At 72.1% G+C, this 56,400-nt stretch carries 50 protein-coding genes (2 of these 50 cut by a window edge); 17 read left to right on the top strand and 33 right to left on the bottom strand.

Annotation, left to right across the window (positions count from 1 at the left end; genetic code table 11):
* The 6 genes from ftsH to ACIP4Y_RS30095 all read right to left on the bottom strand — a co-directional run.
* Positions 1-1,328, bottom strand: partial view of an ATP-dependent zinc metalloprotease FtsH gene (ftsH, locus tag ACIP4Y_RS30120; protein ID WP_358636351.1) — the 5' portion only. 607 nt of this gene lie to the left of the window's left edge; only the first 1,328 of its 1,935 coding nucleotides appear in the window; it begins with the start codon at positions 1,326-1,328; the stop codon falls past the left edge of the window.
* A gap of 90 nt (positions 1,329-1,418) precedes the next feature.
* Positions 1,419-2,975 carry a signal recognition particle protein gene (gene ffh, locus ACIP4Y_RS30115; RefSeq protein WP_358636349.1) on the bottom strand — a complete coding sequence of 519 codons (1,557 nt, stop codon included), beginning with the start codon at positions 2,973-2,975 and terminating at the stop codon, positions 1,419-1,421.
* 214 nt (positions 2,976-3,189) lie between these two features.
* Positions 3,190-5,640, bottom strand: a complete 2,451-nt coding sequence (locus tag ACIP4Y_RS30110; protein ID WP_401398838.1) for a [protein-PII] uridylyltransferase — start codon at positions 5,638-5,640, stop codon at positions 3,190-3,192.
* Between the two features lie 55 nt (positions 5,641-5,695).
* Positions 5,696-6,034: a P-II family nitrogen regulator gene (locus ACIP4Y_RS30105; protein ID WP_039656487.1), complete on the bottom strand. Its 339-nt coding sequence runs from the start codon at positions 6,032-6,034 to the stop codon at positions 5,696-5,698.
* Complete coding sequence (locus ACIP4Y_RS30100) at positions 6,031-7,371, bottom strand: ammonium transporter (protein ID WP_358636344.1); 1,341 nt, start codon at positions 7,369-7,371, stop codon at positions 6,031-6,033. Before ACIP4Y_RS30100 ends, ACIP4Y_RS30105 begins: the two co-directional genes overlap by 4 nt.
* A gap of 341 nt (positions 7,372-7,712) precedes the next feature.
* A complete protein-coding gene (locus ACIP4Y_RS30095) occupies positions 7,713-9,191 on the bottom strand; it encodes a hypothetical protein (RefSeq protein WP_401398837.1) in 1,479 nt (492 codons plus the stop codon).
* Between the two features lie 458 nt (positions 9,192-9,649).
* On the opposite strand from ACIP4Y_RS30095, the gene ACIP4Y_RS30090 reads away from it, so the two are divergent.
* Positions 9,650-10,306, top strand: coding sequence for a bifunctional DNA primase/polymerase (locus ACIP4Y_RS30090; protein WP_401398836.1), 657 nt, complete (start codon positions 9,650-9,652; stop codon positions 10,304-10,306).
* Between the two features lie 90 nt (positions 10,307-10,396).
* Here ACIP4Y_RS30090 and ftsY read toward each other — a convergent pair whose 3' ends face one another.
* Positions 10,397-11,599, bottom strand: coding sequence for a signal recognition particle-docking protein FtsY (gene ftsY, locus ACIP4Y_RS30085; protein ID WP_401398835.1), 1,203 nt, complete (start codon positions 11,597-11,599; stop codon positions 10,397-10,399).
* A gap of 170 nt (positions 11,600-11,769) precedes the next feature.
* Between ftsY and ACIP4Y_RS30080 the strand changes: the two genes are divergently transcribed.
* The gene (locus ACIP4Y_RS30080; protein ID WP_401398834.1) at positions 11,770-13,221 is read left to right on the top strand and encodes a cytosine permease; all 1,452 of its coding nucleotides are present in this window, start codon (positions 11,770-11,772) and stop codon (positions 13,219-13,221) included.
* 6 nt (positions 13,222-13,227) lie between these two features.
* Here the strand turns inward: ACIP4Y_RS30080 and ACIP4Y_RS30075 are convergent, their stop codons facing one another.
* Positions 13,228-13,380, bottom strand: a complete 153-nt coding sequence (locus tag ACIP4Y_RS30075; protein WP_401398833.1) for a hypothetical protein — start codon at positions 13,378-13,380, stop codon at positions 13,228-13,230.
* Positions 13,381-13,470: 90 nt separating this feature from the next.
* Here ACIP4Y_RS30075 and ACIP4Y_RS30070 point away from each other — a divergent pair, with 90 nt between their 5' ends.
* Positions 13,471-14,442, top strand: coding sequence for an LLM class flavin-dependent oxidoreductase (locus tag ACIP4Y_RS30070; RefSeq protein WP_401398832.1), 972 nt, complete (start codon positions 13,471-13,473; stop codon positions 14,440-14,442).
* Positions 14,443-14,613: 171 nt separating this feature from the next.
* Here ACIP4Y_RS30070 and ACIP4Y_RS30065 read toward each other — a convergent pair whose 3' ends face one another.
* The 4 genes from ACIP4Y_RS30065 to ACIP4Y_RS30050 all read right to left on the bottom strand — a co-directional run bounded on the left by ACIP4Y_RS30065 (position 14,614) and on the right by ACIP4Y_RS30050 (position 20,901).
* A complete protein-coding gene (locus tag ACIP4Y_RS30065; RefSeq protein ID WP_358636329.1) occupies positions 14,614-16,029 on the bottom strand; it encodes a sugar porter family MFS transporter in 1,416 nt (471 codons plus the stop codon).
* A gap of 179 nt (positions 16,030-16,208) precedes the next feature.
* Positions 16,209-19,790: a chromosome segregation protein SMC gene (gene smc, locus ACIP4Y_RS30060; RefSeq protein WP_401398831.1), complete on the bottom strand. Its 3,582-nt coding sequence runs from the start codon at positions 19,788-19,790 to the stop codon at positions 16,209-16,211.
* A gap of 246 nt (positions 19,791-20,036) precedes the next feature.
* The gene (locus ACIP4Y_RS30055; protein WP_031167290.1) at positions 20,037-20,240 is read right to left on the bottom strand and encodes a hypothetical protein; all 204 of its coding nucleotides are present in this window, start codon (positions 20,238-20,240) and stop codon (positions 20,037-20,039) included.
* 379 nt (positions 20,241-20,619) lie between these two features.
* On the bottom strand, positions 20,620-20,901 hold the full coding sequence (locus ACIP4Y_RS30050) for an acylphosphatase (RefSeq protein WP_358636326.1): 282 nt from the start codon (positions 20,899-20,901) through the stop codon (positions 20,620-20,622).
* 196 nt (positions 20,902-21,097) lie between these two features.
* Here ACIP4Y_RS30050 and ACIP4Y_RS30045 point away from each other — a divergent pair, with 196 nt between their 5' ends.
* Positions 21,098-22,306, top strand: a complete 1,209-nt coding sequence (locus ACIP4Y_RS30045) for a CAP domain-containing protein (RefSeq protein ID WP_401398922.1) — start codon at positions 21,098-21,100, stop codon at positions 22,304-22,306.
* 20 nt (positions 22,307-22,326) lie between these two features.
* Here the strand turns inward: ACIP4Y_RS30045 and ACIP4Y_RS30040 are convergent, their stop codons facing one another.
* Complete coding sequence (locus ACIP4Y_RS30040) at positions 22,327-23,295, bottom strand: tyrosine-type recombinase/integrase (protein WP_401398830.1); 969 nt, start codon at positions 23,293-23,295, stop codon at positions 22,327-22,329.
* Positions 23,296-23,418: 123 nt separating this feature from the next.
* On the opposite strand from ACIP4Y_RS30040, the gene ACIP4Y_RS30035 reads away from it, so the two are divergent.
* Positions 23,419-23,958, top strand: a complete 540-nt coding sequence (locus ACIP4Y_RS30035; RefSeq protein ID WP_401398829.1) for a DUF4262 domain-containing protein — start codon at positions 23,419-23,421, stop codon at positions 23,956-23,958.
* A 315-nt stretch (positions 23,959-24,273) separates the two neighbouring features.
* Here the strand turns inward: ACIP4Y_RS30035 and ACIP4Y_RS30030 are convergent, their stop codons facing one another.
* Positions 24,274-24,858, bottom strand: a complete 585-nt coding sequence (locus ACIP4Y_RS30030) for a flavodoxin family protein (protein WP_401398828.1) — start codon at positions 24,856-24,858, stop codon at positions 24,274-24,276.
* A gap of 135 nt (positions 24,859-24,993) precedes the next feature.
* On the opposite strand from ACIP4Y_RS30030, the gene ACIP4Y_RS30025 reads away from it, so the two are divergent.
* Positions 24,994-25,389 carry a helix-turn-helix domain-containing protein gene (locus tag ACIP4Y_RS30025; protein ID WP_358636322.1) on the top strand — a complete coding sequence of 132 codons (396 nt, stop codon included), beginning with the start codon at positions 24,994-24,996 and terminating at the stop codon, positions 25,387-25,389.
* On the opposite strand, the gene mutM is transcribed toward ACIP4Y_RS30025, so the two are convergent.
* The 8 genes from mutM to recG all read right to left on the bottom strand — a co-directional run bounded on the left by mutM (position 25,362) and on the right by recG (position 32,680).
* Positions 25,362-26,222, bottom strand: a complete 861-nt coding sequence (gene mutM / locus ACIP4Y_RS30020) for a bifunctional DNA-formamidopyrimidine glycosylase/DNA-(apurinic or apyrimidinic site) lyase (RefSeq protein ID WP_401398827.1) — start codon at positions 26,220-26,222, stop codon at positions 25,362-25,364. The two genes, ACIP4Y_RS30025 and mutM, sit on opposite strands and share 28 nt — an antisense overlap.
* Positions 26,223-26,313: 91 nt before the next feature.
* A complete protein-coding gene (gene rnc / locus ACIP4Y_RS30015; protein WP_358636439.1) occupies positions 26,314-27,132 on the bottom strand; it encodes a ribonuclease III in 819 nt (272 codons plus the stop codon).
* A 19-nt stretch (positions 27,133-27,151) separates the two neighbouring features.
* The gene (gene rpmF / locus ACIP4Y_RS30010; RefSeq protein ID WP_003951102.1) at positions 27,152-27,325 is read right to left on the bottom strand and encodes a 50S ribosomal protein L32; all 174 of its coding nucleotides are present in this window, start codon (positions 27,323-27,325) and stop codon (positions 27,152-27,154) included.
* A 2-nt stretch (positions 27,326-27,327) separates the two neighbouring features.
* Complete coding sequence (locus tag ACIP4Y_RS30005) at positions 27,328-27,972, bottom strand: YceD family protein (RefSeq protein WP_401398826.1); 645 nt, start codon at positions 27,970-27,972, stop codon at positions 27,328-27,330.
* Between the two features lie 131 nt (positions 27,973-28,103).
* A complete protein-coding gene (locus ACIP4Y_RS30000) occupies positions 28,104-29,222 on the bottom strand; it encodes a cell division initiation protein (RefSeq protein ID WP_401398825.1) in 1,119 nt (372 codons plus the stop codon).
* A gap of 57 nt (positions 29,223-29,279) precedes the next feature.
* The gene (gene coaD, locus ACIP4Y_RS29995) at positions 29,280-29,759 is read right to left on the bottom strand and encodes a pantetheine-phosphate adenylyltransferase (RefSeq protein WP_401398921.1); all 480 of its coding nucleotides are present in this window, start codon (positions 29,757-29,759) and stop codon (positions 29,280-29,282) included.
* Positions 29,760-29,785: 26 nt separating this feature from the next.
* Positions 29,786-30,373 carry a 16S rRNA (guanine(966)-N(2))-methyltransferase RsmD gene (gene rsmD, locus ACIP4Y_RS29990; RefSeq protein WP_401398824.1) on the bottom strand — a complete coding sequence of 196 codons (588 nt, stop codon included), beginning with the start codon at positions 30,371-30,373 and terminating at the stop codon, positions 29,786-29,788.
* Between the two features lie 99 nt (positions 30,374-30,472).
* The gene (gene recG / locus ACIP4Y_RS29985; protein ID WP_401398823.1) at positions 30,473-32,680 is read right to left on the bottom strand and encodes an ATP-dependent DNA helicase RecG; all 2,208 of its coding nucleotides are present in this window, start codon (positions 32,678-32,680) and stop codon (positions 30,473-30,475) included.
* A 199-nt stretch (positions 32,681-32,879) separates the two neighbouring features.
* On the opposite strand from recG, the gene ACIP4Y_RS29980 reads away from it, so the two are divergent.
* Positions 32,880-34,718 (top strand): HSP90 family protein, encoded by a 1,839-nt coding sequence (locus tag ACIP4Y_RS29980; RefSeq protein WP_401398822.1) that lies wholly within the window; start codon positions 32,880-32,882, stop codon positions 34,716-34,718.
* A complete protein-coding gene (locus ACIP4Y_RS29975; protein ID WP_401398821.1) occupies positions 34,715-37,660 on the top strand; it encodes a tetratricopeptide repeat protein in 2,946 nt (981 codons plus the stop codon). Before ACIP4Y_RS29980 ends, ACIP4Y_RS29975 begins: the two co-directional genes overlap by 4 nt.
* 12 nt (positions 37,661-37,672) lie before the next feature.
* On the opposite strand, the gene ACIP4Y_RS29970 is transcribed toward ACIP4Y_RS29975, so the two are convergent.
* A complete protein-coding gene (locus ACIP4Y_RS29970) occupies positions 37,673-39,376 on the bottom strand; it encodes a DAK2 domain-containing protein (RefSeq protein ID WP_401398820.1) in 1,704 nt (567 codons plus the stop codon).
* Between the two features lie 258 nt (positions 39,377-39,634).
* Here ACIP4Y_RS29970 and rpmB point away from each other — a divergent pair, with 258 nt between their 5' ends.
* The 3 genes from rpmB (at position 39,635) to ACIP4Y_RS29955 (ending at position 44,185) form a co-directional block, all read left to right on the top strand.
* Positions 39,635-39,820, top strand: coding sequence for a 50S ribosomal protein L28 (rpmB, locus tag ACIP4Y_RS29965; RefSeq protein ID WP_003993230.1), 186 nt, complete (start codon positions 39,635-39,637; stop codon positions 39,818-39,820).
* Between the two features lie 115 nt (positions 39,821-39,935).
* Positions 39,936-42,947, top strand: coding sequence for an ATP-binding protein (locus ACIP4Y_RS29960; RefSeq protein ID WP_401398819.1), 3,012 nt, complete (start codon positions 39,936-39,938; stop codon positions 42,945-42,947).
* Between the two features lie 35 nt (positions 42,948-42,982).
* A complete protein-coding gene (locus ACIP4Y_RS29955) occupies positions 42,983-44,185 on the top strand; it encodes an FAD-dependent monooxygenase (RefSeq protein ID WP_401398818.1) in 1,203 nt (400 codons plus the stop codon).
* 4 nt (positions 44,186-44,189) lie between these two features.
* On the opposite strand, the gene thiD is transcribed toward ACIP4Y_RS29955, so the two are convergent.
* Together thiD and ACIP4Y_RS29945 are read right to left on the bottom strand one after the other, a co-directional pair.
* Positions 44,190-44,984 (bottom strand): bifunctional hydroxymethylpyrimidine kinase/phosphomethylpyrimidine kinase, encoded by a 795-nt coding sequence (thiD, locus tag ACIP4Y_RS29950; protein ID WP_401398817.1) that lies wholly within the window; start codon positions 44,982-44,984, stop codon positions 44,190-44,192.
* Positions 44,981-45,946, bottom strand: coding sequence for a thiamine-phosphate kinase (locus tag ACIP4Y_RS29945; protein WP_358636294.1), 966 nt, complete (start codon positions 45,944-45,946; stop codon positions 44,981-44,983). The genes thiD and ACIP4Y_RS29945 overlap by 4 nt, the downstream gene beginning before the upstream one ends.
* Positions 45,947-46,150: 204 nt before the next feature.
* On the opposite strand from ACIP4Y_RS29945, the gene ACIP4Y_RS29940 reads away from it, so the two are divergent.
* Positions 46,151-46,384 (top strand): Lrp/AsnC ligand binding domain-containing protein, encoded by a 234-nt coding sequence (locus ACIP4Y_RS29940; RefSeq protein ID WP_358636292.1) that lies wholly within the window; start codon positions 46,151-46,153, stop codon positions 46,382-46,384.
* Positions 46,385-46,404: 20 nt separating this feature from the next.
* A complete protein-coding gene (locus ACIP4Y_RS29935) occupies positions 46,405-46,926 on the top strand; it encodes a DUF3515 domain-containing protein (RefSeq protein WP_401398816.1) in 522 nt (173 codons plus the stop codon).
* A gap of 12 nt (positions 46,927-46,938) precedes the next feature.
* Here ACIP4Y_RS29935 and ACIP4Y_RS29930 read toward each other — a convergent pair whose 3' ends face one another.
* The 3 genes from ACIP4Y_RS29930 to ACIP4Y_RS29920 all read right to left on the bottom strand — a co-directional run bounded on the left by ACIP4Y_RS29930 (position 46,939) and on the right by ACIP4Y_RS29920 (position 49,993).
* Positions 46,939-48,096 carry a D-alanine--D-alanine ligase family protein gene (locus ACIP4Y_RS29930; RefSeq protein WP_358636288.1) on the bottom strand — a complete coding sequence of 386 codons (1,158 nt, stop codon included), beginning with the start codon at positions 48,094-48,096 and terminating at the stop codon, positions 46,939-46,941.
* A 125-nt stretch (positions 48,097-48,221) separates the two neighbouring features.
* On the bottom strand, positions 48,222-49,232 hold the full coding sequence (locus ACIP4Y_RS29925) for an NAD(P)H-dependent glycerol-3-phosphate dehydrogenase (protein ID WP_401398815.1): 1,011 nt from the start codon (positions 49,230-49,232) through the stop codon (positions 48,222-48,224).
* The gene (locus ACIP4Y_RS29920) at positions 49,229-49,993 is read right to left on the bottom strand and encodes a lysophospholipid acyltransferase family protein (protein WP_358636283.1); all 765 of its coding nucleotides are present in this window, start codon (positions 49,991-49,993) and stop codon (positions 49,229-49,231) included. The genes ACIP4Y_RS29925 and ACIP4Y_RS29920 overlap by 4 nt, the downstream gene beginning before the upstream one ends.
* A 152-nt stretch (positions 49,994-50,145) precedes the next feature.
* Between ACIP4Y_RS29920 and cofC the strand changes: the two genes are divergently transcribed.
* Entirely contained in the window at positions 50,146-50,853 is a 708-nt protein-coding gene (cofC, locus tag ACIP4Y_RS29915) for a 2-phospho-L-lactate guanylyltransferase (RefSeq protein ID WP_401398814.1), read from the top strand.
* 5 nt (positions 50,854-50,858) lie between these two features.
* A complete protein-coding gene (locus ACIP4Y_RS29910) occupies positions 50,859-51,062 on the top strand; it encodes a hypothetical protein (protein ID WP_358636279.1) in 204 nt (67 codons plus the stop codon).
* Positions 51,063-51,133: 71 nt separating this feature from the next.
* On the opposite strand, the gene ACIP4Y_RS29905 is transcribed toward ACIP4Y_RS29910, so the two are convergent.
* The 4 genes from ACIP4Y_RS29905 to leuC all read right to left on the bottom strand — a co-directional run bounded on the left by ACIP4Y_RS29905 (position 51,134) and on the right by leuC (position 54,455).
* Complete coding sequence (locus ACIP4Y_RS29905; protein WP_401398813.1) at positions 51,134-51,799, bottom strand: HU family DNA-binding protein; 666 nt, start codon at positions 51,797-51,799, stop codon at positions 51,134-51,136.
* Between the two features lie 136 nt (positions 51,800-51,935).
* A complete protein-coding gene (locus tag ACIP4Y_RS29900) occupies positions 51,936-52,166 on the bottom strand; it encodes a hypothetical protein (RefSeq protein WP_059252798.1) in 231 nt (76 codons plus the stop codon).
* Positions 52,167-52,431: 265 nt separating this feature from the next.
* Positions 52,432-53,025, bottom strand: a complete 594-nt coding sequence (leuD, locus tag ACIP4Y_RS29895; protein WP_401398812.1) for a 3-isopropylmalate dehydratase small subunit — start codon at positions 53,023-53,025, stop codon at positions 52,432-52,434.
* A 5-nt stretch (positions 53,026-53,030) separates the two neighbouring features.
* Positions 53,031-54,455 (bottom strand): 3-isopropylmalate dehydratase large subunit, encoded by a 1,425-nt coding sequence (gene leuC / locus ACIP4Y_RS29890; RefSeq protein ID WP_358636272.1) that lies wholly within the window; start codon positions 54,453-54,455, stop codon positions 53,031-53,033.
* Between the two features lie 208 nt (positions 54,456-54,663).
* Here leuC and ndgR point away from each other — a divergent pair, with 208 nt between their 5' ends.
* Entirely contained in the window at positions 54,664-55,380 is a 717-nt protein-coding gene (gene ndgR, locus ACIP4Y_RS29885) for an IclR family transcriptional regulator NdgR (protein ID WP_023546516.1), read from the top strand.
* A 278-nt stretch (positions 55,381-55,658) separates the two neighbouring features.
* On the opposite strand, the gene ACIP4Y_RS29880 is transcribed toward ndgR, so the two are convergent.
* Complete coding sequence (locus ACIP4Y_RS29880) at positions 55,659-56,156, bottom strand: DUF4188 domain-containing protein (RefSeq protein WP_401398811.1); 498 nt, start codon at positions 56,154-56,156, stop codon at positions 55,659-55,661.
* Positions 56,157-56,236: 80 nt separating this feature from the next.
* On the opposite strand from ACIP4Y_RS29880, the gene ACIP4Y_RS29875 reads away from it, so the two are divergent.
* Positions 56,237-56,400, top strand: partial view of a MerR family transcriptional regulator gene (locus tag ACIP4Y_RS29875; protein WP_358636268.1) — the 5' portion only. The gene runs 481 nt beyond the window's last position; the window shows 164 of its 645 coding nt (coding positions 1-164); the start codon lies at positions 56,237-56,239; the stop codon falls past the right edge of the window.

Genomic DNA, 56,400 nt, shown 5'->3' with positions numbered 1-56,400 from the left:
AGCTGCACCTTCTCCAGCGCCTCGGACAGGTGGGCGCCGGTCACCTGCTCCTGCTTGCGTTTGACCGCCAGCAGAGCGGCCTCGTTGGCGAGATTGGCCAGATCCGCTCCGGTCATGCCCGGGGTCACCCGGGCCACCTGGGTGAGGTTCACGTCGGGCGCGAGCGGAATCTGCCGGGTGTGGATCCGCAGGATCGCCTCACGGCCGCCGCGGTCCGGCGGGGACACGGTGACCACCCGGTCGAAGCGGCCGGGACGGGTCAGCGCCGGGTCCAGGATGTCCGCGCGGTTGGTCGCCGCGATGACGATCACGCCCTCCGAGCCCGAGAAGCCGTCCATCTCCGTGAGGATCTGGTTCAGCGTCTGCTCGCGCTCGTCGTGCCCGCTCATCGAGGAACTGCCGCCCCGCGCGCGTCCGATGGTGTCGATCTCGTCGATGAAGATGATCGACGGCGCCACCTTGCGTGCCTCGGCGAACAACTCGCGGACGCGGGACGCACCGACGCCCACGATCATCTCGATGAACTCGGACGCCGAGGCCGAGAAGAAGGGCACCCCGGCCTCCCCCGCGACCGCCCGGGCGAGCAGGGTCTTGCCGGTGCCGGGCGGTCCGGAGAGCAGCACCCCGCGGGGCAGCTTCGCGCCCATCCTGCGGTAGACGTCCGGGTGCGCCAGGAAGTCGACGACGTCGTCCAGTTCGCCCTTGACCTCGTCGATGCCGGCCACGTCGGCGAAGGTCGTGCGCCCCGTGCCCGGCCGCAGCCCGACCGGCTTGGGCGGCGCCCGGCGGCCGAACAGCCCGCCCGCGCCGGGCAGAGCCCCGCCGAGCCGCCGGGAGACGAGGACCCACACCACGACCAGGACGACGATCGGGATCAGGGAGATCAGCGCGTTGGCCACGAAGCTGCGTTCCTGCACCACCGGCCGCGCGGTCACCGTGACACCGTGGCTGCTCAGGTTCTGCCACAGCCGGTCGTCGGCGAAGGCCGGCCGCTGCGTCTTGAACTTGGTGTAGTCGCCGCCGCCCTCGGGATCGGCGCGGGCGCTCCTCAGCTCGCCCTGGATCGCGTCGCCCTTGGAGTAGATCTTGGCGACGTTGCCCGCGCCGACCTGCCGGCTGAACTCCGTGTACGAGATCGTCGGCTCGTTGCCCTGGCCGAAGTAGTGCAGCCCGAGGTAGGCCAGCACGAAGACGATCACCGCGGTGGCGAGCAGGCCCCACCATTTGCCGCCCCGGAGCCGGCCGGGCCGCCGAGGAGGCTCATCCGGTGTGCCCTCGGCGCGCCACGGCTGATCAGGGGCCTTGCGGGGCGGCGCCGCATCGCTCATATCTGGACGGTACGACACCCGGCGGACCTCGGCACGCGCAAGGGGCGCCCCCTGCGCAAGGAGGCGCCCCTCATGTCGTACGCGCGGGACTCAGCCCATGAACTTCTTGAACTCGTCCGGCAGCTCGAAGTCCTGGCCGCCCTGCTGGCCCGGCAGACCGAAGGCGTTGCCGCCCTCCGCCGCGGCGGCGGCCCGGCGGGCGGCCTCCTCCAGCTCCTGCTGCTTGCGCTTCATCGGGTTGCCGGAGCGCTGCTTGCCCTTGGCCTTCTTCTGCTGCTTCTTCTGCCGGCCGGGGCCGCCGCCCATGCCCGGGATCCCCGGCATGCCCGGCATGCCGCCGCCCTGAGCCATACGGGACATCATCTTGCGGGCCTCGAAGAACCGCTCGACAAGCCCCTTCACTGCGCTGACGTCGACACCGGAACCCTTGGCGATGCGGGCGCGACGGGAGCCGTTGATGATCGTCGGGTCCTGGCGCTCGGCCGGGGTCATCGACTTGATGATCGCGCCGACGCGGTCGACGTCCCGCTCGTCCAGGTTGGCGATCTGGTCCTTGATCTGGCCCATGCCCGGGAGCATGCCGAGCAGCTTGCTGATGCTGCCCATCTTCCTGACCTGCTCCATCTGGGACAGGAAGTCGTCCAGGGTGAAGTCCTGGCCCTTCTTCGACGCCAGCTTCGAGGCCATCTTCTGGGCCTCTTCCTGGCTGAACGTCTTCTCCGCCTGCTCGATCAGGGTGAGCAGGTCACCCATGTCGAGGATGCGGGAGGCCATCCGGTCCGGGTGGAACGCGTCGAAGTCGTCCAGCTTCTCGCCGTTCGACGCGAACATGATCGGCTTGCCGGTGATCTGCCGGATGGACAGGGCCGCACCACCGCGGGCGTCACCGTCGAGCTTGGAGAGGACCACGCCGTCGAAGCCGACGCCGTCGCGGAAGGCCTCGGCGGTGTTGACGGCGTCCTGACCGATCATCGCGTCGACGACGAACAGGATCTCGTCCGGGGAGACGGCGTCGCGGATGTCGGCGGCCTGCTGCATCATCTCGGCGTCGATACCGAGGCGGCCGGCGGTGTCCACGATCACGATGTCGTGGACCTTGGACTTCGCGAAGTCGATGGAGTCCTTGGCGACCTTCACCGGGTCGCCGACGCCGTTGCCCGGCTCCGGCGCGTACACCGCGACGCCGGCGCGCTCGGCGACGACGCTCAGCTGGTTGACGGCGTTCGGGCGCTGGAGGTCGGCGGCGACCAGCAGCGGGGAGTGGCCCTGCTCCTTCAGCCACCGGCCGAGCTTGCCCGCGAGGGTGGTCTTACCGGCACCCTGGAGACCGGCCAGCATGATCACGGTGGGCGGCTGCTTGGCGAAGCGCAGACGCCGGGTCTCGCCGCCGAGGATGGTGACCAGTTCCTCGTTGACGATCTTGAGGACCTGCTGGGCGGGGTTCAGCGCCTTGGAGACCTCGGCACCGAGCGCACGCTCCTTGAGGTTCTTGATGAACGCGCGGACAACGGGGAGAGCGACGTCGGCTTCGAGAAGAGCGATGCGGATTTCCCGGGCCGTGGCGTCGATGTCCGCTTCACTCAGCCGGCCCTTCCCGCGGAGGTTTTTGAAAGTCGCGCTGAGGCGGTCGGAGAGAGTATCGAACACGGCGGCTTCGGTCCTCGGTGTCGGGGGCGGTCTGAGCGTCTTCCAGGGTATCTGGCCCGACAAGGGGACGGCCCCCGCCCGCCCGTATCGGCGGGTGGGGCGTCTCCCCCGCGGCTGCGGGGATCACACGTCCGTGCCGGCCCCGGAGAGACGCCCCGGACCGCCTCCGCTCTGCGGAGACCACGCCCGGTCAACGGCGACGACCCGCCCGAGGTCACGTCCGCAGCGTCTCCTCCAGCACCCCCGCCAGTGATCCGGCGTCCTCCGCCGGCAGCGGCGCGCCCGTGCCCGTCGTGACGTAGAACGCGTCCACGGCGTTCGCGCCCAGCGTCGACACGTGCATGCTGCGGACCCGCACGCCCGCCTTCTCCAGGGCCATGCCGATGCGGTGGAGGAGGCCCGGGGCGTCCTGGGTGCGGACCTCGATGACCGTGGCGTGGTGGGAGGCGGCCGGGGCGACCGTGACGCGGGGCGGCGGGGCGGTCCAGCCGCGGCGGCGCGGGTAGGCCGCGTCGCGTTCGGCCAGGCGGCCGGCGATGTCGAGGCTGCCGTCCAGGGCGCGGACCAGGTCGCTGCGGAGCCGGGCCGCCTGGGGCAGGGAGCCGTACTCGGCGGCGACCCGCCAGTTGAGCAGGAGGACCGCGCCCTCGTCGTCCACGTCGTCCGGCAGCGTGACGGCGCGCAGTTCCGCCGTGCGCACGGTCAGGCGGTGCACCGCGAGGACGCCGGCGACGGCGGGGAGGACGCCGGGCTGGTCGGGTACGGCGATGAGGAGTTCGACACCCAGGGGTTCCGGGTCGCCGGACGGCTCCTCGGTGACCGGTTCGGTCTGGGCGCGCAGGGCGAGGACCGGGCCGCCGGTGCGGAAGGCCTCGATGGCGAGGCGTTCCTGCTCGGCGGTGGGCGCGGCCGGCTCGGGCTCGTCGGGGGCGCCCCCGGCGAGCACGGCGGAGACGCGTCGTACGAGGTCGGCGACGAGGGAGCCGCGCCAGGACGACCAGGCGGCCGGGCCGGTGGCGAGGGCGTCGGCCTCGGTGAGGGCGTGCAGCAGTTCGAGGGTGCTCTGGCTGCCGACCGCCTCCGCGACGAAGCGGACGGTGGCAGGGTCGTCCAGGTCACGGCGGGTGGCCGTCTCGATGAGCAGCAGGTGGTGGCGGACCAGCAGGGAGAGCACGGCCACGTCCGCCCGGTCGAAGCCGATGCGCGCGGCGACGTCCTTGGCGATGATCTCGCCGGCCACCGAGTGGTCGCCGGGCCAGCCCTTGCCGATGTCGTGCAGCAGGGCGGCGACCAGGAGCAGGTCGGGGCGGCTGACCCGGCGGGTGAGTTCGGAGGCGCGGACGGCGGTCTCGATGAGGTGCCGGTCGACCGTCCAGACGTGGACGGCGTTGCGCTGGGGGCGGCAGCGGACCCGTTCCCAGTCGGGGAGCAGGCGGGTGATCAGGCCCTCGGCCTCCAGGGCCTCCCAGACCTCGACCGTGGGGCGGCCGGAGCCGAGCAGGGTGACGAGCTGTTCGCGGGCCTCGGCGGGCCAGGGCGTGGGCAGGGGGCGCGCGGTGGCGGCCATGCGCCGTACGGCGTGCAGGGAGAGCGGGAGGCCGGCCTGGGCGGCGGCGGCCGCGGCGCGCAGCGGGAGTACGGGGTCGCGTTCGGGGCGTGCGGCGCGGGCGAGCACCACCTCGCCGTCCTGTTCGACCACGCCCTCGGCGAGCGGAGAGCGCTCGGTGACCGGCTTGCCGCCGCCCAGCATGGCGCGCAGGCGCGGCCGGACGGCGCGCGAGCGCAGGACGCGCCCCACTTCGCGCCAGGTGACGTCACTGGCGTACGCGATCACGCGTGCCGCTTCGTAGACCTGCCGGAGCAGGGTGTCGGCGTCGAGCAGGTCCAGCTCGGCGGCGACCTGGTCCTGTTCCTGCAGGGCGAGCCGGTCGGTGGCGCGGCCGGTGGCGAGGTGCAGGGCGTCCCGTACGTCGAGCAGGCGGCGGCGGGCGTCGGCCAGGCCCTCGCGCGGGGCGTCGGCGAGCCAGGAGGCGGCGACGGCGCGCAGGGCGGTGGCGTCGCGGAGGCCGCCGCGGGCCTCCTTGAGGTCGGGTTCCAGCAGGTACTGCAGCTCGCCCTGGCGTGCGGCGCGTTCGGCGCACAGTTCCTGGAGTTCGGGGAGGCGTTTGGGGGCCTGGTTGCGCCAGTCGGCGAGGGCGGCGGTGCGCAGGGCGGCGGTGAGCCCGGCGTCGCCGGCGAGGTGGCGGGCGTCCAGCAGGCCGAGGTGGACCTTGAGGTCCTCGCCGGCCGTCTTGCGGGCCTCGGCCGGGGTGCGCACGGAGTGGTCGAGGGAGAGGCCGAGGTCCCAGACGGGGTACCAGATCCGGTCGGCGAGGGCGGCGACGGCGGCGGGGTCGGAGCCGTCGTGCAGCAGGACGAGGTCGAGGTCGCTGCGCGGGGAGAGTTCCCCGCGGCCGTAGCCGCCGACGGCGACGAGCGAGACGCCGGGCAGCCCGCCTGCCGCCGCGCCGAACAGTCCGGCGAGCCAGTCGTCGGTCAGTTCGGACAGGGCGGTACGGCGCGGCGGCCCGGACCGCGCCCCCTCGGTGAGGAGGCGCAGCCGGGCCGCCGCGTAGCCGCCGGGTCCCGAGTCTTCCGTCTCTTTGCGCACATCCGTACCCGTCACCCGGCGACTCCTGTTCTGTTTCCCCGGACTTTCCCCTGACTCGAATTCTGCTGCGTCAGAGCGCGTCCGGCCCCCGCTCGCCCGTGCGGACCCGTACGGCGGTCTCGACGGGCAGGGACCAGACCTTGCCGTCCCCGATCTTGCCGGTGCGGGCCGCCTTGACGACGACCTCGATCAGCTGCTCGGCGTCGTCGTCCTCGGCCAGCACCTCGATGCGGATCTTGGGGACGAGGTCGACGGTGTACTCGGCACCACGGTAGACCTCGGTGTGGCCGCGCTGCCGGCCGTAGCCGCTGGCCTCGGTGACCGTGAGGCCGTGGACGCCGAAGGCCTGGAGGGCTTCCTTGATCTCGTCGAGCCGGTGGGGCTTCACGACGGCGGTGATGAGCTTCATGCGTCCACCTTCTTGTTCTGCGCGGTGGCGGCCAGGGCCGGGGCGGCGAGGGACCCGGTGACGCCGCCGCCGGCGCCGCTGAAGTCGTATGCGGTCTCGGCGTGCTCGGCCTGGTCGATGCCGGAGACCTCCTCGTCCTCGGTGACCCGCATGCCGAGGGTCTTGTCGAGGAGGAAGGCGAGGACGGCGGAGACGATCAGGGAGTAGGCGAGGACCGCGAAGACACCGGCGCACTGCTTCCACAGCTGGGTGAAGGTGTGGTCGCCGTAGAAGACGCCCGCGGCGGTGGACTGGCCCTTGCCGGTGGCGAAGAAGCCGATCAGCAGGGAGCCGATGATGCCGCCGACCATGTGGACACCGACGACGTCGAGGGAGTCGTCGTAGCCCCACTTGAACTTCAGGCCGACGGCCGCGGCGCAGGCGACACCGGCGATGGCGCCGACGGCGATCGCGCCGAGCGGGGAGACCGCGCCGCCGGACGGGGTGATGGCGACCAGGCCGGCGACGGCGCCGGAGGCGGCGCCGAGCGTGGTGAACGCGCCGTGCCGGATCTTCTCGTAGGCGAGCCAGGCCAGCATGGCGGCGGCGGTGGCGACCTGGGTGTTGACGAACATCAGCGCGCCGATGCCGTCGTCGTTGCCGAGCCAGGAGCCGGCGTTGAAGCCGAACCAGCCGAACCAGAGCAGACCGGCGCCGAGCATGACCAGCGGGAGGCTGTGCGGGCGCATGGGGTCCCGCTTGAAGCCGACGCGCTTGCCGATGACGAGGATGACACCGAGCGCCGCCGCACCGGCGTTGATGTGGACCGCCGTACCGCCGGCGAAGTCGATCACGCCGAGCTTGTAGGCCCAGCCGTCGGCGCCCCAGACCCAGTGGGCGACCGGGACGTAGACGATCGTGACCCACAGGGCGACGAAGAGCGCCCAGGCGGAGAACTTGACCCGGTCGGCGAGGGCGCCGCTTATCAGGGCCGGTGTGATGATCGCGAACATCAGCTGGAAGACCATGAAGACGAAGACCGGGATGGTGTAGCCGTCCCAGAGTTCGGTGAGGCCGATGTTGCTGAGGCCGATCCAGTCGGCGTTCCAGCCGAGGAGGCTGCTGCCGGTGCCGAAGGCGAAGGAGAAGCCGTAGAGCACCCACAGGATGGTGACGATCCCGAGGCTGATGAAGCTCATCATCAGCATGTTCAAGGTGCTCTTGACGCGGACCATGCCTCCGTAGAAGAAGGCCAGTCCCGGGGTCATGAGCATCACCAGGGCGGAACAGATGAGCATGAAGCCTGTGTTGGCGGACGACAGTTTCGTGTCCGCCGCAAGCATGATGGCTGGTGCCATCGGCGTCTCCTCGTCGGTTGGTACGGCCCCGTGCGGGCGGTGCCTGAGCGGTCCGGTCGGTTGAGGGGTGGGCCGGTTATGCGCCATGAGATTGGCGCAGCGCGGTTTCGGTGGAAGCCCCTCGTTGTTTCGCCGGGGTGACGAAGGCGCCCTGCGTGTTACGCCTCGATGAAGTGCGAGATGCCGGGCCGCGCGATCGTTATCGTGGCGCAACCTTCCGGGGAAGGCGGCTCACGCGGACACGAACCGGCCGCGGCGGGCCTTCCGATGACCTGGCATGGGGGAGCCGAGTCGGGCAGTTCGGGAGGACCGGCCGCGGCCGGGGACCGGGGGTCGCGGTGTCAGACGGCTTCGGCGGTCTCCGGCAGGTCGACGGCGAGCTGCTCGGAGAGGTCGACCACGGCGGCGAGGTCGCCGTAGTCCCGTACGGCCGTGTCGACCGTCTTTCGGATACGAGTGTTCACACGCTCGGAGCGGACCTTCTTGGCGATCTCCATGGCGCGCGCGGCATACGTCGTGCTCTGCTCGGGCTCGCGCTGGAGCAGGTGCACGGTGGCCATGCCGATGAGGTTGAGGGCGTACGACCGCTGGTGCTCGGCGTCCTCGGCGAACTTCTCCACCGCCTTGCGCATCAGCGGCTCGGCCAGGGAGGCGTAGGTGGGGCTGCGGCCGGCGACGTAGGCGAGGTCGCGGTAGGAGTGGGAGTTCTCGCCGTACAGCTCGGCCTCGGAGAAGAAGCGGATCCAGTCGGGGTCCGGCTCGTCCCACTCGCCGGCCTCGGCGAAGGTGTCCTCGGCCATGCGGACGGCGCGCTTGGTCTTGCCGGGCTGGCCCATGTTGGCGTAGGCGCGGGCCTCCATCGCATACAGCATGGCCTGGGTGCGCGGGCTCGCGCAGTCACGGCTGCCGTACTGGGCGAGGTGGATCAGCTCCAGGGCGTCCTCGGGCCGGCCCAGGTGGATCATCTGGCGGCTCATGCTGGAGAGGATGTAGGAGCCGAGCGGCTTGTCGCCGGCTTCCTTGGCGGCGTGCAGGGCGAGCACGAAGTACTTCTGCGCGGTGGGCTGGAGGCCGACGTCGTAACTCATCCAGCCGGCCAGTTCGGCCAGCTCGGCGGCGACCTGGAACAGCTTGCGGGTGGTGGACTCGGGCTGGGGTTCCTGGAGCAGGTCGGTGACCTCGTGCAGCTGGCCGACGACCGCCTTGCGGCGCAGGCCGCCGCCGCACTGGGCGTCCCACTGGCGGAACATGCGCGTGGTGGACTCCAGCAGGTCCAGCTCGGGTCGGGAGAGCCGGCCCGGCCGGCGGGAGTCGAAGGCGGGCTGGGGCTCGGGCGGGACCGGGGAGGCCTGGGTGGGCACGAGCCAGCGCTGCATGGGCTCGATGAGGGAGGGGCCGGCGGACAGGGCGAGCGAGGTGCCGAGGAAACCGCGCCGGGCGAGCATCAGGTCGCTGCGCGAGAACTCCCCGAGCAGGGCGACCGTCTGCGGCGCCGTCCAGGGCAGGTCGACCCCGGAGGCGGCGGGCGACTGGCGGGCGGCGCGCAGGCCGAGGTCCTCGATGGAGACCACGCAGCCGAAGCGCTCGGAGAACAGCTCGGAGAGGATGCGCGGGATCGGTTCGCGCGGGTTCTCCCCGTCCAGCCAGCGGCGCACCCGCGAGGTGTCGGTGGAGATGTGGTTGGCACCCAACTGGCGGGCCCTGCGGTTCACTTGCCGGGCCAGCTCGCCCTTGGACCAGCCGCTGCGCACGAACCACGAGCCGAGCAGCTCGTTGGGGCGCTTGTCAGCGTTCGTCCCGCTACCGCCGTTGCCGCCCACTGGAACGCCCCCAAACCCTGAGACCACTTGTCGCCCGATGCGCCAAGCCCTATCAGAATGCCGGTAAATACGGCTCCCCGTCCGTCGGTTCTCACCCTTCGAACGAGTTGACGACTTGCCTCCGGCATACCCGCAGGGGCATGTGCCCCCAGGGCTCGCACACTCACAGTAATCCTACGATCACCCGTCCAGCCACGGGGATCCCTGAAACGCCACCATTCGCCACCCCTTCGAATGAACTCACGGTTGCCTGCGCGCGATTCACTTGACACAGCACGGCCGGAAGTGGGCGGAGTGACGCACTCGGGGGCGCATATCCCCCGGCGTGCCACCGGTTGCGCTTCCAGGCGCCGCCTTGTCCCCGCGCCACCGCGGGAAGGCGGAGCCGTAGCGTTACGTTCCGCTTCCGTCTCGCTCCGTGTCGTAACCACCGGCGCGCTGGACCCGTTGGAGGGGGCATGGGCTTCACGATCGGCGGCATCCGCGAGATCCGTTCCGGCACGCGGCGGCGCGGCCGTTCCGCGGACTGCACCGCCGTCGCCGAGTTCACCGGACTGTGGGGCTGGGACGTGGTGCCGGGGGCGCGGGCCGCCGGGGGTGCCTGTTCCTGCGGGCGGTCCGACTGCGCGGCACCCGGCGCGCACCCGCTGGAGTTCGCGCCGCCGGTGCCGGCCGGGGCCACGCTGGACGAGGTGACCAAGGCCTGGTCCGAGGTCCCGGGCGCCTCGGTGATGCTGCCGGTGGGGCAGGCCTTCGACGTCATCGAGGTCTCGGAGCCGGCCGGCCGCCGCGCCCTGGTCCGGCTGGAGCGCATGGGCCTCCCCCTCGGCCCGGTGACCGCCACCCCGGACGGCCGCGCCCACTTCTTCGTCGCGCCCGGCGCCGCCGCCGACCTGCCCCGGCTGCTCTACCGCATGGGCTGGGACGACCCGGCCGCGCTGGACCTGCGCGGCCTCGGCCCCGGCGCGTACATCACCGCGCCGCCCTCCGACCGGGGCGGCCTGGGCCCGGTGCGCTGGCTGCGCCCGCCCGCGCTGGACTCGGCGACGAGGCCTCCGGCGGCCCGGCTGCTGCTGGGCACGCTGGCGTACGTGGCACACCGGTCGCGGGCCTAACCGGGGCCGGACACGACGAAGCTCCCGTCCCCGACTGCACCTCGGGGGCGGGAGCTTTCCATCGGTTCACCCAGGAACGTTGCCAGGTGGTCAGTCACCGATCAGGGCGTCCACGAACGCCTCCGGCTCGAACGGCGCGAGGTCGTCCGCGCCCTCGCCGAGCCCGATCAGCTTGACCGGCACGCCCAGCTCGCGCTGGACCGCGACGACGATGCCGCCCTTGGCCGTACCGTCCAGCTTGGTCAGCACGATGCCGGTGATGTCCACGACCTCGGCGAACACACGGGCCTGCACCAGGCCGTTCTGGCCGGTGGTGGCGTCCAGGACGAGCAGCACCTCGTCCAGCGGGGCGTGCTTCTCCACGACCCGCTTGACCTTGCCGAGCTCGTCCATGAGCCCGGTCTTGGTATGAAGCCGGCCCGCGGTGTCGATGAGCACCACGTCGACGCCCATCTCCTTGCCTTCCTTGACCGCGTCGAAGGCGACGGAGGCGGGGTCGCCGGCCTCCGGTCCGCGCACGGTGTAGGCACCGACGCGCTCGCCCCAGGTCTGGAGCTGGTCGGCGGCGGCGGCCCGGAAGGTGTCGGCGGCACCGAGGACGACCGTACGGCCGTCGGCGACGAGCACGCGGGCGAGCTTGCCGGTGGTGGTGGTCTTGCCGGTGCCGTTGACGCCGACGACCATGACGATGCCGGGCTTGCGGTCCTCCGGCTCCGTCCTCACCGTGCGGTCGACTTCGGTGCCGACCAGCTTGAGCAGCTCTTCGCGCAGCAGGCCGCGCAGCTCCTCGGGGGTGCGGGTGCCGAGCACCTTGACGCGTTCGCGCAGGCGCTCGACCAGTTCCTGGGTGGGCTGCACGCCGACGTCGGCGGTGAGCAGCGTGTCCTCGATCTCCTCCCAGGTGTCCTCGTCCAGGTGCTCGCGGGAGAGCAGCGTGAGGAGGCCCTTGCCGAGGGCGTTCTGCGAGCGGGACAGGCGGGTGCGCAGCCGGACGAGCCGGCCCGCGGTGGGCTCCGGGACCTCGATCCCGGGAACCTCGACAACAGGGGGCTCCTCTACGACGACCGGTGCGGGGCCGCCGGGAAGATCCACCTCCTCGATCGTCCGGCGCGGTTCGTCGCGCGGCGTCTCGGCCTCGTCGCCGACGTGCGGCTCGGCCGGGGGCGCGGTGATGTCGGGCGTCTTCGGGGGCGGCGGGGGCAGCGGCTTCCGGCGCCGGCTGCCCACGATCAGCCCGCCGAGCGCGCCGAGCACGACCACGGCGATGACTACAGCAAGGATGACGGTTTCCATAACCCGACCAGTATCGGCCATGGGGTTCGCCAGAGTCCCGTTTGTGCCTTCCTCCGAGAGACAAAGGCCACGTAATACGAGGACTCGGAGCAAACTACGATGGTGGCGACTCTATCCACGCGCGTAGAGTCCCCACGTCACCCTGTCCCCCCACGTCTGGCACCTCTTTCATGAGCAAGACCGTCGAGACCGAAGGCGCTCTCGAGACCCGCGGCATCGAACAGGTCCCCGACCACGAGCGCACCGCGAGGACCCGGGAGCTGTTCCCCACCTGGGTCGGCGCGAACATCAGCGTGCTGCTGCTGACCATGGGCGCGAGCCTGGTCGTGGCGTACCACCTGAACATCTGGCAGGCGCTGGTCGTCGCGGTGGCGGCGCCGATCGTGTCGTACGGCCTGGTCGGTCTGATCGGCATCGCGGGCAAGCGGGGCGGCGCGCCCGGCATGGCCCTGTCGCGGGCGGTCTTCGGACAGCGCGGCAATCTGCTGCCCGGATCGCTGATCTGGGTCGCGCGCTGGGGCTGGGAGACGATCAACGCGGTGACCGGCGCCTACGCGATGCTCACCATCCTGGACATCCTGTTCGGCCTGAAGGCCAACAGCGTGCTGGACATGGTGGTGCTGCTGGTCTTCGTCGTCGCGACCTTCGCGATCTCCGGGCTCGGCATCAACGCCGTGCAGAAGTGCAACAAGTACGCCACCTACCTCTTCGGCGTCTTCTCGGTGCTGGTGCTGGGATACCTGGTGGCGAACACCGACTGGCCGAAGGTGCTGGACCACAGCGCGGGATCCACGGCCGCGGTGATCACCGGCATCGGCATGATCGCGGCGGGCGGCGTCAGCTGGATCCCGTCCGCCCCCGACTTCACCCGCTACCTGCCGCGCACGGCCTCCTCCAAGGCGATCGTGGGTACGGCGGTGGGCGGCGCCGGTGTCGTCGTGCTGCCCATGGTCCTCATGGGCGCGGTGATGGCGGTGGCGACGCCGGACCTGGCCTCCGCGAGCGACCCGGTGTCCTTCCTGGGCGAGATCCTGCCGACCTGGATCGCCGTGCCGTACCTGTTCATCGCGCTGATCGGCATGCTGCTGATCAACTCGATGTCGATGTACTCGGCGGGCTTCACCGCGCAGACGCTCGGCTTCAAGGTGCCGCGGCACTGGGCGGTCTCGGTCAACGCCGTGATCTCGCTGATCTTCGGTGGGGTGCTGATGCTGGTGGCGACGAGCTTCATGGGCTCGTTCATCGCCTTCCTGTCGCTGCTGGCGGTCGCGTTCTCCGCCTGGGTCGGCGTGTTCGGCGCGGACATGCTGCGCCGCACCGAGTACGACGGCCGGGCCATGGCCGACACCACCCGCACCAGCGCCTACTGGTACCGGGGCGGTTTCTCCCCAGCGGCCGTGGCCGCCTGGGCGACCGGCCTGGTGTCGGGCCTGCTGTTCACCACCTCGGACTGGTTCACCGGCCCGCTGGCGACCAACAACGTCATCGGCGAGTACGGCCTCGGCTGGGTCGCGACCATCGTGGTCTCGGGCGTGCTCTACCTGGTCCTGCCGAAGCCGGCGGTGGCCCGCCCGGCCGGGACGACCGAGCCGGCCGGGGAGCGCGAGACCGCCGGCGTGTGAGGCGCCTCAGCCGGGCGCGCCGCTCCCGCACCCTGCGGGCCCGCCGCTCCCTGCTGACAGGCCGCTCTTGTGCAGGGCGGCGCTCGCCCGGAAGCGCAGCCGGCCATACCGGTCCCGCTCGCGCTCGGCCCGCGGATCCGTGGGCACGGGTTCGGTCATCCCGCGAGCCTGCCTCCCCGCCCATGGCGATCTGACGTACCGTCAGCTAAGGTCCCCCTCCATCGCAGCGCACCGGAGGGGGACCTTCCCATGCCCGTCACGGTCGTACGTTTCAACCTCGTCGCTCCCGGCGCCGGTCCCGCCGCCCTCTCCGCCCGCTACCGGGCCGCCCTGGAGATGGCCGCGTACGCCGACGAGCACGGGATCACCACCGTGCAGACCGAGGAGCACCACGGCGCGGAGAACAATTGGCTGCCGTCGCCGTTCACCTTCGCGGGCGCGGTGTTCGGGGCGACCCGCCGGATCGCGGTGACCGTGTCGGCGGTGATCGGCCCGCTGCACGACCCGCTGCGGCTGGCCGAGGACATCGCCGTGCTGGATCTGCTGAGCGGCGGGCGGCTGGTGACCGTGGCGGGCATCGGTTACCGGCCCGCGGAGTACGGCCTGTTCGGTGTGGACTGGCAGCGCCGGGGCCGGCTCCAGGACGAGCTGCTGGAGACGCTGCTGGCGGCGTGGACCGGCGAGGAGTTCGCCTACCGGGGCCGCAGGGTACGGCTCACCCCGCGCCCGTACACCGATCCGCATCCGCTGCTGCTGGTCGGCGGCTCCTCGAGGGCCGCCGCCCGCCGGGCCGCCCGGCTGGGCCTGCCGTTCTTCCCGAGCGCGCACCTGCCGGAGCTGGAGGCGTACTACAAGGAGCAGCTCGCCGAGTACGGCACCGAGGGCTGGACGATGATGCCGGCCGCCGAGACCCCGCTGCTCCACCTCGCCGAGGATCCGGACCGGGCGTGGGCCGAGTACGGCGGGCACTTCCTGCACGAGGCCCGGACCTACGCCTCCTGGCAGTCGGCCGGAATCCGCTCGGCGGTGCGGTCCGGCGCCACGACCGTGGCGGAGCTGCGCGCCGAGGGCGTGTACCGGATCGTCACCCCGGAGCAGTGCGTGGCCCAGGGCCTGGACAGCCTGGTACTGCATCCGCTGGCGGGAGGGATGCCGGTGGAAGAGGGCTGGCGCAGCCTGAGGCTCTTCGCGGAACAGGTCCTTCCGGCCCTCTCGGGCTGAGCCGCGCGTGCGGCGGGCCGGCGCCCGTCTCCCCCGCCGCGGGCGCCGGCCGTACGACACCGCCGCCCCCGGTCCGGGCAGTGGCCGGGCCGGGGGCGGCGGACGGTACGAGGAGAGGGGCAGCGGGGACTTGGCCCTTCTCCCCGAGTGCGGGGGGCCTCGCTACGAGGCTCAGCCCATCTCCTCCAGCGACTTGCCCTTCGTCTCCTTGACGAACTTCAGGACGAACGGGACGGAGAGCGCGGCGAAGACGGTGTAGATCACGTAGGTGCCGGAGAGGTTCCAGTCGGCCAGCGACGGGAAGCTCGCGGTGATGGCCCAGTTGGCGATCCACTGCGCGGCGGCGGCCACGCCCAGGGCGGCGGCCCGGAGCCGGTTCGGGAACATCTCGCCGAGCATGACCCAGACGACCACACCCCAGGACAGGGCGAAGAAGAGGACGAACAGGTGGGCGGCGACCAGGGCGGTCCAGCCCTGGGTGCTCGGGAGCTTGCCGTCGACCAGGTGGTAGCTGAACGCCCAGGCCTCCAGCGCGAGGCCGACGGCCATGCCGACCGAGCCGATGAGCGCGAGCGGCTTGCGGCCGACGCGGTCCACGAAGATCATCGCGATCACGGTGCCGACGATGTTGATGATCGACGTCGTGAAGGAGTAGAAGAACGAGTCCGTCGGGTCGACACCGACCGACTGCCACAGCGTCGAGGAGTAGTAGAACGCGACGTTGATGCCGACGAACTGCTGGAAGACCGACAGGCCGATACCGACCCAGACGATCGGCTTGAAGAAGAAGCCACCGCCGAGCAGGTCGCGGAAGCTCGACTTGTGCTCGCTCTTCATGGCGAGCTCGATCTCGCTGACGCGGGCGTCCAGGTCGATGTCACCCTCGACCTCGGCGAGGATCTCGCGGGCGCGGTCCCGCTTGCCGACGGAGAGCAGGAAGCGCGGGGACTCGGGGATCGCGAAGGAGAGCAGGCCGTAGAGGACGGCCGGGACGACCATCACGCCGAGCATGACCTGCCAGGCCTCGATGCCCATCAGCTTGCCGCGCTGGTCGCCGCCGGCGGCGTTGAGCAGGCCCCAGTTGACCAGCTGGGAGATGGCGATGCCGACGACGATCGCGGCCTGCTGGAAGGAGCCGAGCCGGCCGCGGTAGGCGGGCGGGGCGACCTCGGCTATGTACGCCGGGCCGATCACGGAGGCCATGCCGATGGCGAAGCCGCCGACGATGCGCCAGAACGCGAGGTCCCACAGCGCGAAGGGCAGCGCGGAGCCGACGGCGCTGATCGTGAAGAGGACGGCGGCGATCTGCATGCACCGGATGCGGCCGATGCGGTCGGCGATGCGGCCCGCGGTGGCGGCGCCGATGGCACAGCCGATCAGGGCGATCGCGATGACCTGGGCCAGGGCGGCGGATCCGATGTCGTAACGGTCCCGGATGGCCTCGACGGCGCCGTTGATCACGGAGCTGTCGTAGCCGAAAAGGAAACCACCCATGGCGGCAGCCGCCGCGATGAAGATGACGTGCCCGAGATGTTCGGGGTGAGCCGTCCTGGCTCCTGACTGAGGTGCCTGCGCTGTGCTGGTCACGTGTTTCTCCTCGGGCCACGGCAACGCTGCCGTGTGGGGTGAGCCCTCTCAGGTGGCGACACCTGAAGGTAAAAGCAACGTTGCAGAGACTATGCCTTCAAGTTTCGAAGTCAATAGGTCAACGGCTGTGAGTTTTGAGATACGCCCGAGGGGATTGTGTTCACTTCTTGAACAGACAGTTACCGAAGTCGCTGGGAGATGACCTTCGACACACCATCGCCCTGCATGGAGACGCCGTACAGCGCGTCGGCGACCTCCATCGTGCGCTTCTGGTGCGTGATCACGATCAGCTGCGAGGCCTCCTGCAGCTCCTGCATGATCCGGATCAGCCGCTGCAGGTTGGTGTCGTCCAGCGCCGCCTCGACCTCGTCCATGACGTAGAAGGGGCTCGGCCGGGCCTTGAAGATCGACACCAGCAGCGCGACGGCCGTCAGGGAGCGCTCGCCGCCCGAGAGCAGGGAGAGCCGCTTGACCTTCTTGCCCGGCGGCCGCGCCTCGACGTCCACGCCCGTGGTGAGCATGTTGTCGGGGTCGGTCAGCACCAGGCGGCCCTCACCGCCCGGGAACAGCCGGCTGAAGACGCCCTCGAACTCGCGGGCGGTGTCCCGGTAGGCCTCGGTGAACACCTGCTCGACGCGCTCGTCGACCTCCTTGACCACCTGGAGCAGGTCCGCGCGGGTCTTCTTCAGGTCCTCCAGCTGCTCGCTCAGGAACTTGTGCCGCTCCTCCAGCGCCGCGAACTCCTCCAGCGCCAGCGGGTTGACCTTGCCCAGCTGCTGGTACGCCCGCTCGGCCGCCTTGAGCCGTTTCTCCTGCTCGGCGCGGACGAAGGGGCGCGGCTGGTTCCGCGGGTGCTCGGGGTCCTCGGGCAGCTGCTCGCCGTCGGCGGGGGGCGAGGGCGGCACGAGCTGGTGCGGACCGTACTCCGCCACCAGTCCCTCCGGTTCGACACCCAGCTCCTCCAGCGCCCTGGTCTCCAACTGCTCTATGCGCAGCCGCTTCTCGGCGCCGAGTACCTCGCCCCGGTGAACCGAATCCGTCAACTTGTCCAGTTCGGCCTTCAGTTCGCGGCCCGCCGTCCGGGCTGCGGCCAGCTCCTGCTCGCCCCGGGCCTTGGCGGCCTCGGCGGCGGAACGCTCCTGCCCGGCCCGGGCGAGGGAGACCTCGACGTGCGCGAGCAGCTGCCGGGCGCCGGAGGCGACGGCCTCCGCGACCGCCGCCTCGTGCCGCAGCCGGGCCCGCCGCTGCTCGGCACGCGCGCGTGCCTCGCGCTCCGCGCGGGCCGCCCGGTCGAGCGCGTCGGCGCGGCCGGCGAGCCCCTTGACCCGCTCCTCATGCGTACGGACCTGGAGGCGGGCCTCCATCTCGGTCTGCCGGGCGTTGGCGCCGTCGGCGGCGAGCCGGTCCCGCACCGAGGTGTCCGGCTCCTGCTCCACCGGCATCTCCTCGGCGACGGCCAGCCGCTCGGCCAGCTCCTCGGCCTCCTGAACGGCCTCTTCCAGCGCCTCCTGCGCGCGGGCCGCCGCCGCGGCCGACCGCTCGGCCTCCCCGGCGGCCCCCCGTGCCTGCCCGGCCAGCCGGCCGAGCTGCTGGGCCACGGCCGACTTCTCCCGGTCGGCGCCCCGCCGGCGCTCCGCGAGTTCTTCCACGAGCGCCGCTGCCTGCTTGCGGTGCCCGGCCGCGGCCTGCTGCTCCTCGGCCAGCTCGTGGCAGCGCACCTCCAGCTCGGCCAGCTCGGCGGCGGCCTCGTCCACGGAGGCCTGAACCTCCAGCAGGCTGGGCGCGCCGGCGGAGCCGCCGTGCGCGAAGTGGGCGCCGAGGAGGTCGCCCTCGGCGGTCACGGCGGTCAGCTCCGGATGGGCGTAGACCAGGGCCTCGGCGTCGTCCAGGGTGTCCACCACGACGATGCCGCGCAGCAGCCGGCGTACGGCGGGCATGAGGTCGGCGGGACCGCGGACGAGGTCGGCGGCGTAGCGGAGGGTGCCGGGTGGCCGGTGGTCCGCGGGTCCGTCGTGGCTGGTCGGGCAGGGGGCCTGCGCCGGGGCGCCGGACAGGAGAAGGGCTGCCCTGCCTCCGTCCTGTTTGCGCAGGAGGCTGATCGCCTCGGCCGCTGCCGCGGGGGTCGTCGCGGCGATGGCGTCCGCTGCTGTACCGAGGGCCGCGGCCAGGGGGATCTCGTAGCCCGGCGTGATGCTCAGCAGCTCCGCCGCCGGGCCCATGATCCCGGTGAGCCGGTCGCGGGCGCCCAGCAGTATGCCGGTGCCGTCCTTGCGCCTGAGCCCCAGCGCCAGTGTCTCGTGGCGGGCCTGGGTCGCGGCGCGCCGGCGTTCGGCCGCGGTGGCTGCCTCGCGGGCGGCGCTCAGGGCGGCCTCGGCCTCGGCGAGCTGCCGTTTCGCGGCCTCGTGCTGCTCGGCCAGGTCGGCGTCGCCGGCGTCGAGCCCGTCGACCTCGGCCTGCAGGGCCTCGTACTCCTCCTGGGCGCGGACCGCGCGTTCCCGGGCCTCGTCGCGGGCCGTGGCCAGCCGGTCGATCTCGGCCTGGGCGGAGGCGGCGCGCGAGCGGGCCGCGTTGACCTGCCCGGAGAGGCGGGCCAGCCCTTCGCGGCGGTCCGCGATGGCGCGGGCGACGTCCTTGAGCCGGCGCTCCTCGACCGCCAGCTCGCGCTCCAGTTCGGCGCGGTGGGCGACTGTGTCGTCCAGTGCGCGCTGGGCCGCCTCCAGGGCGGCCTCCAGCTCGGCCTCCTGCTCGCGGATGCGGGCGGCCTCGCGCTCCAGGTCCTCCGGGTCCCGGCCGCGCCGCTCCTCGGGCGGGGCGGAGGTGGCGCTCTTGACCCGGGCGTCGGCCAGCGAGACGGTGCCGCGCACCCGCTCGGCCAGCTGGGACAGCTCGTACCAGGTCTGCTGGGCGCGCTGGAGGCGCGGGGTGAGCCGGCGGACCTCGTCCTCCAGCAGGGCCTCGCGGTGCAGGGCCTTCTTCAGCTCCTGCTCGGCGGTCTCCTTGCGCTCCTTCAGGGCGGCTTCGTCGGCGATCTCGGCCCGGAGGGCTTCCCGCAGGCGGACGAGGTCGTCGGCGAGGAGGCGCAGGCGGGCGTCGCGGAGGTCGGCCTGGATGACGGCGGCCCGGCGGGCCACCGCCGCCTGGCGGCCCAGGGGCTTGAGCTGGCGGCGCAGCTCGTCGGTGAGGTCCTGCACGCGCGCGAGGTTGGCCTGCATCGCGTCCAGCTTCCGCAGCGCCTTCTCCTTGCGCTTGCGGTGCTTGAGGACGCCGGCCGCCTCCTCGATGAAGGCGCGGCGGCCCATGGGGTCGGCGTGCAGGACGGAGTCGAGCTGGCCCTGGCCGACGATGACGTGCATCTCGCGGCCGATGCCGGAGTCGGAGAGGAGTTCCTGGATGTCGAGCAGGCGGCAGGTGTCGCCGTTGATCTGGTACTCGCTGCCGCCGTTGCGGAACATGATCCGCGTGATGGTGACCTCGGCGTACTCGATGGGCAGCGCCCCGTCGGAGTTGTCGATGGTCAGGGACACCTCGGCGCGGCCCAGCGGCGGGCGGCCGGTGGTGCCGGCGAAGATGACGTCCTCCATCTTGCCGCCGCGCAGCGACTTGGCGCCCTGTTCGCCCATGACCCAGCTGAGCGCGTCCACGACGTTGGACTTGCCCGAGCCGTTCGGTCCGACGACGCATGTGATCCCTGGTTCGAACCGGAGCGTGGTCGCCGAGGCGAACGACTTGAAGCCGCGGAGGGTCAGGGCCTTGAGGTGCACGCCGCTGGACTCTACCCGGCGCCGCTATCTCACTCCATGAACCCTCGCAACCCCGCGGTTTCGTCACTGAACATGCAGGGCACACCAGACGTTAAAGAAGGTGAAAGGATGCTGGGGGGAAAGAAAGAAGGGACGCCGAAGCGTCCCTTGCAAACTCTGACGACTGGGTTCCAGTCGTCCGATCAACTGAGCGGTTGATACGGGCAGCCCGATCGCTGTGACTGCTGTTGTGGAGCTTTGCAGCGATCAGGTGAGCGCAGGCTCCGCCTGGTGTGCGTCGATGCTCTCCATGATCCTGTCCTGAGAGGCGGCAGCCGACAGCGCTTCGTTCTCCGCCTGGATCCGTACGAGCTCGGACTCCAGGTCCTGGACGCGCTGCTGCAGCCGTCGCATCTCGGCGAGGAGTCGAGGGTCGGAGCCGCCGACGTAACCGAGAAGCGCCTTTGCCATGATGGATGGTCCTCCACACTGAGTGACCGACCGATGCGGTTGGGTCGTGAGGGATTCGCACCCGCGGTGCTTGGCACATCCGGGTGTTGCTCTGCTGTTGTTCCATGCCAAACAGCTAAGGTGCGCGGGGCTTTCAGCGTCTCACCAAAAAGTTTGACGGTCAACACGATCACGCCCTGTATTGGCGGGCAAACCGGGGGGCGCGGCCGGAAGAACGGCGGCGCTGTGACTCCTCCGGGCCCTCAGGGCGTGGCGACCAGCAGTACCAGCGGAGCCTGCCATGCCCCGCCTCTGTTGGCAACCACCAGGGCGTTTCCGTTTGCGCACATGCCCCCGGCAGCTTGCCGCGCGCCCGGCCGCGGGCCCGGAGGGCACCGGCTCACCGGACGGCGAAGCCGTCGTAACCGCCGCGGGGTGTGTCCCAGATCTCGGTGACGCCGTCCACGCGCCCGGGCGTGTCGCTGCCCTGGAGCCACTCCAGCAGGCCCTCGCAGCCCTCCCGTGAGCCCTCGGCGACCACCTGGACCCGGCCGTCGGCCAAATTGAGAGCAAAGCCACTCAGACCGCCGATCTCCAGCGCCCGCGCACGCGTGAACCAGCGAAAACCCACGCCCTGTACGTGTCCACGGACCCAGGCGACCAGTCGTACATCCTCGCTCATGGGTGCAACCTAACCGGCCGGTGTCGTTCGGGACACATCGCCCCGCAGCCCCATGGGGTACCGTCCGGACCCAATGAATCGCATATGAAACTCACTCGATCGAGTGAGTCGGGTTGGCCAGAGGGAGTCACTCAGCAGCGAGTCGCTCGCCGTGCGGCACCGGGTCGACCGCGAGCACGAGGAAGAGGGCAAGGACATGGGACGCCACCGACGCTCCGCCGCCGGCCGCGCCGCCACGGGCCGCGCCACGGGGGTCACCCACACGCAGCGCCCCGGCTCCGGGAGCGAGGACCCCTGGCACTCGTCCGCGGGGGGTCGGCAGATACCCATGGGCATCGCGCCCTACCTCAACCCGGAGGCCTACGCCGAGGCCACCGCGAAGGCGCAGGCCTATCTGTTCGCGACGGAGGACGACCCCACGTCCCCCTCCGGCTCCGGCTCCGGATCCGGCGGGCCGTCCCGCGGTCGTCGCCGGCGGGGCAGGTCCGGTCGGCCGGTGCGCGCGGGCCTGCTCGGTGTGTCGGCGGCCGTGGCCCTCGGTACGGCCGCGGTGGCCGCCGGCGTGGTGCCGGGCCTGGACCACTACCAGCTCGGCGGCGGCACGCAGACCACCGGCGGGGAGCGGGTGCAGGCCCCGCGCACCCCCGGCAACACGGCCGGCGAGCAGGGCGGCACCTCGGGCAGCGCCGACACCCCGGCCACCAGGCCCGCCGGCGGCAACTCCGGACGCGGGACCTCCCCGAGCCCGTCCGCCTCCGCCTCGGTCTCTCCCTCGGCCTCACCCTCCGCCTCGAAGTCGGCGTCGCCGTCGCCGTCGGCATCGAAGTCGGCGTCGCCGTCGAAGACGGTATCGACGTCGCCGTCCCCCACAGCGACCCCGTCGAAGACGGCGGCCGAGAAGCCGGCGCCGAAGACGACCCCGGCCAAGCGCGCCACGCCGTCCGCGCCCGCCAAGCCCAGGAGCACTCCGTCGCGTACGGCCACCAAGGCGCCGGCGCCGGCCTCGACGCCGGTGACGGTGTCGCGGGAGGCCGCCGTCGAGGCCGAGGTGCTGAAGCTGGTCAACGAGGAGCGGGCGAAGGCCGGCTGCAGCCCGCTGGCGGCGAACTCCTCGCTCACGAAGCTGGCCGAGTCGTTCAGCGACGACATGGCCGCGCGGGGCTTCTTCGACCACACCGACCCGGACGGCAGGACACCGTGGGACCGGGCCGCGGCGGCCGGCGTCACCGACCTCGGCGGGGAGAACATAGCCCGCGGCCAGGCCGACGCGGCGGCCGTGATGCAGGCCTGGATGAGCAGCCCCGGCCACCGCGCCAACATCCTGAACCCGGACTTCAAGACCCTCGGCGTCGGCGTCCACTTCGGCCCGGGCGGGCCTTGGTGGACGCAGGACTTCGGCTATTGAGATAACCCGAGGTCAGACGGCTAAGCACCCTCCTGGCCCGTGTCCGGGCCGTCAAGCGTGGCTTCCTTGTCCGCAAAGACGCGATCCACGGCGGCCCGGGTCCGGGTCCCGCTCGACGGCATCAGGTGCGTGTACGTCCGCAGGGTGAAGCCGGGGTCGTGGTGCCCCAGGTACTCGCTCAGCGCTTTGATGCTCTCCCCCGCGTCCAGCAGCACCGAGGCGTAGAAGTGCCGCAGTGCGTGCATGCCGTTGTCCCGCCCGGTCTCGACACCCGTGGCCCGAAGCGCCGGCCGCCAGACGCGGTCGTTGAAGCGGTTCCGGTCCAGTGGCAGGCCCATGGTGCCGGTGAAGATCAGCGATGCCGTGACAGGCGGACCGTCGAGGGTCTTCCACGGCAGCGTGATCCTCACGGCCGGGTGGCGCTTGAGGTGACCGGCCAGCGCGAAGGCAACGGACTCAGGCAGAGGGACCTCACGCTCCTTGCCACCCTTCGGCGGAGCGAACACCGGCCGGGACAGACGCAGTAGCTTGACCTGCCGTACGACGTGCACCACTCCCCCAAGGAAGTCCACGTCTTCCACGGCCAGACCGAAGGCCCCACCCTGACGCAGACCGCACGCAGCCGCGACGTTGACGAGGGCCTGATAGCGGTCCGGCAGCGCCGAGCGCACGGCCATGATGCGTTCGGCAGGCCACGGCTTGACCTTGCGAGGCTCCAGGCGGGGCGCCCGCACGGACCGAGCGCTGCATGGGTTGGCTCGGATGAGCCGGTCCTCCACCGCAGCAGTGAACACCGTGGAGACGTGCGCGAAGATGCCTCGCCGGTAGCCAGCGGAGAGTCCACGGTCTTCCAGGGCCCGCAGCCAGAGCCGCAGGTGCGACGGGGTGAACGACCCCAACGGCCGCGTGCCGAGATACGGGATCGCGTGCAGCCGTAGACGGCTTTCCACCGACTCACGGGTCAGCGGATCCGTGATCTGCGTGGCCATCCACCCGCACGCTGGGGAGGGTGGTGGTTGAGGAGGTTGATCGGCTGCGGAACCGGCTTTGATCTGAGCGCTGGAAACGCCCCACGTGATGGGCTTGATCGTTCGCGGCGTTAGCATCCCCGGATGGGTAACTCCGGGTGTCCGTGCATCCTGTGCACGCAGTCGTCGAACGAAGCATCGTGGAATCACCGAGACCAGACTGTGGCCGCTAGCACAAGGGACTACGGCTGGCATGTGATGGGAGTCCACGCCGGCAGCGAAGCCCCAGCTGGGTGGGCCTACTCCATAGGCATGTGGCACACGCTGCGCAGCCCGGAAGTGTGCATCTTTGGGCTGGACGTCGACGTCATGATGCCCCTGGTCAATGATGCGGGCGATGCCGTGCGCAGCGGGCCTCCGCTCGTGCCTGACCAGCGCCGGAACGACATCTACGACAATTACCCCGCTGTCATCCGGCCCGTTCACGAGAGCTGGTGCCACGACTTCTTCGGCGCGGGGCTGGACTTCTACCAGGTTTCACCACTGCCCATGGCACAGCTCTTCTGGCCCGACCGGGAAGGTCGCTTTCCGTGGGAAGACGATGCGGCTGACTACTGTCGAGAGAATCAACCCCTGCTGTGGATCCCCAAGTCAGATACCGCCGGTCCATGGGGAAGTGTCTGAGGACCCGTGGACCCCATGTACAGCAAGGAAGTACAGCAACCAGAACGACGGCGTGGAGACGACCCCGGCCCCTGCTGCCCGGGTGACCGGCCCGGCAGACCTCAGCGACCGCCCCGCCCATAGTTCGCATCGAGGGACATGCCTCGACACCCCTGCTCGGGCCGCCTCTGGGCCGTGCGGGGGTGCTCAACGACGACCAACGCTGACAACCGCCGACGGCTAAGTCGCAGGTCGCAGCGTTGATCGATTACACGGCCGCAGGCCAGAGACCCGGCCCTTCACTTCTTCGGCTACTGAGGCCGCTGCGCGGGAGCGTTACGCGGCGGCACGGCCGCGGGTGAAGACCTTTGCCGTCTCGGTCACCCGGCGGCCCAGGTGCTCGGCGGTGGCCAGGTCGGCCTTGTGGACGCCCTCCGGACCCTGGTCGTTGTTGGACTGGGCGGCGGCGCCGGCGAAGAAGCCGAGGCGGTTGAGGTCGTTCTCGGAGGCGGTGCTGCTGTTCCAGCCGGGGAGCAGGCCGAGGTTGACCCAGTGCATGCCGTGCTGGGCGGCGAGCGTCTGGAAGAACTGCAGGGTGTGCAGCTTGTCGCCGCTCTTGGAGGCGGAGTTGGTGAAGCCGGCGGCCAGCTTGTCCTTCCAGTCCTGGCCGAACCAGCGCTTGGAGCTGGCCTCGGCGAAGACGTGGAACGCGCCGGAGGCGGTGCCCATGTAGGTGGGCGAGCCGAACACGATCGCGTCGGAGCGGTCCAGCGTCTCCCACTGCTCGTCGGTGATCTCGTCGACCTTGATCAGGTGCACCTCGGCACCCGCGTCGAGGGCACCGGTGCGCACGGCTTCGGCGAGCACGGCGGTGTGGCCGTAGCCGGAGTGGTAGGCGATGGAGACGACGGGCGTGGTCATGCGGACTCCTCGAAAGGGCAACGGAAGGCGGCAGCTCGACGGAGCGAGCAGCTCGCAAGCGGTAACCACAGGAAAGCACTAACTTCTGGTTAGTGCAACCTGGCAGTGCGCGCTGTGCGGGCGTACCCTGCTGTCATGACCGCCACCGCCCAGGACCACGACGACCTCGCGTACAACGTCTTCGCCAAGGCCTGTCCGTCGCGCGGCACGCTGGAGCACGTCACGGGCCGCTGGGGCGGACTGACGCTCGGCGCGCTGTACGAGGGCTCGCTGCGCTTCAACGAGCTGCGCCGGCGCGTCGACGGGGTGAGCGAGAAGATGCTGTCCCAGACGCTGCACGCGCTGGAGCGGGACGGCCTGGTGCACCGTGAGGCCCAGCCGACGAACCCGCCCCGCGTGGACTACGAGCTGACGCCCCTGGGCCGGCAGGTGGCCGAGCGGCTGCTGGCGCTCATCCACTGCGTGGAAGACGCGATGGACGACGTCCTCGCGTCCCGCGCGCGTTACGACGAGACGCGCGGCGCCCTCTGACACTTCGGGCAGAAGTAGCTCGACCGGTTCATCCAGGGGCGGCGCCGCATGGGGGTGCCGCAGCGCTTGCAGGGCAGGCCCTCACGGCCGTACGCGTCCAGGGAGCGGTCGAAGTAGCCGGACTCGCCGTTGACGTTGACGTACAGGCTGTCGAAGCTGGTGCCGCCGACGGCGAGGGCCGCGTTCATCACGTCCCGGATGTGCCCGAGCAGCTCCGCCGTGACCGGACGGGTGAAGTTCGCCGTCGGGCGTTCGTAGTGGAGGCGGGCGCGCCACAGGGCCTCGTCCGCGTAGATGTTGCCGACCCCGCTGATCAGCGACTGGTCCAGCAGGGCCCGCTTGATGGTGGTCCGCTTGCGGCGCAGCGCCTGGTGGAAGGCCTCGTCGTCGAAGAGCGGGTCGAGGGGGTCGCGGGCGATGTGCGCGATGACGTCGGGCAGGCCCTCGGGGGTGTTGTCGTGCAGCGACAGTCCGCCGAAGGTGCGCTGGTCGACGAAGCGGAGCTCGGTGCCGAGGGCGTCGGCGAACCGGACCCGGATGCGCAGGTGCTTCTCGTCCGGCGCCTCGTGCGGCTGGACCAGCAGCTGGCCGCTCATGCCGAGGTGGGCGAGGACGGACTGGTTCGTCTCCTCCAGCGGCAGCCACAGATACTTGCCGCGCCGCCGGGGCGGGCCGATGTGATGGCCCTTGAGCCGGTGCGCGAAGTCCTCGGGCCCGGCGACGTGCCGGCGCACGGCACGCGGGTGCAGCACCTCGGTCTCGGCGACGGTCCGGTGGGCGACCCAGCGCTCCAGGCCCCGCCGGACGACCTCCACCTCGGGCAACTCGGGCATCGGGCCCCCTGTCAGAACCGTGCGGACCGGTGGACGAACCGAGCGCCCGCTCCGGCGTCGACGGCCGGAGGGGCGCTCGCGTCCTGCTTGCTCAGGCGGTGGCGGCCGACGGGTCGCCGCCCGCGAGGGCTTCGTCGGCCGTCTCCTTCACGGGCTCCTTGGCCGGCTCCTTGGCCGCCTTGGCCCGCTCGTCCGCAGCGGCCCGGATGGACCGCCAGGCGGACTCGGCGGCCTGCTGCTCCGCCTCCTTCTTGCTGCGGCCGGTGCCGGTGCCGTACGAGACGCCTCCGACGCGGGCGGCAGCAGTGAAGGTCTTCTCGTGGTCGGGGCCGGTCTCCGTGACCAGGTACTCGGGCACGCCGAGCCCCTCGATCGCGGTCAGCTCCTGGAGCGACGTCTTCCAGTCCAGGCCGGCGCCCAGGTTGGAGGACTTCTCGATCAGCGGGTCGAACAGGCGGTGCACCAGTTCGGAGGCCGCGTCGAGGCCCTGGTCGAGATAGACCGCGCCGATCACCGCTTCGAGGGTGTCGGCGAGGATGGATGCCTTGTCCCGGCCGCCCGTGCCCTCTTCACCCCGGCCGAGCCGGATGAAGGCGCCCAGGTCGAGGCCGCGACCCACTTCCGCCAGCGCACGCGAGTTGACCACCGCGGCCCGCAACTTGGCCAGCTGGCCTTCGGGCAGGTCGGGGTGGGTGCGGTACAGCGTGTCCGTGACGACGAGGCCGAGCACGGAGTCCCCGAGGAACTCCAGCCGCTCGTTCGTCGGCAGACCGCCGTTCTCGTACGCGTAGGAACGGTGGGTCAGCGCTCGCACCAGAAGGGCGGACTCGACCTGGTAGCCGAGCCGCCCTTCCAGAAGCGTGTGGGACGAGGCCTGGTTGTCCGCTGAGTTCTTCTTCGGCGTGGACACAGTGCCTCTCACCAGCCGCTCAGACCTCGAGGACCTGGCGCTTGTTGTAGGTGCCGCACGACGGGCACGCGATGTGCTGCTGCTTGGGCTCGTGGCAGCGCTCGCACGCAACCAGGGTGGGGACCGCAGCCTTCCACTGCGACCGGCGGTGGCGCGTGTTGCTGCGCGACATCTTCCGCTTCGGAACAGCCACGGCTACTTCTCCTGCTTCTCGTCGACGCCCGCTTCGGCGCCGCTCATCTCGTCCTTCTCGCCGTCCGTCATCGAACCGGCGAGTCCCTGCAAAGCCGCCCAACGGATGTCGACGGCGTCATGGTGGTGGTCCGGGTCGTCCGCGAGCCGCACTCCGCACTCGGAGCACAGGCCCGGGCAGTCGTCCTGGCACACCGGCTGCATCGGCAGTGCGAGCACCACCGCATCGCGCAGCACGGGTTCGAGGTCGAACAGGCCGTCCTCGAGGAAGAACCTGTCCTCGTCGTCCTCGGCGTCGTCGCCCGGTTCCGCGATCACACGGCCCCGGTCGTCGGCGTCAGGGTACGAGAACAGTTCCTGGAAGTCCGCTTCGAGCTCCAGCTCGACCGGCTCCAGACACCTTACGCACTCCCCCTCGGCCGTTGCACGGGCGGTGCCTGTGACGAGCACCCCTTCCATGACCGACTCGAGGCGGAGTTCGATTTCCACCGGGGCGCCCTCCGGCACTCCGATGACCCCCTGGATGCCGAGATCCCTCGGAGCGTCGATCTCGCGGGTCAGGCGCTGCAGCGCGCCAGGACGCCGACCCAGCTCGTGCGTATCGAACACGAGGGGGTTGCGGTGGTCGAGGCGGGCGTTGGAAGCCATTCCTGCTTTCGATCTGTGAACTCGGAGGGACGCCGCCCGCAGGTGTTCCGGGCAGCGGTGATCGCGGACATACGCGCGACCGAAGAGCCAGGATACTGGACCTTTCGCTCAGCGCCCAATCCGGTGCGCGGCTACAGACCCCGGCCCTGCTCGTACGCCCTCAGCTGCTCCGCGCTGATCATGCTCGTGTCGAAGAGGCTGGTCTCGTCGAGAGCGTACCCCTGCTGGCCCTGCTGCTGGGGTTGCTGCTGGGGTTGCTGGGACTCGTGGGCCTGCTGGGGGTCGTAGGCGGCCTGCTGGTGGTCGTAGCCCTGGTAGGCGTAGGGGTCGGCCTGCTGGTAGCCGTACGGGTCCTGCTGCGGGGCGTACTCCGGCTGCTGCGGGAAGCCCGCGTACGGGTCCGGCTGCTGCTGGACCGGGGCACCTCCCGCCGGAGCGTAGCCGGAGGTGGGGGAGTAGGCGGGCTGCGGGTCGTACGACGGCTGGGCCGGCTCCGGTCCCCCCTGCTGCCGCTCCGCCGCGCGGTCGCTGTCCGCGAGGGCGGCGAGGTCGGCGAGGTAGTCGGCGTCGCTGGAGTGCTGGAAGGTGGTGGTGTCGTCGGCGAGGGCGCCCAGGTCGTCGGTGGCGATCCGGCCGTGCAACTTCTGCCGGCCGCGGCCGACGGCTTCCAGGGTCTTGGCGAGGACCGCCTCGAAGGCGCCGAGCTTGGCGTCGACGTACTGGTCGGCGTTCTGGCGCAGGGTCTGCGGGTCGTGGCTGCGCTCGGGGGCGTCCTCGTCCTCGTAGCCGTTCTCGTCCAGACCGGGGCCGGTGCCGAGGAGCTTCTCGCGGCCGCGGCCGACCGAGCCGAGGGTCTTGGTGAGGACGACCTCGAAGTTGGCGAGCTTGGAGTCGACGTAGTCGTCGGCCTCGGCGCGGATCTCCTCGGCCTCCTTGCGGGCCTCGGCGAGGATCCGGTCGGCCTCGGCCTGGGAGCGGCGGGCGACCTCAGTGCCGGAGATCAGCGAACCGCGCTCGGCGTGCGCGTTCTCGATGATCCGCTCGGCCTCCCGACGGGCCTGCTCGACCATCTGCTCACGGTCGCCGATCAGCTCCTGCGCCTGGGCGAGGGAGCCGGGCAGCGCCTGGCGCAGCTCTTCGAGCATCGCGAGCAGCTCGGCGCGGTTGACCACGCACGACGCCGACATGGGCATGGACCGGGCGCCGGAGACCGTGGAGACGATCTCGTCGAGCTTCTTCTGCACGTCCACCTGTGCTCGCCACTCTCTACAGCCGGGTTGGAGACGGACGGGACGACTGTAGCCCCATCAGTCCTTGGCGAGGCGCTTGTTCAGCGCCTCCAGGACCTCGGCCGGCACCAGGTGGGAGACGTCGCCGCCCCAGGCCGCGACCTCCTTGACGAGGGAGGAGGAGAGGAAGCTGTAGGTGGGGTTGGTGGGCACGAACAGCGTTTCGACGCCGGTGAGGCCGTTGTTCATCTGGGCCATCTGGAGTTCGTAGTCGAAGTCGCTGACGGCGCGCAGGCCCTTGACGATGGCGGGGATGTCGCGCTGCTTGCAGAAGTCGACGAGGAGGCCGTGGAAGGCCTCGACGCGGACATTGGCGTACTCGGAGGTGACCTCGCGGATCAGCTCGATCCGCTCCTCGATCTCGAACAGGCCCTTCTTGGACTTGTTGATCATCACCGCGACGTAGACCTCGTCATACAGACGGGAGGCTCGGGCGATGATGTCCAGGTGTCCGTTGGTGATCGGGTCGAACGACCCGGGACAGACGGCGCGGCGCACTTGTGATCCCTCGCTCTCCGGTCCGGTCATCGTGCGTCTTCGCACGTAGAGGCGGCGCGACCGTACCAAAACGTTCCCTCGCCGTAGCGACGGGACCGGATCGCCTCGAAGCCGTCCGGCCAGTGGAATTCGCCGCCTCTGGTGCTGCGCTCCACGGTGACGAGCGCTTGCTCAGCGAGCCAGCCTTCCGAGGCGAGTGTGAGGAGAATCTCCCGAAGATCGTCGTCCGTGGTGGCGTACGGCGGGTCGAGAAAGACCAGGTCGTACGGCTCTTCCGGGGCGGGTTGCCTGATGATCTGTTCCGCTTTGCCCGCTCTGACCTCGGCGCCGGGCAGGCCCAGGTTCTTCACGTTCTCCCGGACGATCCGCGCGGCTCGGGCGTCCGCCTCGACCAGCAGGGTGTGGCCCGCGCCCCGGGACAGGGCCTCCAGGCCCACGGCGCCCGAGCCGGCGTAGAGGTCGAGGACCCGTTCGCCGTCGAGGGGGCCGCCGAGGAGGGACTGCCAGGTGGAGAAGAGGCCCTCGCGTGCGCGGTCTGATGTGGGCCGGGTTCCGGTGCCGGGCGGTACCGAGAGGCGACGGCCGCCTGCCCTGCCGGCGATCACGCGGGTCATCTTCAGTCCTTGGTCGGGGGTGGTTACGGATTCAGTCTGGCAGGCGGTCCGTCGTGGTTGCTCGCGCAGTTCCCCTCGCCCCTGCAGGTGCGCTGCACCTCAGCCCTTTTCCAGGTACTGCTCTCTCTCCTCGTCCAGGAGGGCGTCCAGCGCCGTGCGCAGGCCCGGCAGGTGCTGCAGCTCCGGATCGGCCGCGACCACCGCCGCCGCTTCCTCCCTCGCCTCCGCGATGACCTCCTCGTCCTCGATGACCGCCAGGACCCGGAGGCTGGAGCGGGCGCCGGACTGGGCCTGGCCGAGGACGTCGCCCTCGCGGCGCTGTTCGAGGTCGATGCGCGAGAGTTCGAAGCCGTCGAGGGTGGAGGCGACGGCGGCAAGGCGCTGGCGGGCGGCGCTGGCCTCGGGCATCTCGGTGACCAGGAGGCACAGGCCGGGGGCGGAGCCACGGCCGACCCGGCCGCGCAGCTGGTGGAGCTGGGAGACGCCGAAGCGGTCGGCGTCCATGATGACCATGGCCGTGGCGTTGGGGACGTTGACGCCGACCTCGATGACGGTGGTGGCGACCAGGACGTCGGTCTCGCCGCCGGCGAAGCGGCGCATCACGGCGTCCTTGTCGTCCGGGTGCATGCGGCCGTGCAGCACCTCCACCTTCAGGCCCTTCAGGGGGCCGCGGCCCAGCTGGGCGGCCACGTCGAGCACGGCGAGCGGGGGCCGCTTCTCCGCCTCGTCCTCGGGGGACTTCTTCTTGCCGGCCTTCTTCGGGTCGTCGTCCTCGTCGCCGATGCGCGGGCAGACCACGTACGCCTGGTGGCCGGATCCGACCTCCTCGCGGACCCGTTCCCAGGCGCGGGCCAGGAAGTGGGGCTTGTCGGCGGCCGGGACGACGTGGGTGGCGATCGGGGAGCGGCCGGCCGGCAGCTGGTCGAGGACCGAGGTCTCCAGGTCGCCGAAGACCGTCATGGCGACCGTGCGCGGGATGGGGGTGGCCGTCATGACGAGGAGGTGCGGGGGTTGCCTCCCCTTGCCGCGCAGGGCGTCGCGCTGTTCCACGCCGAAGCGGTGCTGTTCGTCCACCACGACCAGGCCGAGGTCGTGGAACTGGACCTTGTCCTCGATCAGGGCGTGGGTGCCGATGACGATGCCCGCCTCGCCGGTGGCCAGGTCGAGCAGGGCCTGGCGGCGGGCGGCCGTGCCCATGGAGCCGGTGAGCAGGACGACCTTGGTGGCGTGCTCGGCGCCGCCCAGCATGCCGCCCTGGGCGAGTTCGCCCATCATCTCGGTGATCGAGCGGTGGTGCTGCTGGGCGAGGACTTCGGTGGGCGCGAGCATGGCCGCCTGGCCGCCGGCGTCGACCACGGCGAGCATGGCGCGCAGGGCCACCATGGTCTTGCCGGAGCCGACCTCTCCTTGCAGCAGCCGGTGCATCGGGTGGGTGGCGGCCAGGTCGGCGAAGATCTCCTCGGAGACCTTCCGCTGGCCCTCGGTGAGGGTGAAGGGCAGGCGGTCGTCGAAGGCCGTGAGGAGGCCGTCCGCCGCGGGGACGCGGGGGACGGCGGGCAGCAGGGTGTCGGCGTGCCGCCGGCGGGCCAGGGCGACCTGGAGGACGAAGGCCTCGTCCCACTTCAGGCGGGCGTGGGCGTCGGCGATGTCGGCCTTGGTGTGCGGGCGGTGGATCTTGAGCAGGGCCTCGGGGAGCGGGAGCAGGCCGCGGCCGGCGCGGAGGGAGTCCGGGAGCGGGTCGAGGGCCTCCTGGGCGCTGGGCAGGACCGTCTGCACCGCCTTGCCGATCTTCCAGGACTCCAGTTTGGCGGTGGCGGGGTAGATGGGGATCAGCGCGCCCGCCCAGGTCTCGATCGCCTCCTCACCGTCGCCCCGGAGCAACTCGTAGGCCGGATGGGCGAGCTGGAGGCGGCGGTTGAAGACGGAGACCTTGCCGGCGAACATCGCGCGGGTGCCCGGCAGCAGCTCCTTGTGGGGTTTGTGGACGCCGTTGCCGAAGAAGACCAGCTGGAGCCGGCCGCTGCCGTCGGTGATCGTGACCTCGAGGCGCTGGCCCTTGCCGCGTGGGGCCTTGGCCGAGGCGAAGGTGTGCAGGCGGGCGTCGGCGACCTGGGCGACCACCGTGACGTGCTCGTCCATGGGGAGGTCGGCGAGGTGGGTGAGCTGGCCGCGCTCCTCGTATCTGCGCGGGTAGTGGTGCAGGAGGTCGCCGACGGTGTGCAGGCCGAGGTGCTCGGCCATCACCTTCGCGGTGGCGGGGCCGAGCACCTTCTTGAGCGGTTCTTGCAGTGCGGGCACGAGATCCATTGCACACCACGGCACTGACAATGCCGTAGACCCTGCCCCGCGCATCCCGCCCGAGGCGCTGTAAACATCAGGGAAACTCCTGGTCAGGCGCGCTGCTCCGGCTCTAGGATGACGCGCTCCGGCCATCCTTCGCGGTCACCGCCCCCACGGGACCGCCCGACCCCGCGCCGCACCCACTCCCCCCTCCGGCGCAGTGACGATGGACTCCCAGACCTCTCAGGCATCCCAGGCATCCCAGTCACCCCGCCCACCTCACAGCTTCCAGGTCGACCTGCGCGGTCTGGTGGACCTGCTCTCCCATCACCTGTACTCCAGTCCCAAGGTCTACCTGCGCGAGCTGCTGCAGAACGCCGTGGACGCCGTCACCGCCCGCCGGGCCGCCGAACCGGACGCCCCGGCGCGGATCCGGCTGTACGCGGCGGACGGCGGGCTGCGCGTGGAGGACACCGGCGTCGGCCTGACCGAGCCGGACGTGCACAGCCTGCTCGCGACCATCGGCCGCAGCTCCAAGCGGGCCGACGGTCTGCAGGAGGCCCGGGCGGACTTCCTCGGCCAGTTCGGCATCGGACTGCTGGCCTGTTTCGTGGTCGCCGAGCGGATCCGCGTGGTCAGCCGCAGCGCCCGTACGCCCGGGGCGCCGCCGGTGGAGTGGACGGCCAGCGACGACGGCTCGTACACCGTGCGCACGCTGCCCGACGCCGAGCGGCCCGAGCCGGGTACGACCGTGTACCTGACGGCGCGGGCCGGCGCGGCCGAGTGGCTGGCGCCCGAGCGGGTCCGCGCGCTGGCCCGGGACTTCGGCTCGCTCCTCCCCTACGACGTCCGGGTCGGCGACGAGCCGGTCACCGATCTGCCCGCGCCCTGGGACCGCGCCCACCCGAGTCCCGCCGGCCGGCGGGCGGCGCTGGCCCGGCACTGCCGTGAGCTGTTCGGTTTCACCCCGCTGGACTCGATCGACCTGGACGTGCCGCTGGCCGGGATCCGCGGGGTGGCGTACGTGCTGCCGGCGGCGGTCAGCCCGGCCCAGCGGGCCACCCACCGGGTGCACCTGAAGGGCATGCTGCTCACCGAGCGGGCCGAACAGCTGCTGCCGGACTGGGCGTTCTTCGTGCGCTGTGTCCTGGACACCGACAGCCTGCGGCCCACCGCCTCGCGCGAGGCGCTGTACGAGGACGAGACGCTCGCCGCCGTACGGGACGCGCTCGGGACGAGGATCCGGTCGTGGCTGACCGGGCTCGCGGCCGGTGACCCGGAGCGGCTGTCGGCCTTCCTCGCCGTGCACCACCTGGGCGTGAAGTCCCTGGCCCGGCACGACGTGGAGATGCTGCGCACGATGCTGCCGTGGCTGCCGTTCGAGACGACCGACGGGCAGCTGTCCCTGGAGGAGTTCGCGCAGCGGCACCCGGTGGTGCACTTCACACGGACCGTCGAGGAGTACCGGCAGGTCGCTCCGATCGCCTCGGCGCAGGGCGTCGGCGTGGTCAACGGCGGCTACACCTACGACAGCGAGCTGGTCGAGGCGCTGCCGCGGGTGCGGCCGGGGACGGTGGTCGCCGAGCTGGACGCGGACACCGTGACCGCCCACCTGGACGCGGTCGACCCGGGCGAGGAGCTGGCGCTGGCCGGTTTCCTGGCCGCCGCGCGCGCGAAGCTCGATCCCCTGGGCTGTGACGTCGTCCTGCGGGCCTTCCACCCGCTCTCCGTGCCCGCGCTGCACCTGGACGACCGGGCGGCCCGGCACGAGCAGGCCCGCGCGGCGGCCGAGGAGCAGGCCGACGACCTGTGGGCGGGCATCCTGGGCTCGCTGCGCGGCAGCGCCCCGCGCGCGCGTCTGGTGCTCAACCACCTCAACCCGCTGGTCCGGCGAATCGGTTCGCTCGGCGACCCGGAGCTGATCGGCACCGCCACCGAGTCGCTGTACGGGCAGGCCCTGCTGATGGCGCAGCGCCCGCTGCGGCCGGCCGACTCGGCGCTGCTGAACCGGGCGTTCATCGGGCTGCTGGAATGGGCGACCCACGGGGAGGGGGACGGACGATGAGCGAGATCACCGACTTCGACGCGCTGCGCCGGGCGCTGGCGGAGAACTCCGAGGAACCGGAGGGGCCGGCCCGCAACGCGCGCGCGGAGCAGCTGCTCGCCGAGGCCGAGAAGCTGAACGTCCCGCTCGCCGTGATCGAGGCGCTCGGGCACCAGCTGAAGGTCTACAACTACAGCTCCGAGAAGGACAAGATGTTCGTCCCGTTCGCGCGGCTGCTGCGCCTGTGGGACGAACGGCCGGAGGACTTCGACGAGTACGAGGCGCACTCGCTGCACTGGGTCTTCAAGTGGATGTCTGCGGGCATGCTGGACCAGCCGCACATCCCGCTCGCCTCGGTCGAGAAGTGGCTGGGCGAGATGGAGCACCGCTACCGGCTCGCCGGGTACTCGGAACGGGCCGTGCGCAGCGCCGAGTTGAGGGTGGCCGCGCACATCGGGGACCTCCCGCGCGCGGAGCGGGCGTACGCGGCGTGGCTGGCCGCCGACCGGGACCGGATGGCCGACTGCCATGCCTGCGAGCTGCACGCGCAGGGCATCTGGCAGGTGCGGTGCGGCCGGGACGCCGAGGCGCTTCGGCTGTGGCGGCCGGTGCTGGAGGGCGAGTTCGCCTGCGCGCACGAGCCGCACACGGTGCTCGCCTCCTCGCTGGCCCCGCTGCTGCGCCTCGGCCGCACGGAGGAGGCCCGGGCCCACCATCTGCGCGGTGTCCGGCTGGTGCGGCCCATGGAGAGCATGCGGGGCGCCTACGCCGACCATGTGGAGTTCTGCGCGCTGACCGGGAACGAGGCGCGCGGTCTGGAGCTGCTGGCCGAGCGGCCGGCGTACTTCACGGACACCGGGCATCCGCGCAGCCGGCTGGACTTCATGGCCGTGGTGGCGCTGCTCATGGACCGGCTGACCGAGCTGGGTCTCGGCGGGCAGCGGGTGCCGGGACCGGCCGGGCGGACCTGGACGGCACGGGAACTCGCCGCGCACGCGCGCGCGGAGGCCACGGACCTCGGCGAGCGGTTCGACCGCCGCAACGGCACGTCTGCGGTCGGCGACCGGATCCGCGCGCGGATGGCCCAGCGCCCGCTGGCGGAGCGGCTGCCACTGGGCGTGCGCACGGTGCGGCCCGCGCCGGCGCCGGCGGCCACGCCCCCGGCACCGGACGTCCCCGACGAACCCGACCCGGCCGCCCTGCTCGCCGAGGCGCGGCGGCTGTCGGACACCTTGCAGCCGCACGCCCTGGAGGCGTGGGCGGCGGTCGCGCGGGCCGCACCGGACGGCACCGGTCTCGGAGCGCGCGCCCGCGCGGAGATCGCCGACCACGAGGCGATGGCCCGCGGCCCCGAGGGGCTCCCCCTGTTCGGCCGGGCGGCGGAGCTGTACGCGGAGGCGGGCGACCCCGGGGAGGCGCTGGCGGCACGCGCGCGTGGGGCGTACGTCCGCGCGCTGGCGGGAGAGGTGGACGCGGCCCTCGCCACGGTCACCGGCCTGTACGACGAGGTACTCGCGCTGTACGCCGACGAGGGCACCGGGGTGCGGCAGACCGCTTCGGTGGTGATGAGCCGGGCGCGGATCCTGATGCGGCGGGTGCACGAGGTGGCCGACCGGGGCGCCGAGCGGGAGGCCGGTCGGGCCGTCGGGGCCGCCGAGGCGGCCGTTCGGGAGGTGCTGGCGCTCGTCGAGGGGCGCGGCGGGGACGATGTGCGGCTGGCGGCGCGGGCCGCCGAGGCGCGGGCGATGCTCGCCGAACTCGCCGGCCTCACCGGGGACGCGGAGCGGGCGGCGGAGCTGTTCCGGCGGGCCGCCGACGGGTACGTGACCGCCGGGCTGCCGTGGTTCGCGGTGGAGTACGAGGTCCAGGTCGCCGCCCTGGCCCACCAGGCCGGCGACCTGGCCGGGGCCGAGCGGGCGCTACGGGCGGCCCTGGAGCACGGCGGGCCGTACGTGGAGCCGGTCGGGCGGGCCCAGCTGCACCTCCAGCTCGCCGAGGTACTCGGCGGCCGGGACGCGCCCGCCGAGGCGGCCGAGCATGCGCTGGAGGCCGCGCACTGGGCCGACGAGGCCGGCGAGAGCGGCACCCTGGGCGCCTGGGCGCGGCAGCAGCTGGGCGGCTTCCTGCTGCGCCGGGGCAGGTACGCGGAGGCCGCCGAGGTGCTGGAGTCCGCGCTGGCCGACCTGAGCGCCGAGACGCACGGCGACGGGCTGGTGGTGCAGGCCCGCTGGTGGCTCGGGGACTGTCTGGGCGAGCTGGGCGAGCACCGGGCCGCCGCCGAACAGCGGCTCGAGGCCGCGGAGCTGGCCCGGCACTGGCCCGAGCAGCAGGACCACGCCACCCTCGCCCACCTCGCCGCCGAGTCGCTGGGCAACGCGGGGCTGGACGAGGAGGCGGACCGCGCCTACGCGCGCGCGGGCGACCTGTGGCGCGCGCTCGGCAACGCGCAGTTCCTGGTCCGCTCGCTGCGCGCCCGGGCCTGGCTGGCGCTGGGCGGGGAGCACGGGGCGGCGCACGCCCGTGCGCTGATGGCGGAGGCGGTCCGGGAGGGCGAGTCGGCACTGGCGGCGGCGCAGGGGGCGGACCGGGAGGAGCTGGCCGCGGAACTGGGCGACACCCACCGGCAGTTCGCGGAGCTGCTGGCCCGCTCGGCGTCCGAGGAGGCCGAGGACGCGGCGATCCGGGCCGCGTTCGAGGCGGCGCTGGAGCAGATGACCCGGGCCGTGGCGGTGTTCGCCGGGCTCGGCGCGGCCGGGCTGCACAGCCGTACCGGAGCCGAACTGGGCGCGGGCTGGCTGGAGGCGGACCTCGGCCGTCCGGCGCGGGCGGCGGCACGCGCGCGTGCGGTGCTCGCGGTCTACGAGGGTGCCGACGACGCCGACGGGACGGCCCGGGCCCGGCGGGAGGAGGCGGCCCAGATGCTGGAGGCGGCGCGGGAGGGAACGGAGACGGAACAGGGCTGACGCGGGGCCGGCTCACTCCACGCCGATGAGCAGCAGGGCCCCCTGCCGGCCGCCGCGGTACACCACCGTGTCCACGGCCAGGTAGGCCTCGCGTACGTGGGTCTCCAGGTGCGTGGCGACGGTCTGCGGCGCCTCGTCGCCGACGACGAGCGTGACCAGCTCGCCGCCGGCCTGGAGCATGCGGTCCAGGACGGTCCGGGCGGTGGCGGTGACGTCCGCACCGATCACCGCCACGTCGCCGTCGATCAGGCCGAGCACGTCCCCGGCCTGGCAGATGCCGGCCGTCGTCCACGACTCGTGCTCGGCGACCACGACCTCGGCGTACCGGGTGGCGCCCGCCGCCGAGGTCATCTGGACGACGTCCTCGTCGAACCGGCGCTCCGGCTCGTGCACCGCGAGCGCGGCGATGCCCTGGACCGCCGAACGGGTCGGGATCAGGGCCACCCGGATGCCCTCGGTGCGGGCCTGCTCGGCCGCGGCGGCGGCCGTGTGGCGCAGCTCGGCGTCGTTGGGCAGCAGGACGACCTCGCGCGCGTGGGCGCGCCGTACCGCCTGCACCAGCTCCCCGCTGGCGGGCGGCTCACCGGGGCGCGCGAGGACGGCGGTCGCGCCGGCCTCGGTGTACAGCCCGGCCAGGCCCTCACCGGGTACGACGGCGACGACCGCGCGCTGGGCCCGCTCGCGCGGCGGACGCTCCCGGCCGGTGTGCACGTCGCCGAGCCCGAAGTGGGTGATCCGGATCCGGTACGGCCGCCCGGCCTCCACGCCGGCCTCCACGGCGGCGCCGGCGTCGTCGACGTGTACATGGACGTTCCACAGGCCGTCGCCGCCGACCACGACCAGGGAGTCCCCGAGGGCGTCGAGCCGCGCGCGCAGCCGGGTCACGGCCGTGTCGTCGGCCTCCAGCAGGTAGATCACCTCGAACGCGGGCCCGTCGGCGCCGGCCGCGTCGGCGCACGGGCCGCCCTCGGGAGCGCACTCCCGGATCGCCTCCACGCGCGCGTGCGCGTCGGAAACGGCCCCCGGGGGCCGCGGGACCTCGCGCAGCGGGGTCTCCCGCACCGCCTCCCCCGTGAACGCCTCCACCAGCGCGCCCAGCACCGCCACCAGCCCGCGTCCGCCCGCGTCGACCACGCCGGCCCGCTCCAGCACGGCCAGCTGGCCCGGGGTCGCCGCCAGGGCCGCCCGCGCGCCCTCGTAGGCGGCCCGCGCGACCGTCCCGCAGTCGCCCTCGGCTCCCTCGGCGGCGTCGGCGGCGGCCGAGGCGACCGTCAGCACCGTGCCCTCGACGGGGTGGGCCACGGCCTGCCGGGCGGAGTCGGCGGCCCGGCGCAGGGCCAGCCGCAGCGCCGGGCCGTCGGTGTGAGAGGCCTCACCGGCCTCCGCGAGGACCTGCGCCATCCCGCGCAGCAGTTGCGCGAGGATCGTCCCGGAGTTGCCCCGGGCCCCGATGAGCGCCCCGTGGGCCATGGCCCGTACCGCGTCCGCCAGGGCGGGCTCGGCGCAGCCGGTCTCGTACCCGGCGAACACCGCCTCCACGGCCGTCGCCGCGGACTCCAGGGTCAGGTAGAGATTGGTGCCGGTGTCGCCGTCGGCCACCGGATAGACGTTGATCGCGTCGATCTCCTCACGGGCCCGGCCCAGTGCCCGGAGGGCCAGACCGCACCAGGTGCGCACCGCGAGAGCATCGAAGAATGTCTGCGGCACCTGCGCCACCTGCGCCTCCCTGAGCTGGCTGGACGTGGGACGCAGCGTAGACCCCGGACCGGTGGGTTCCGGAAGAGGGCGGGAGCGGGGCCCTGACCTGCCATGGTAGTTTCGCTGTACGGACGCAGTCGTTGTATGCTGCTCCGGTTGCCCGATCCTGATCGGGCCATTCCCCCTGGCAACGCCACTCAGATCTCAGGTCCTGGGATCTCGATCCCGGCATGCCGGGATTAACCGTAAGTGCATCTGAAGTCTTTGGAGTGACCCGTGGCTGCCAACTGCGACGTCTGCGGCAAGGGGCCGGGCTTCGGCAACAACATCTCGCACTCGCACCGCCGTACGTCCCGCCGCTGGAACCCGAACATCCAGCGTGTGCGTACCGTGGTCGGCGGGACGCCGAAGCGCGTGAACGCTTGCACCTCGTGCATCAAGGCCGGCAAGGTCTCGCGCTGACGCTCCAGTGAGCGCGCGGCCACTGCCTGGTTCGCTGCACTGAGCCGGTCCACCTCCGGGTGGGCCGGCTTTTTGCCGTACCCATGAGCGGTTCCGGACTGCCAGACTTTACGGAATGCGCTTCGGCATCCTGGGCCCCACAGAGATCCACACCGGCGACGGCACCCCCGTCGACCCCGGCGGCCCCCGGCCCCGCGCCCTGCTCACCCTGCTGCTGCTCGACGCCGGCCGCCCGGTCCCCGTGGAGCGCCTCCTGGACGGCCTGTACGGCGCCGAGCCGCCCGCCGGGGCCCTGGGCGCCCTCCAGTCGCAGATCTCCCGCCTGCGCCGGCGGCTCGCGCCGCACACCGGCGTCGACGCCGTCCCCGCCGGCTACGCCCTCGCCGTCGACCCGGACACCGTCGACGCCCACCGCTTCACCCGGCTGGCCGCCGAGGGCCGTACCGCGCTCACGGCCGGCGACCACCCGCGCGCGGCGGCCCTCCTGCGCGACGCCCTGGCGCTGTGGCGCGGTCCTGCACTGCCCGACCTGCCGGACGCGCACGCCGACCGGGCCCGGCTGGACGAGCTGCGGCTGGCCGTCGTACAGGACCGGATCGAGGCCGAGCTGAGCACCGGGGGCGGGCCGGAGCTGGTGCCGGAGCTGCGGGCGCTGCTCCGGGGGCAGCCGCTGGACGAGCGGCTGTACGGGCAGCTGATGCGGGCCCTGCACGCGGCCGGCCGGCCCGCCGAGGCGCTGGCCGTGTTCGAGGAGGCCCGGCGCACGCTCGCCGACCAGCTGGGCGCCGATCCGTCGCCCGAGCTGTCCGCGCTGCACCTCCGGCTGCTCCGGGACGGCACCGGGGCCCCGGCCCGGCCCCGGCTCCCGGCCCAGCTCACCCGGTTCGTGGGCCGCGAGGCGGAGCTGGCCCGGATCGACCGGGCGCTGGCCGGGTCCCGGCTGGTGACGCTGACCGGTCCCGGGGGCGTCGGCAAGACCCGGCTCGCGCTGGAGGCGGCCCGTGCCCGCACCGGCGCCGGCGTCTGTCTGGTCGAGCTGGCGCCGCTCGCCGACGGCGCCCGGATCCCGTACGCGGTGCTGGCGGCGCTCGGGGTGCGGGACGGCTTCCGCAGCCCGGCCACGGACGCCCTGGACCGGCTGCTGGCCGCGCTGGCGGACCGTGAGGTGCTGCTGGTGCTCGACAACTGCGAGCACCTCGTCGAGGCGGCCGCGCGGACGGCCGCGCTGCTCCTGGGTGCCTGTCCCGGGGTCCGGGTGCTGGCGACCAGCCGGGAGTCGCTGGGCATCACCGGCGAGGTGCTGGTGCCGGTGCCGCCGCTGCCCGAGGAGCCGGCCGTACGGCTGCTGCTGGACCGGGCGCGCGCGGTACGGCCCGATTTCGACGGCCACGCGCGCGTGCCGGAGATCTGCCGGGCCCTGGACGGACTCCCGCTGGCGATCGAGCTGGCCGCGGCCCGGCTGCGCACCCTCTCCGTGGACGAGTTGGCGGGGCGGCTGCACGACCGGTTCCGGGTGCTCACGCGCGGGGACCGGGCCAAGGCGCCCCGGCACCGCACCCTGCGCGCGGTGGTCGAGTGGAGCTGGGAGCTGCTGGATGCCGGGGAACGGGACCTGGCGAGCAGGCTGACCGTCTTCGCGGGCGGCGCCACGCTCGACGCCGTCGCGGCCGTGTGCGGGGTGCCGTACCCGGAGGACCCGCTGGCGTCCCTGGTGGAGAAGTCCTTCCTGGAGATCTCCGACGGCCGCTACCGCATGCTGGAGACCATCCGCGCCTTCGCCGCCGAGGCCCTCACCAGCCCCCGGGAGCTACGGGCCGCCCACGCCGCGTACTTCCTGCGGCTGGCAGAGGAGGCGGAGCCCCTGTTGCGCGGGGGCGACCAGCTGCCCTGGCTGGAGCGGCTGGCCGCCGAGCAGGAGAACCTGGACGCGGCCCTGCGGTATCTGACGGAGACCGCGCCCGGGGACGCGCTGCGGCTGACGGCCGCGCTGACCTGGTTCCGGCGGCTGCGCGGCCTGCACGGCGACCGGGTGTCCGGCGCGCGGGCACTGCTCGCGGCGGCCGGCGCGGAGCCGCCTCCCGGGCTGGCCGAGGAGTACGCGCTGTGCGTGATGAACGCCGTCTCCGGGCGGGGCGACGACCCGGAGGACGCCGGGCTGATCGCGCGCGCGGGCGCCCTCATGGCCTGCCTGGACGGGCCGCTGCGGCTGCCGTTCACCGTGATCCTGTGGTCCCTCACGGGCGGCCCCCGGCTGAGCGTGGACGAGGGCGTGCGCGTGCAGCTGGGCCGGGAGCCGTGGGGCCTGGCCCTGCTGGACATGGGCCTCGCCTACCAGTCGCTGTTCGCGGGGCGGGCCGCCGACGCGGAGGCGGGCTTCACGCGCGCGTGGAAGGGTTTCCAGGGGACGGGCGACCGCTGGGGCATGGCCAACTGCCTCGATCCCCTGGGCGGGTTCGCGTACGGCCGGGGTGAGTACGCGCGGGCGCTGGCCCTGCTGGACGAGGGCCTGGTCCACGTCCGCGAGCTGGACGCGCCGGAGGAGACCGCCGACCTGCTGCGCACGCGGGCGGTGGTGCTGCTGGCCCAGGGGACGGCGGAGGAGGCCGCCGCGCACTTCACGCGCTCCGGCGAGCTGGCCCGTACCGCCGGGGCGAGTGACAAGGTGGCCGGTGCGCTGCGCGGCCTCGGGGACACGGCCCGGCTGGCCGGGGACACGGCACGCGCGCGCGTGCACTACGAGAACGCCCTGGAGGCCTGCGCGGCCACCTGGTTCAGCGTCGGCGAGACGGTACGGATCCTCATCGGGCTGGGCCGTACGGCCGCCGCCGAGGGCGACCTGGACGCCGCCCGGGACTGGCTCGCCCAGGCCCGTGCGCAGGCCCTGGAGTCGCGCGACGCGCTCCTGCTCGCCGATCTCGCCGACGCCCTCGCGGCCCTCGCCACGCGCCCGGAGCGGGCGGCCGAACTCCTCGGCGCCGCCGCGGGCCTGCGCGGCACGCCCCGGCCCGGGGACCCGGACGTCGCCCGGGCGACGCGGCACACGCGCGCGTGCCTGTCCCCGCAGGCCTACGCCACCGCCTACGAACAGGGCCGCGGCCTGCGGTCGGCGGCGGTCAGCGAACGGTAGGCGCACGGTAAGCGGGGCCCGGGACAGTGGCCGGCATGACGAAGACACACCACCTCGGCCACCTGTCCGTCCTGATCTCCGGCGCCAGCGTCGCCGGCCCCGCCCTCGCCCTGAACCTGGCCCGCCACGGCGCCCGGGTCACGGTCGTCGAGAAGGCGCCCGCGCTGCGCGCCGGCGGCTTCGCCGTCGACTTCCGGGGGCACGTGCACCGTAGGGTGCTCACCGCGATGGGCATCTGGGACGAGGTCCACGCCCACCAGACCCACATGGGCCGGCAGAGCGTCGTCGCCGCCGACGGCACCCCGCGCGTGGACCTGCCCGCGGAGATGATGAGCGGCGATGTGGAGATCTTCCGCGGCGACCTGGCGCGGATCATGTACGAGCGCACGAAGGACTCGGTGGAGTACGTCTTCGGCGACTCCGTCACGGCCCTGACCGACACCCTGCGGGGCGTCGAGGTCGCCTTCGAGCGGGGCGCGCCCCGCCGCTTCGACCTCGTCGTCGGCGCCGACGGCCTGCACTCGAACACCCGCCGCCTGGTCTTCGGTGACGAGTCCCGCCACCTGCGCTTCCTCGACCACTACGTGGCCGGCTTCAGCCTCCCCAACCACCTGGGCCTGAACCGCACCGGCCGCCTCTACAGCGAGCCCGGCCGCTGTGTCGGCCTCAACAACTACGACGGCGATCCGGAGCGGGCCGGCGCGCTGCTGGTGTTCCGGTCCGGGCGGCTGGCGTACGACCGCCGGGACGTCGCGGCGCAGAAGCGGATCCTCACCGAACGGTTCGCCGGGATGGGCTGGGAGACGCCGGCCGTGCTCAAGGGCCTCGCGGAGGCGGACGACCTGTACTTCGACGCCATCGCGCAGATCCACATCGACCGTCTCGTCGAGGGCCGGGTGGTGCTGCTCGGGGACGCCGGGTACGGGGCGACGATGGGCGGCATGGGGACGGGCGTGGCGATCGTCGGCGCCCATGTCCTCGCCGGCGAGCTGGCGCTGGCGGGCGGCGATCACCGGGTCGCGCTGGCCGCCTACGAGAGCCGGATCCGGGACTTCGCCAAGGGCTGCCAGAAGATCTCCGGGAACGCGGGGCCGTTCTTCGCCCCGCCCACCGAGCGGCGCATCCGCAGCCGGGACCGGATGTACCGGCTGCTCGGCTCGCGGCCGCTGGCCGGGTTCTTCAAGCGGCTGACGGAGAAGGCGGCGACCGCCATCGAGCTGCCGCAGTACCCCGCCTGAACCCTCAGCGGGTGTCCCGCCCGAGCGCCCACCCGTGGTCCACGGGTCCGATCCCGGCGCCGAGCGCGAACCCGGCGGCGATCGCCCCGGTGACGTACTCCTTGGCCGCGGCGACCGCCTCCGGCACGGACCGCCCGCGCGCCAGGCCGCAGGCGATCGCGGAGGCGAGGGTGCAGCCGGTGCCGTGGGTGTGCCGGTTGTCGTGGCGGGGCGCCCGCAGCAGGTGTTCCTCGGAGCCGTCGGTGAGCAGGTCCACGGCGTCGCCCGCTAGGTGCCCGCCCTTGATCAGCACCCAGCGCGGCCCGAACTCCAGCACGGCCGCGGCGGCCGGTCGCAGATCGTCCTCGGACCGGACGCGGACGCCGGTGAGTTGGGCCACCTCGTCGAGGTTGGGGGTGGCCACGGTCGCCACCGGCAGCAGTTCCGTCCGTACGGCGTCCAGGGCGGAGGCGGCCAGCAGCGGGTCGCCGTGCTTGGAGACGCCGACCGGGTCCACGACGGCCGGCGCGTCCGTGCCGGAGATCAACTCGGCGACCGCCTCGACCAGTTCGGCGGAGGCCAGCATGCCGGTCTTCACGGCCTGGACGCCGATGTCGTCCACGACACTGCGGTACTGGGCCCGGACCGCTTCCACCGGCAGCTCCCAGGCGCCCTGGACGCCCGTGGAGTTCTGCGCGGTCACCGCGGTGAGCACGCTCATGCCGTGCACGCCGAGCGCGAGCATGGTCTTCAGGTCGGCCTGGATGCCGGCGCCACCGCCGGAGTCCGACCCGGCCACCGTGAGAACCCGCGGGATCACGACTCGATGTCCCCGAAGTGGTCCCAGCCGCCCTTGCTGGTCCAGGGCGCCCCGTCGACGGTCACCTGGGGCAGCGCGGAGGGGTTGAGGACCTCGCCGATGACCTTCCAGCGGGCCGGCAGCTTGACGTCCGGCGGGAAGGTCGCCACGATCGCGTGGTCCTCTCCCCCGGTCAGCACCCACTGCAGCGGGTCCACGCCGACGGCCTGCCCGATGTCGTGCATCTGCGTCGGGATGTCGATGGCGCCGGACCGGATGTCGATGCGGACCTTGCTGGCCTCGGCGATGTGCCCGAGGTCGGCGATCAGGCCGTCGCTGACGTCGCACATCGCGGTGGCGCCGAGCGCGGCGGCGGCCGGACCCGCGTGGTACGGCGGCTCGGGGCGCCGGTGGGCCTCCACAAAGGCGCGCGGCGAGCGGAAACCGCGGACGAGCACCGCGTACCCGGCCGCGGACCAGCCGAGCCAGCCGGTGACGGCCACCAGGTCGCCGGGCTGGGCACCCGCGCGCGTGACGGGCTCCTGGTTGCGCAGATCACCGAGCGCGGTGATCGACACCATGATCGTGTCGCCGCGTACGACGTCCCCGCCGACCACGGAGGCGCCCGCGACCTGGCACTCGTCGCGCAGGCCGTCCATCAGCTCGGTCGGCCAGGTCACCGGCAGCTCGGCCGGGACGACCAGGCCCAGCAGCAGGGCGGTCGGTACGGCGCCCATCGCGGCGATGTCGGCGAGGTTCTGCGCGGCGGCCTTGCGGCCGACGTCGTAGGCCGTGGACCAGTCGCGGCGGAAGTGCCGGCCCTCCAGCAGGATGTCGGTGCTCGCCACCACCCGGCGGTCGGGGGCGGCGACCACCGCGGCGTCGTCGCCGGGGCCGACCCGGACCGCCGGGGTGGTGGTGAGACGGGAGGTCAGCTCCCTGATGAGCCCGAACTCACCTAGCTCACCCACTGTGCCCTTCATTGCCTCAAGCCCCTTCTGTGCCGTGCCCTGCCCGGTCGCGCGTCCCCAGTGTCCCCGATACGGTCGAGGTGACCGTCAACTCCTGTCGTGCCTGCACCCTGGCGCGCAAGCCCGGTTCCCGCAGGTCTCCCCGCGGGGAGCGGCGACGCGATACCGTGGCGTTCCTTTTCCCCACATGATCCTCGTGGCCGCCCTGGAGGTTCCGTGGTACAGGCGTACATCCTGATCCAGACGGAGGTCGGCAAGGCGTCGACCGTCGCCGAGACGATTGTCAAGATTCCTGGAGTCCTCCAGGCCGAGGACGTGACGGGTCCGTACGACGTCATCGTGCGGGCCCAGGCCGACACGGTCGACGAACTCGGTCGCATGGTGGTCGCCAAGGTCCAGCAGGTGGACGGCATCACGCGCACCCTGACCTGTCCGGTCGTGCATCTGTAGCCCCCGTCTACGCTTGGCCGGTGAACATCTTCCGTCACCGGCCTCTCGGTCTGCTCGCGCCGGCCCTGCTCGTCGTGGTCGCGGGCTGCTCCACGGCAGACGACAGCGACACCGTGGCAGTTCCCACCCCCGACGCGAAGACCGCCCCGCTCTGCCGGGATCTGGACAAGGTGCTGCCGCGAAAGGTGGACGGCGAGAGCCGCCAGGACCCCGAGCCCCGGTCCGCCTACACGGCGGCCTGGGGAAGCCCGGCGATCATACTGCGCTGCGGCATCGTCCGGCCGCCGAAGATGGTGGATCCCAAGGTGGCCCTGGGCGACGACCCGAACGCGGTCGGTGGCGGGGTCAACGGGGTGGAGTGGCTGATGGAGAAGGAGGACGACGGGACGTGGCGGTTCACCACGTCCGGCCGTCGTGCGTATGTCCAGGTGACGCTGCCGAAGAAGCTGTCCGGGTCGGACGACAGCGCCCAGGTGCTGATGGACCTGGCGCCGGCCGTCAAGGAGGCGATCCCCGAGGGGCTCGCCTCCATGCGGCACTGACCCGCCGCGGACTCAGCGCAGTCCGGTGGAGCGGCGCAGCGCCGCCTGCACCAGGCGGTCGACCAGCTCGGGGTAGCTGATCCCGCTCGCCTGCCACATCTGCGGGTACATCGAGATCGGCGTGAACCCGGGCATGGTGTTGATCTCGTTGATCACGAACTCGCCGTCCTCGGTGAGGAAGAAGTCCGCGCGGACCAGGCCCTCGCAGGAGGCCGCCTCGAACGCCTCGACCGCGAGCCCCTGCACCTCGGCGGTCTGCTCGGGGGTGAGCGGGGCCGGGACGATGCCGGGCGTGGAGTCGATGTACTTGGCCTCGAAGTCGTAGTACGCGTGCGCGTCCGGCGGCGGGATCTCGGCCGGGACGGAGGCGCGCGGGCCGTCCTCGAACTCCAGGACGCCGCACTCGATCTCGCGGCCCCGCAGGGCCGCCTCGATGAGGATCTTCGGGTCGTGGGACTGCGCCTCGGCGATCGCCTCGTCCAGGCCGGACAGGTCGTCGACCTTGGTGATGCCGATGGAGGAACCCGCGCGCGCGGGCTTCACGAACAGCGGCCAGCCGTGCTCACCGGCGAAGTCGATGATCCGCTTGCGGGCGGCGGACTCGTCCTGCGCCCACTCGCGGGGCCGGATCACCAGGTACGGGCCGACCTTGAGCCCGAAGGAGGTGAACACCCGCTTCATGTACTCCTTGTCCTGGCCGACGGCCGAGGCGAGCACGCCCGAGCCGACGTACGGCACCCCGGACAGCTCCAGCAGGCCCTGCAGGGTGCCGTCCTCGCCGTAGGGGCCGTGGAGCACCGGGAAGACCACGTCGACCTCGCCGAGCGCCTTGGGCACGGAGCCGGGCTCGCTGTAGACGACCTCGCGGTTCGCGGGGTCGACGGGGAGCACCACGCCGCCCTCGTGCGACTCCGCCAGCTCGGCCACGCTGGGGGTACGGCGGTCGGTGATGGCCATCCGCTCCGGCTCGTCGGCCGTCAGCGCCCAGCGGCCGTCCGAGGTGATGCCGATCGGCAGGACGTCGTACTTCGTCCGGTCGATGGCCTTGAGGACGGCGCCGGCCGTGACCACGGAGATCCCGTGTTCGGAGCTGCGCCCGCCGAACACGACGGCCACGCGCGGCTTGCGCGACGGCTGCTCAGGGCTCTGGGGAAGGTTCTCGGTGCTCATATCGCGTTGAGAGTACCTGTAGGCAGCGGCCAAGTCAGCGCGCGCTCCCGGGCGGTCGCTCAGCGTCGCGCGGACGGTCGCACAGCGTCGCACGACAGCCCCGGGAGGGACCGCCCGGGCCGCTCTCAGCGGCGTTCGGGCTTGGCGCTGCGCGCCATCAGCTCCTTGAGCGCGGCGACCGGTGACTTGCCCTCGTGGACGATGCTGACGACCGTCTCGGTGATGGGCATGTCGACGCCGTGCCGGCGGGCCAGATCCAGCACGGACTCGCAGGACTTGACGCCCTCGGCGGTCTGCCGGGTGACCGCGATGGTCTCCTCCAGGGTCATGCCCTTGCCGAGGTTGGTGCCGAAGGTGTGGTTCCGGGACAGCGGCGAGGAGCAGGTGGCCACCAGGTCGCCCAGGCCCGCGAGTCCGGAGAAGGTCAGCGGGTCGGCGCCCATCGCGAGGCCGAGCCGGGTGGTCTCGGCGAGGCCGCGGGTGATGAGCGAGCCCTTGGCGTTGTCACCGAGTCCCATGCCGTCGGCGATGCCGACCGCGAGCCCGATGACGTTCTTGACCGCGCCGGCGAGTTCGCAGCCGACCACGTCGGTGTTGGTGTACGGCCGGAAGTACGGCGTGTGGCAGGCGGCCTGGAGCCGCTGGGCGACGCGCTCGTCGGTGCAGGCCACGACGGCGAGGGCGGGCATGCGGGCGGCGATCTCGCGGGCCAGGTTGGGCCCGGTGACGACCGCGATCCGGTCGGCGCCGACCTTGGCGACGTCCTCGATGACCTCGCTCATCCGCATGGTGGAGCCGAGTTCGACGCCCTTCATCAGGGAGACCAGGACGGTGTCCGGGGCGAGCAGCGGGGACCACTCGGCGAGGTTGGCGCGCATGGTCTGGGAGGGGATCGCGAGCACGGTGAAGTCCGCGTCCCTGAGGGCCTCGGCCGCGTCGGCGGTGGCGCGCAGGTTCTCCGGGAGTTCGACGCCGGGCAGGTAGTCGGGGTTGGTCCGGGTGGAGTTGACCGCCTCGGCCAGCTCCGCGCGGCGGGCCCACAGGGTCACGTCGCAGCCGGCGTCGGCGAGGACCATGCCGAAGGCGGTGCCCCACGAACCGGTGCCCATGACGGCCGCCCGCACAGGCTTGCTCACTTGCTCTGCCCTTCCACTTGCCTGGCCTGCGCCTGGGTGCGGCGCCGCTGTTCGATCCGCTCACGGCGCGGGTCGTACGGCGTCTCGGGCGCCTTCTCGCCGCGGATCTGCTCCAGCTGGCGGGTGATGGCCGCCATGATGACCTCGGTGGCCTCCTTCAGCACCTCCGGGGTCATCTCCTTGTCGTAGAAACGGGAGAGGTCCACCGGCGGGCCCGCCAGCACGTGGTGCGTCTTGCGCGGGAAGAGGCTGGGCTTCCTGGCGTACGGCGGCAGCAGTTCGTTGGCGCCCCACTGGGCGACCGGGATGACCGGGCACTTGGTCTGCAGGGCGACCCGGGCGGCGCCGGTCTTGCCGGTCATGGGCCAGCCGTTCGGGTCGCGGGTGAGGGTGCCCTCGGGGTAGAAGGCCACGCACTCGCCGCGCTCGACGGCGTCGATGGCGGCCCGGAAGGCGCTCAGGGCGTCCGTGGACTCGCGGTAGACGGGGATCTGTCCGGTGCCGCGCATGGCGGCGCCGACGAATCCCTTCTTGAAAAGCCCGCTCTTCGCCAGGAATCGCGGGACCCGCCCGGTGTTGTACTGATAGTGCGCGTATGCGAAGGGGTCCAGGTGGGAATTGTGGTTCACCGCGGTGATAAATCCGCCCTCGGCCGGAATGTGCTCCATTCCTCGCCAGTCCCGCTTGATCAGAACCACCAGCGGCGGTTTGCAGATCACCGCGGCAAAGCGGTACCAGAAGCCGATTCTGCGGCGGGACACAAGGACACCTTCCTCTAGGACTGCCACCCCGGCGGGGGCCGCACAAGTCTGGCCCCGGGCCGCCGATCTGTCGAGAACACCGTACGCCCCGCTCCCCGCGGCACCCGATGGCCCGGGGACAATGTGCGGGACAAGAGAGGGACGGTACGCCGGTGCAGTGGACCTTGGTCATCCCCCTGAAGCCCCTGACACGGGCCAAGAGCAGGCTCGCCGACACCGCCGACGACGGGGTGCGCCCGGCGCTGGCGCTGGCGTTCGCGCAGGACACGGTGGCCGCGGCGGTGGCCTGCCCGGCGGTGTCGGATGTGGCGGTCGTCACGGACGACGAGCTGGCCGGCCGGGAGCTGGCGGCGCTGGGCGCGCGGATCGTCCCGGACGCCCCCCGCAGCGGCCTGAACGCCGCCCTGGCGCACGGCGCGGCCGTCGTACGGGAAATACGCCCCGGAACTCCGGTCGCGGCCCTGAACGCCGATCTGCCGGCCCTGCGTCCGGCGGAACTGTCCCGGGTGCTGGCCGCCGCCGCGGAATTCCCCCGGGCATTTCTTGCGGATGCGGCCGGGGTGGGCACGACTTTACTGGCGGCGGCCGGTGACCGCGCGTTGCGTCCGGCGTTCGGTGTGGATTCCCGCATGCGGCACCGGGCGTCGGGCGCCGATGAACTCGCGCTGGCGCAAGTCGATTCCGTTCGGCAGGACGTGGACACCGGGCAGGACTTGCGGGCGGCGCTCGCCCTGGGCGTGGGCCCCTACACGGCGGCGGTTGCGGGGGCCTTGGCGGCGGGCGCCCGGCCGGCCCCTACGGGCCCGCGTCCGGCGGTGCCGAGCGGCCCCGGCGGCCGGCGGCCGAAGCCACTACGCTGACGGCCATGCAAGCCACCGCGTTCACCTACGACCCGGAGACCCGCAGCGGACAGGTGCTCCTCGACGACGGCACCCCGGTGCCGTTCGACCGCGCCGCGTTCGACGCCGGAGACCTCCGGCTGCTGCGTCCCGGGCAGCGCGTGCGGATCGAGACGGAGGGCGAGGGGGACGCCCTGCGGATCACCCTCGTAACCCTTCAAACCCTCTAAGCGCCCTTACACACACCGCGGGCCGGGCTCCCCTGGGGAGCCCGGCCCGGCGCGTGAATGCCCTGGCGGTCCTACGACGTCGCCTTGCGGGCGGTGGTCTTCTTGGCGGTGGTCTTGCGGGCCGTCGACTTCTTCGCCGGGGCCTTCTTGGCGGTCACCTTCTTCGCCGGGGCCTTCTTCGCCGTGGTCTTCTTCGCGGCGGTCTTCGTCGCGGCGGTCTTGGCGGTCGCCGTGGTGGTCTTCTTGGCGGCGGGCGCCTTCTTCGCCGTGGTCTTCTTGGCGGCGGCCGTGGTCTTCTTCGCGGGCGCCGCCTTCTTCGCGGCCGTGGTCTTCTTGGCCGCACCGGCCGTCTTCTTCGCGGCGGCCTTCTTGCCTGCAGCCTTGGCGATGGTGGGCGGCGGGCCGGACAGGCTGCCCTTGGGCGCCTTCTTCACGGCGACCTCGCCACCGCGCGGCAGCTTCTTCGAGCCGCTCACCAGGTCCTTGAAGCCCTGACCGGCGCGGAATCGCGGCACGGAGGTCTTCTTGACCCGAACCCGCTCGCCCGTCTGAGGGTTGCGGGCGTAGCGGGCGGGGCGGTCCACCTTCTCGAAGGACCCGAAGCCGGTGACCGAGACCCGCTCGCCCGCGACGACCGCGCGGACGATGGCGTCCAGGACATGATCGACAGCGTCGGCGGCCTGCTGGCGGCCACCCACCTTGTCGGCAATCGCTTCTACGAGCTGCGCCTTGTTCACGTCTTCCCCTTCGGAGACTTCGCCAGAACCAAAGTGTTCAAGCTTTTTCGCACGTTAGGCAGATATATACCGCAAATCAAACACGAAACGGGCTTATCACCCTTGTGCCGCAACGGACTCGGTCGTCCCGGACGGTTCAGCGGTCCCCTTCTGGGATGCGACCCGCGTCGAGGTCCGCCGTGAACCGATCGAGCCGCCTTGCCGCGTCGGCGAGATCGTGCTTGGCCGCGGCCGTAATGACCAGCAGCTTCCGGGTCAGCGCCATCCGTACGCCCTCCGGGACTTGCAGTGCGCGCACCCTTGCGTGCGCTTCCTTGAGCTGGTTCGCGACCGCCGTATAGAGCTGGAGTTGGCCGTCGTGTTCCATGCACAGATTGTGCCATCTGGGGCGAGTTGTCGCCTGCGCAGGGGGCAACTGCCGCCTCAAATGGCCTTCCAGGCACTTGCGGTGGACGCGAACACAGCACTCACGTACCCGGACAACAGCCTTCCTAACATGGGCAGTTGAGCTGAGCTGGGCAGAGCCGCAGGGCCGTTCGGGTGCAGACATGGCTGTACCCCCGATCGTGGCGATCGGGGGTACAGAGGGGGCGTTGAGGTGGCCGAAATACGACCCGGTCAGGGGGCCCGGATCAGACCTGGAGCGTCCGCGGCTTGTAGGCGGGGCGCTTCGCCTCGTACGCGGCGATGTCGGCCTCGTTCTGGAGCGTGATGGAGATGTCGTCCAGGCCGTTCAGCAGCCGCCAGCGGGAGTTCTCGTCCAGCTCGAAGGGGGCGGTGATGCCCGCGGCGCGGACCTCACGCGCCTCAAGGTCCACAGTGACCTCAGTAGTGGGGTCCTGCTCGGTCAGCTCCCACAGCGCGTCCACGATCTTCTGGTCCAGCACGACCGTGAGCAGGCCGTTCTTCAGCGAGTTGCCGCGGAAGATGTCGGCGAAGCGCGAGGAGATCACGGCCTTGAAGCCGTAGTTCTGCAGCGCCCAGACGGCGTGCTCGCGGGAGGAGCCGGTGCCGAAGTCGGGGCCGGCGACCAGGACGGTCGCGCCCTGCCGCTCAGGGCGGTTGAGGACGAACTCCGGGTCCTTGCGCCAGGCCTCGAACAGCCCGTCCTCGAAACCGTCCCGGGTGACCTTCTTGAGCCAGTGAGCAGGGATGATCTGGTCGGTGTCGACGTTGCTGCGGCGCAGCGGGACGGCCCGGCCGGTGTGGGTGGTGAAGGCTTCCATGATTCTCAGACTCCAGCGGGCGTGCGGTCGTCGGTCAGATCGGCCGGGGAGGCCAGGTGGCCCAGGACGGCGGTGGCCGCCGCGACCTGCGGCGACACCAGGTGCGTACGACCGCCCTTGCCCTGCCGGCCCTCGAAGTTGCGGTTGGAGGTCGAGGCGGAGCGCTCGCCCGGGGCCAGCTGGTCGGGGTTCATGCCGAGGCACATCGAGCAGCCCGCGTGCCGCCATTCGGCGCCGGCCTCCTTGAAGACCACGTCCAGGCCCTCGGAGACGGCCTGCAGACCCACGCGCGCGGAGCCCGGGACGACCAGCATCCGTACGCCGTCGGCGACTTTGCGGCCCCGCAGCAGGTCCGCGGCGGCGCGCAGGTCCTCGATGCGGCCGTTGGTGCAGGAGCCTACGAAGACGGTGTCCACCTTGATGGACCGCAGCGGCTGGCCGGCCTCCAACCCCATGTATTCCAGGGCCTTTTCGGCGGCGAGCCGCTCCGAAGCGTCTTCGTACGAAGCCGGGTCGGGGACGTTCGCCGAAAGCGGCGCGCCCTGGCCGGGGTTGGTGCCCCAGGTGACGAAGGGCGACAGCTCGGCGGCGTTGATGACGACCTCGGCGTCGAAGACGGCGTCCTCGTCGGTCTTCAGCGTCTTCCAGTACGCGACCGCGGCGTCCCAGTCGGCGCCCTCGGGGGCGTGCGGGCGGCCCTTGAGGTACGCGAAGGTGGTCTCGTCGGGGGCGATCATGCCCGCGCGGGCGCCGGCCTCGATCGACATGTTGCAGATGGTCATCCGGGCCTCCATCGAGAGCTTCTCGATGGCGGAGCCGCGGTACTCCAGGATGTAGCCCTGGCCGCCGCCGGTACCGATCCTGGCGATGATCGCCAGGATCAGGTCCTTGGCGGTGACGCCCTCGGGCAGCTCGCCCTCGACCGTGATCGCCATGGTCTTCGGGCGGGCCAGCGGCAGCGTCTGGGTGGCCAGCACGTGCTCGACCTGAGAGGTGCCGATGCCGAACGCCAGCGCGCCGAAAGCGCCGTGCGTGGAGGTGTGCGAGTCACCGCAGACGACGGTGGTGCCGGGCTGGGTCAGACCCAGCTGCGGGCCGACGACGTGCACGACGCCCTGCTCGACGTCGCCGAGCGGGTGCAGCCGCACGCCGAACTCGGCGCAGTTCTTGCGCAGGGTCTCCAGCTGGGCCCGGGAGACCGGGTCGGCGATGGGCTTGTCGATGTCGAGGGTGGGGGTGTTGTGGTCCTCGGTGGCGATGGTGAGGTCGAGGCGACGCACCGTCCGGCCGCTCTTGCGCAGGCCGTCGAAGGCCTGGGGGCTGGTCACCTCGTGCAGCAGGTGCAGATCGATGTAGAGGAGGTCGGGCTCGCCCTCGGCGCGCCGGACGACGTGGTCGTCCCAGACCTTCTCCGCGAGTGTCCTACCCATCGCTTTCCCTCCGGCCGGCAAGCGTCCACCGACCCAACTAGAGATCTTGAAGAGCGGTGGCTGCCCTTCTTGGGGGCCCCTGAAAGTCGTGATTCCGGGCGTCCACCGCCAGGCCCCTTGGTCTGCGGGCCGCTGTGTGATTCCAGGGTGGCGCGTTCCACGGAAAATTGAACTTGCGTTTCACAGAGTGAGACGTGAGTATCGTTGCATGGACAACAGTAGCGGCGTCGGCGTTCTGGACAAGGCGGCCCTCGTCCTGAGCGCTCTGGAGTCCGGTCCGGCCACCCTCGCGGGTCTGGTCGGCGCCACCGGACTGGCACGACCCACGGCTCACCGCCTGGCCGTGGCCCTGGAACACCACCGCATGGTGGCACGCGACATGCAGGGCCGTTTCATTCTCGGCCCGCGCCTCGCGGAGCTTGCCGCGGCGGCGGGCGAGGACCGCCTGCTCGCGACGGCGGGCCCCGTGCTCACCCACCTCCGTGATGTCACCGGCGAGAGCGCGCAGCTCTACCGTCGCCAGGGTGACATGCGGATCTGTGTGGCCGCGGCGGAACGCCTGTCCGGCCTGCGGGACACCGTCCCGGTCGGTTCCACGCTCACGATGAAGGCCGGCTCCTCGGCGCAGATCCTGCTCGCCTGGGAGGAGCCCGAGCGCCTGCACCGGGGCCTGCAGGGCGCCCGCTTCACGGCGACGGCCCTGTCGGGCGTACGGCGGCGCGGCTGGGCCCAGTCCATCGGCGAGCGCGAGCCGGGCGTCGCGTCCGTCTCCGCGCCCGTACGCGGCCCCTCCAACCGCGTGGTGGCCGCGGTCTCCGTCTCGGGCCCCATCGAGCGCCTGACCCGCCACCCGGGCCGCATGCACGCCCAGGCGGTCATCGACGCGGCAGCCCGCCTCTCGGAGGCCCTGCGCCGCTCTGGCTGAGCACAGGGGACCCGCTCCGCTCGGGAAGCGGCTGCCCCAACGCCGCGGCAGCTTCTTCCCGACACAAGCGGATGAACCTCAGGCGCGCGGGACTGACCCGATACGCGGCTCCGCCACGTGAACCCCACCCGGTAGGCGAACCGGCCCTTCGCACACCGCCCACGCGCCGCGGCGGCTTCTCCCCCGGCGGGAGCGGATCGGCCCAGGGGCGCGGGCCCGTGTGGGCGCGATCAGTCGTGGACGGCCCGCACGCGCCCTCCCCGGCGCCCCCACGGCGACTAGGCGCGCGCATCACCGCCCGACCGGTAGGCGAAGCGGTCCTTCGCGTACCGCCCGCGCGCGGCGACCGGTACCTGACCGTGCGCGGCGGCCAGCCCGAACGCCGGCATGTCCCCGTAGATCGACTCGTACGAGCCCTCCGGCACGACGTACGACTCGTGCCATATCCCGACCTGCCCGCGGAGCTTCCCGGCCCGCTCCTTGCGGTTGAGCTGCGCCCAGACCTTGTGGTGGAAGGCGTCGGGCGCGGTCGCGTAGGCGTACAGCTTGTCCTTGGACTCCCAGTACTGCACGACGTAGTACGTACGCGGTGACGCCGTCAGCAGCACCTTGGCGCGCAGCCCGCGCGCGGGGTCGTTCTCCAGTTCCCGCAGCATGCGCAGCATCGCGAGCATCACCGGCAGCCACAGGTGAACGGCCCGGAAGCGGTTGATGCGCATGCCGATCAGCAGGACGACGACGTCGCCCTTCGCGTCGGCGGTGGTACGGGACACCATGACTTCCCCCTCGTCGGTGAGCGGCACTATCCAACGGCCGATGCTTGGATAGTGGCGGTATCCAAGGAGGAGCGCAAGACATGCGGCTTGCCGAGCTGAGCGGACGCAGCGGTGTGGCCACCGCGACGATCAAGTACTACCTGCGCGAAGGCCTGTTGCCGCCGGGCCGCCAGATCAACACGACGACGGCGGAGTACGGTGACGAGCATCTGCGCCGGCTGCGGCTGGTGCGCGCGATGATCCA

It is taken from the genome of Streptomyces sp. NPDC088810 (genome assembly GCF_044750305.1).
GTDB lineage: Bacteria > Actinomycetota > Actinomycetes > Streptomycetales > Streptomycetaceae > Streptomyces.
This window is presented reverse-complemented; position numbering and strand designations above follow the sequence as displayed.

What these genes read in the sequence shown, in the direction of transcription:
- ACIP4Y_RS30070 (WP_401398832.1), top strand. Translation starts at nt 13,471, where the DNA reads ATGCCCGTCACGGTCGTACGTTTCAACCTCGTCGCTCCCGGCGCCGGT.
- ACIP4Y_RS30025 (WP_358636322.1), top strand. Translation starts at nt 24,994, where the DNA reads ATGACCGCCACCGCCCAGGACCACGACGACCTCGCGTACAACGTCTTC.
- ACIP4Y_RS29945 (WP_358636294.1), bottom strand. Translation starts at nt 45,946, where the DNA reads ATGAAGGGCACAGTGGGTGAGCTAGGTGAGTTCGGGCTCATCAGGGAG.
- ACIP4Y_RS30045 (WP_401398922.1), top strand. Translation starts at nt 21,098, where the DNA reads ATGGGACGCCACCGACGCTCCGCCGCCGGCCGCGCCGCCACGGGCCGC.
- ACIP4Y_RS29880 (WP_401398811.1), bottom strand. Translation starts at nt 56,156, where the DNA reads ATGGTGTCCCGTACCACCGCCGACGCGAAGGGCGACGTCGTCGTCCTG.
- ftsY (WP_401398835.1), bottom strand. Translation starts at nt 11,599, where the DNA reads ATGGAAACCGTCATCCTTGCTGTAGTCATCGCCGTGGTCGTGCTCGGC.
- ACIP4Y_RS29955 (WP_401398818.1), top strand. Translation starts at nt 42,983, where the DNA reads ATGACGAAGACACACCACCTCGGCCACCTGTCCGTCCTGATCTCCGGC.
- ACIP4Y_RS29910 (WP_358636279.1), top strand. Translation starts at nt 50,859, where the DNA reads ATGCAAGCCACCGCGTTCACCTACGACCCGGAGACCCGCAGCGGACAG.
- ACIP4Y_RS30100 (WP_358636344.1), bottom strand. Translation starts at nt 7,371, where the DNA reads ATGGCACCAGCCATCATGCTTGCGGCGGACACGAAACTGTCGTCCGCC.
- ACIP4Y_RS30035 (WP_401398829.1), top strand. Translation starts at nt 23,419, where the DNA reads ATGGGTAACTCCGGGTGTCCGTGCATCCTGTGCACGCAGTCGTCGAAC.
- ACIP4Y_RS30030 (WP_401398828.1), bottom strand. Translation starts at nt 24,858, where the DNA reads ATGACCACGCCCGTCGTCTCCATCGCCTACCACTCCGGCTACGGCCAC.
- recG (WP_401398823.1), bottom strand. Translation starts at nt 32,680, where the DNA reads ATGGATCTCGTGCCCGCACTGCAAGAACCGCTCAAGAAGGTGCTCGGC.
- ACIP4Y_RS30080 (WP_401398834.1), top strand. Translation starts at nt 11,770, where the DNA reads ATGAGCAAGACCGTCGAGACCGAAGGCGCTCTCGAGACCCGCGGCATC.
- leuC (WP_358636272.1), bottom strand. Translation starts at nt 54,455, where the DNA reads ATGGGTAGGACACTCGCGGAGAAGGTCTGGGACGACCACGTCGTCCGG.
- ACIP4Y_RS30005 (WP_401398826.1), bottom strand. Translation starts at nt 27,972, where the DNA reads ATGGCTTCCAACGCCCGCCTCGACCACCGCAACCCCCTCGTGTTCGAT.
- ACIP4Y_RS30075 (WP_401398833.1), bottom strand. Translation starts at nt 13,380, where the DNA reads ATGACCGAACCCGTGCCCACGGATCCGCGGGCCGAGCGCGAGCGGGAC.
- ACIP4Y_RS30105 (WP_039656487.1), bottom strand. Translation starts at nt 6,034, where the DNA reads ATGAAGCTCATCACCGCCGTCGTGAAGCCCCACCGGCTCGACGAGATC.
- mutM (WP_401398827.1), bottom strand. Translation starts at nt 26,222, where the DNA reads ATGCCCGAGTTGCCCGAGGTGGAGGTCGTCCGGCGGGGCCTGGAGCGC.
- ACIP4Y_RS29980 (WP_401398822.1), top strand. Translation starts at nt 32,880, where the DNA reads ATGGACTCCCAGACCTCTCAGGCATCCCAGGCATCCCAGTCACCCCGC.
- ACIP4Y_RS30090 (WP_401398836.1), top strand. Translation starts at nt 9,650, where the DNA reads ATGGGCTTCACGATCGGCGGCATCCGCGAGATCCGTTCCGGCACGCGG.
- ACIP4Y_RS30050 (WP_358636326.1), bottom strand. Translation starts at nt 20,901, where the DNA reads ATGAGCGAGGATGTACGACTGGTCGCCTGGGTCCGTGGACACGTACAG.
- ACIP4Y_RS29900 (WP_059252798.1), bottom strand. Translation starts at nt 52,166, where the DNA reads ATGGAACACGACGGCCAACTCCAGCTCTATACGGCGGTCGCGAACCAG.
- ndgR (WP_023546516.1), top strand. Translation starts at nt 54,664, where the DNA reads ATGGACAACAGTAGCGGCGTCGGCGTTCTGGACAAGGCGGCCCTCGTC.
- ACIP4Y_RS30055 (WP_031167290.1), bottom strand. Translation starts at nt 20,240, where the DNA reads ATGGCAAAGGCGCTTCTCGGTTACGTCGGCGGCTCCGACCCTCGACTC.
- leuD (WP_401398812.1), bottom strand. Translation starts at nt 53,025, where the DNA reads ATGGAAGCCTTCACCACCCACACCGGCCGGGCCGTCCCGCTGCGCCGC.
- ACIP4Y_RS29930 (WP_358636288.1), bottom strand. Translation starts at nt 48,096, where the DNA reads ATGAGCACCGAGAACCTTCCCCAGAGCCCTGAGCAGCCGTCGCGCAAG.
- ACIP4Y_RS29975 (WP_401398821.1), top strand. Translation starts at nt 34,715, where the DNA reads ATGAGCGAGATCACCGACTTCGACGCGCTGCGCCGGGCGCTGGCGGAG.
- ACIP4Y_RS29960 (WP_401398819.1), top strand. Translation starts at nt 39,936, where the DNA reads ATGCGCTTCGGCATCCTGGGCCCCACAGAGATCCACACCGGCGACGGC.
- rsmD (WP_401398824.1), bottom strand. Translation starts at nt 30,373, where the DNA reads ATGACCCGCGTGATCGCCGGCAGGGCAGGCGGCCGTCGCCTCTCGGTA.
- ACIP4Y_RS30040 (WP_401398830.1), bottom strand. Translation starts at nt 23,295, where the DNA reads ATGGCCACGCAGATCACGGATCCGCTGACCCGTGAGTCGGTGGAAAGC.